Source organism: Streptomyces olivoverticillatus (assembly GCF_014203555.1).
GTDB lineage: Bacteria > Actinomycetota > Actinomycetes > Streptomycetales > Streptomycetaceae > Streptomyces > Streptomyces olivoverticillatus.
On sequence record NZ_JACHJH010000004.1, the window covers coordinates 396,576 to 453,424 of the forward strand.

General features: G+C 72.1%; 51 protein-coding genes and 1 tRNA gene. 28 read left to right on the forward strand and 24 right to left on the reverse strand.

The features are described from left to right. Positions 1-174: 174 nt before the first annotated feature. Complete coding sequence (locus FHS39_RS15990; protein WP_484600449.1) at positions 175-1,722, reverse strand: MDR family MFS transporter; 1,548 nt, start codon at positions 1,720-1,722, stop codon at positions 175-177. A gap of 124 nt (positions 1,723-1,846) precedes the next feature. Further along, positions 1,847-2,305, reverse strand: coding sequence for a MarR family winged helix-turn-helix transcriptional regulator (locus FHS39_RS15995; RefSeq protein ID WP_184350011.1), 459 nt, complete (start codon positions 2,303-2,305; stop codon positions 1,847-1,849). A gap of 181 nt (positions 2,306-2,486) precedes the next feature. Between FHS39_RS15995 and FHS39_RS16000 the strand changes: the two genes are divergently transcribed. Continuing rightward, positions 2,487-2,702 (forward strand): hypothetical protein, encoded by a 216-nt coding sequence (locus tag FHS39_RS16000; RefSeq protein ID WP_184350012.1) that lies wholly within the window; start codon positions 2,487-2,489, stop codon positions 2,700-2,702. Here FHS39_RS16000 and FHS39_RS16005 read toward each other — a convergent pair. The 5 genes from FHS39_RS16005 to FHS39_RS16025 all read right to left on the reverse strand — a co-directional run bounded on the left by FHS39_RS16005 (position 2,641) and on the right by FHS39_RS16025 (position 6,171). Then, on the reverse strand, positions 2,641-3,471 hold the full coding sequence (locus FHS39_RS16005) for a hypothetical protein (protein WP_184350013.1): 831 nt from the start codon (positions 3,469-3,471) through the stop codon (positions 2,641-2,643). The two genes, FHS39_RS16000 and FHS39_RS16005, sit on opposite strands and share 62 nt — an antisense overlap. Positions 3,472-3,556: 85 nt before the next feature. Further along, positions 3,557-4,390 (reverse strand): RNA polymerase sigma factor SigF, encoded by an 834-nt coding sequence (locus FHS39_RS16010; RefSeq protein ID WP_184350014.1) that lies wholly within the window; start codon positions 4,388-4,390, stop codon positions 3,557-3,559. Between the two features lie 201 nt (positions 4,391-4,591). Then, positions 4,592-5,497: an RNA polymerase sigma factor SigF gene (locus FHS39_RS16015; protein ID WP_425507789.1), complete on the reverse strand. Its 906-nt coding sequence runs from the start codon at positions 5,495-5,497 to the stop codon at positions 4,592-4,594. Positions 5,498-5,673: 176 nt separating this feature from the next. Beyond that, positions 5,674-5,967: a Dabb family protein gene (locus tag FHS39_RS16020; RefSeq protein WP_045933356.1), complete on the reverse strand. Its 294-nt coding sequence runs from the start codon at positions 5,965-5,967 to the stop codon at positions 5,674-5,676. Positions 5,968-6,006: 39 nt separating this feature from the next. Next, positions 6,007-6,171, reverse strand: a complete 165-nt coding sequence (locus tag FHS39_RS16025; protein WP_158705890.1) for a hypothetical protein — start codon at positions 6,169-6,171, stop codon at positions 6,007-6,009. Positions 6,172-6,632: 461 nt separating this feature from the next. On the opposite strand from FHS39_RS16025, the gene FHS39_RS16030 reads away from it, so the two are divergent. Next, a complete protein-coding gene (locus FHS39_RS16030; RefSeq protein WP_184350016.1) occupies positions 6,633-6,992 on the forward strand; it encodes an STAS domain-containing protein in 360 nt (119 codons plus the stop codon). A 210-nt stretch (positions 6,993-7,202) separates the two neighbouring features. Here the strand turns inward: FHS39_RS16030 and FHS39_RS16035 are convergent, their stop codons facing one another. From FHS39_RS16035 to FHS39_RS16045, 3 genes are all read right to left on the reverse strand, one after another. After that, positions 7,203-10,442, reverse strand: a complete 3,240-nt coding sequence (locus FHS39_RS16035) for an AfsR/SARP family transcriptional regulator (protein ID WP_184350017.1) — start codon at positions 10,440-10,442, stop codon at positions 7,203-7,205. Between the two features lie 119 nt (positions 10,443-10,561). Continuing rightward, positions 10,562-11,887, reverse strand: a complete 1,326-nt coding sequence (locus FHS39_RS16040) for a cysteine desulfurase (protein WP_184350018.1) — start codon at positions 11,885-11,887, stop codon at positions 10,562-10,564. Next, entirely contained in the window at positions 11,874-13,262 is a 1,389-nt protein-coding gene (locus tag FHS39_RS16045) for a family 2B encapsulin nanocompartment shell protein (protein WP_184350019.1), read from the reverse strand. Before FHS39_RS16045 ends, FHS39_RS16040 begins: the two co-directional genes overlap by 14 nt. Before the next feature lie 328 nt (positions 13,263-13,590). Here FHS39_RS16045 and FHS39_RS16050 point away from each other — a divergent pair, with 328 nt between their 5' ends. Next, the gene (locus FHS39_RS16050) at positions 13,591-14,547 is read left to right on the forward strand and encodes a DMT family transporter (protein WP_184350020.1); all 957 of its coding nucleotides are present in this window, start codon (positions 13,591-13,593) and stop codon (positions 14,545-14,547) included. 60 nt (positions 14,548-14,607) lie between these two features. Here FHS39_RS16050 and FHS39_RS16055 read toward each other — a convergent pair whose 3' ends face one another. Next, positions 14,608-15,414 carry a helix-turn-helix transcriptional regulator gene (locus FHS39_RS16055; RefSeq protein WP_184350021.1) on the reverse strand — a complete coding sequence of 269 codons (807 nt, stop codon included), beginning with the start codon at positions 15,412-15,414 and terminating at the stop codon, positions 14,608-14,610. A 597-nt stretch (positions 15,415-16,011) separates the two neighbouring features. On the opposite strand from FHS39_RS16055, the gene FHS39_RS16060 reads away from it, so the two are divergent. The 19 genes from FHS39_RS16060 to FHS39_RS16150 all read left to right on the forward strand — a co-directional run bounded on the left by FHS39_RS16060 (position 16,012) and on the right by FHS39_RS16150 (position 40,552). Then, positions 16,012-16,803, forward strand: coding sequence for a thioesterase II family protein (locus tag FHS39_RS16060; protein ID WP_184350219.1), 792 nt, complete (start codon positions 16,012-16,014; stop codon positions 16,801-16,803). A gap of 63 nt (positions 16,804-16,866) precedes the next feature. Next, positions 16,867-17,739: an isocitrate lyase/PEP mutase family protein gene (locus tag FHS39_RS16065; RefSeq protein ID WP_184350022.1), complete on the forward strand. Its 873-nt coding sequence runs from the start codon at positions 16,867-16,869 to the stop codon at positions 17,737-17,739. Beyond that, positions 17,736-18,671: a beta-ketoacyl-[acyl-carrier-protein] synthase family protein gene (locus FHS39_RS16070; protein ID WP_045933348.1), complete on the forward strand. Its 936-nt coding sequence runs from the start codon at positions 17,736-17,738 to the stop codon at positions 18,669-18,671. Before FHS39_RS16065 ends, FHS39_RS16070 begins: the two co-directional genes overlap by 4 nt. 33 nt (positions 18,672-18,704) lie before the next feature. Further along, a complete protein-coding gene (locus tag FHS39_RS16075; RefSeq protein ID WP_184350023.1) occupies positions 18,705-20,924 on the forward strand; it encodes an iron-containing redox enzyme family protein in 2,220 nt (739 codons plus the stop codon). Between the two features lie 55 nt (positions 20,925-20,979). Continuing rightward, the gene (locus FHS39_RS16080) at positions 20,980-22,176 is read left to right on the forward strand and encodes an acyl-CoA dehydrogenase family protein (RefSeq protein ID WP_246470272.1); all 1,197 of its coding nucleotides are present in this window, start codon (positions 20,980-20,982) and stop codon (positions 22,174-22,176) included. Positions 22,177-22,221: 45 nt separating this feature from the next. Next, positions 22,222-23,355, forward strand: coding sequence for a cytochrome P450 (locus FHS39_RS16085; RefSeq protein ID WP_184350025.1), 1,134 nt, complete (start codon positions 22,222-22,224; stop codon positions 23,353-23,355). Positions 23,356-23,392: 37 nt separating this feature from the next. After that, positions 23,393-24,451: a saccharopine dehydrogenase gene (locus tag FHS39_RS16090; RefSeq protein ID WP_184350026.1), complete on the forward strand. Its 1,059-nt coding sequence runs from the start codon at positions 23,393-23,395 to the stop codon at positions 24,449-24,451. Continuing rightward, the gene (locus FHS39_RS16095) at positions 24,444-25,643 is read left to right on the forward strand and encodes a saccharopine dehydrogenase family protein (RefSeq protein ID WP_343069602.1); all 1,200 of its coding nucleotides are present in this window, start codon (positions 24,444-24,446) and stop codon (positions 25,641-25,643) included. Before FHS39_RS16090 ends, FHS39_RS16095 begins: the two co-directional genes overlap by 8 nt. After that, the gene (locus FHS39_RS16100) at positions 25,640-27,007 is read left to right on the forward strand and encodes an ATP-grasp domain-containing protein (protein WP_184350027.1); all 1,368 of its coding nucleotides are present in this window, start codon (positions 25,640-25,642) and stop codon (positions 27,005-27,007) included. Before FHS39_RS16095 ends, FHS39_RS16100 begins: the two co-directional genes overlap by 4 nt. Further along, positions 26,997-28,280 carry an MFS transporter gene (locus FHS39_RS16105; RefSeq protein WP_184350028.1) on the forward strand — a complete coding sequence of 428 codons (1,284 nt, stop codon included), beginning with the start codon at positions 26,997-26,999 and terminating at the stop codon, positions 28,278-28,280. The genes FHS39_RS16100 and FHS39_RS16105 overlap by 11 nt, the downstream gene beginning before the upstream one ends. 69 nt (positions 28,281-28,349) lie before the next feature. After that, positions 28,350-29,675 carry a lysine N(6)-hydroxylase/L-ornithine N(5)-oxygenase family protein gene (locus FHS39_RS16110; RefSeq protein ID WP_184350029.1) on the forward strand — a complete coding sequence of 442 codons (1,326 nt, stop codon included), beginning with the start codon at positions 28,350-28,352 and terminating at the stop codon, positions 29,673-29,675. Further along, on the forward strand, positions 29,672-30,769 hold the full coding sequence (locus FHS39_RS16115; protein WP_343069603.1) for an NAD(P)/FAD-dependent oxidoreductase: 1,098 nt from the start codon (positions 29,672-29,674) through the stop codon (positions 30,767-30,769). Before FHS39_RS16110 ends, FHS39_RS16115 begins: the two co-directional genes overlap by 4 nt. Beyond that, the gene (locus tag FHS39_RS16120; RefSeq protein WP_184350030.1) at positions 30,766-33,039 is read left to right on the forward strand and encodes a class I tRNA ligase family protein; all 2,274 of its coding nucleotides are present in this window, start codon (positions 30,766-30,768) and stop codon (positions 33,037-33,039) included. The genes FHS39_RS16115 and FHS39_RS16120 overlap by 4 nt, the downstream gene beginning before the upstream one ends. After that, positions 33,036-36,395, forward strand: coding sequence for a non-ribosomal peptide synthetase (locus tag FHS39_RS16125; RefSeq protein WP_184350031.1), 3,360 nt, complete (start codon positions 33,036-33,038; stop codon positions 36,393-36,395). Before FHS39_RS16120 ends, FHS39_RS16125 begins: the two co-directional genes overlap by 4 nt. After that, positions 36,380-37,915 carry an AMP-binding protein gene (locus FHS39_RS16130; protein ID WP_184350032.1) on the forward strand — a complete coding sequence of 512 codons (1,536 nt, stop codon included), beginning with the start codon at positions 36,380-36,382 and terminating at the stop codon, positions 37,913-37,915. Before FHS39_RS16125 ends, FHS39_RS16130 begins: the two co-directional genes overlap by 16 nt. Further along, on the forward strand, positions 37,905-38,168 hold the full coding sequence (locus FHS39_RS16135; protein WP_045933338.1) for an acyl carrier protein: 264 nt from the start codon (positions 37,905-37,907) through the stop codon (positions 38,166-38,168). Before FHS39_RS16130 ends, FHS39_RS16135 begins: the two co-directional genes overlap by 11 nt. 1 nt (position 38,169) lies before the next feature. Then, entirely contained in the window at positions 38,170-38,784 is a 615-nt protein-coding gene (locus FHS39_RS16140) for a GNAT family N-acetyltransferase (protein ID WP_184350033.1), read from the forward strand. Next, positions 38,781-39,836, forward strand: a complete 1,056-nt coding sequence (locus FHS39_RS16145) for a C45 family autoproteolytic acyltransferase/hydrolase (RefSeq protein ID WP_184350034.1) — start codon at positions 38,781-38,783, stop codon at positions 39,834-39,836. Before FHS39_RS16140 ends, FHS39_RS16145 begins: the two co-directional genes overlap by 4 nt. Before the next feature lie 53 nt (positions 39,837-39,889). Further along, positions 39,890-40,552 (forward strand): hypothetical protein, encoded by a 663-nt coding sequence (locus FHS39_RS16150; RefSeq protein WP_184350035.1) that lies wholly within the window; start codon positions 39,890-39,892, stop codon positions 40,550-40,552. 74 nt (positions 40,553-40,626) lie between these two features. On the opposite strand, the gene FHS39_RS16155 is transcribed toward FHS39_RS16150, so the two are convergent. From FHS39_RS16155 to FHS39_RS16170, 4 genes are all read right to left on the reverse strand, one after another. Beyond that, positions 40,627-40,713, reverse strand: a tRNA-Ser gene (locus FHS39_RS16155). 69 nt (positions 40,714-40,782) lie between these two features. Beyond that, entirely contained in the window at positions 40,783-41,277 is a 495-nt protein-coding gene (tadA, locus tag FHS39_RS16160; protein WP_052706010.1) for a tRNA adenosine(34) deaminase TadA, read from the reverse strand. Positions 41,278-41,321: 44 nt separating this feature from the next. Next, entirely contained in the window at positions 41,322-41,843 is a 522-nt protein-coding gene (locus tag FHS39_RS16165; RefSeq protein ID WP_184350036.1) for a tRNA adenosine deaminase-associated protein, read from the reverse strand. A gap of 251 nt (positions 41,844-42,094) precedes the next feature. Next, positions 42,095-42,328 (reverse strand): hypothetical protein, encoded by a 234-nt coding sequence (locus tag FHS39_RS16170; protein WP_184350037.1) that lies wholly within the window; start codon positions 42,326-42,328, stop codon positions 42,095-42,097. Between the two features lie 161 nt (positions 42,329-42,489). Here FHS39_RS16170 and upp point away from each other — a divergent pair, with 161 nt between their 5' ends. Next, the gene (gene upp / locus FHS39_RS16175; RefSeq protein ID WP_045933777.1) at positions 42,490-43,125 is read left to right on the forward strand and encodes a uracil phosphoribosyltransferase; all 636 of its coding nucleotides are present in this window, start codon (positions 42,490-42,492) and stop codon (positions 43,123-43,125) included. Between the two features lie 63 nt (positions 43,126-43,188). Here the strand turns inward: upp and FHS39_RS16180 are convergent, their stop codons facing one another. The 7 genes from FHS39_RS16180 to FHS39_RS16210 form a co-directional block, all read right to left on the reverse strand. Further along, on the reverse strand, positions 43,189-43,893 hold the full coding sequence (locus FHS39_RS16180) for a LytR C-terminal domain-containing protein (RefSeq protein ID WP_184350038.1): 705 nt from the start codon (positions 43,891-43,893) through the stop codon (positions 43,189-43,191). A 113-nt stretch (positions 43,894-44,006) separates the two neighbouring features. After that, on the reverse strand, positions 44,007-44,303 hold the full coding sequence (locus FHS39_RS16185) for a type II toxin-antitoxin system VapB family antitoxin (protein ID WP_004943146.1): 297 nt from the start codon (positions 44,301-44,303) through the stop codon (positions 44,007-44,009). Between the two features lie 157 nt (positions 44,304-44,460). Beyond that, positions 44,461-44,667, reverse strand: coding sequence for a DUF5988 family protein (locus tag FHS39_RS16190; protein WP_045933778.1), 207 nt, complete (start codon positions 44,665-44,667; stop codon positions 44,461-44,463). 156 nt (positions 44,668-44,823) lie between these two features. Next, positions 44,824-46,083 carry an ATP-grasp domain-containing protein gene (locus FHS39_RS16195; RefSeq protein WP_184350039.1) on the reverse strand — a complete coding sequence of 420 codons (1,260 nt, stop codon included), beginning with the start codon at positions 46,081-46,083 and terminating at the stop codon, positions 44,824-44,826. Between the two features lie 52 nt (positions 46,084-46,135). Beyond that, on the reverse strand, positions 46,136-47,377 hold the full coding sequence (locus FHS39_RS16200; protein ID WP_184350040.1) for an MFS transporter: 1,242 nt from the start codon (positions 47,375-47,377) through the stop codon (positions 46,136-46,138). A gap of 3 nt (positions 47,378-47,380) precedes the next feature. Then, positions 47,381-48,958: an amino acid permease gene (locus FHS39_RS16205; protein ID WP_343069604.1), complete on the reverse strand. Its 1,578-nt coding sequence runs from the start codon at positions 48,956-48,958 to the stop codon at positions 47,381-47,383. A 229-nt stretch (positions 48,959-49,187) separates the two neighbouring features. After that, entirely contained in the window at positions 49,188-49,916 is a 729-nt protein-coding gene (locus tag FHS39_RS16210; RefSeq protein WP_184350041.1) for an AfsR/SARP family transcriptional regulator, read from the reverse strand. A gap of 477 nt (positions 49,917-50,393) precedes the next feature. Here FHS39_RS16210 and FHS39_RS16215 point away from each other — a divergent pair, with 477 nt between their 5' ends. Both FHS39_RS16215 and FHS39_RS16220 read left to right on the forward strand, forming a co-directional pair. Next, the gene (locus FHS39_RS16215; RefSeq protein WP_184350042.1) at positions 50,394-51,245 is read left to right on the forward strand and encodes a 2OG-Fe(II) oxygenase; all 852 of its coding nucleotides are present in this window, start codon (positions 50,394-50,396) and stop codon (positions 51,243-51,245) included. A 92-nt stretch (positions 51,246-51,337) separates the two neighbouring features. Beyond that, on the forward strand, positions 51,338-52,255 hold the full coding sequence (locus FHS39_RS16220) for a hypothetical protein (protein ID WP_184350043.1): 918 nt from the start codon (positions 51,338-51,340) through the stop codon (positions 52,253-52,255). On the opposite strand, the gene FHS39_RS16225 is transcribed toward FHS39_RS16220, so the two are convergent. Beyond that, complete coding sequence (locus FHS39_RS16225) at positions 52,236-53,153, reverse strand: ScbA/BarX family gamma-butyrolactone biosynthesis protein (protein ID WP_184350044.1); 918 nt, start codon at positions 53,151-53,153, stop codon at positions 52,236-52,238. The two genes, FHS39_RS16220 and FHS39_RS16225, sit on opposite strands and share 20 nt — an antisense overlap. Before the next feature lie 121 nt (positions 53,154-53,274). Between FHS39_RS16225 and FHS39_RS16230 the strand changes: the two genes are divergently transcribed. After that, positions 53,275-53,928, forward strand: a complete 654-nt coding sequence (locus tag FHS39_RS16230) for a ScbR family autoregulator-binding transcription factor (protein ID WP_184350045.1) — start codon at positions 53,275-53,277, stop codon at positions 53,926-53,928. Next, positions 53,925-54,812: an NAD-dependent epimerase/dehydratase family protein gene (locus FHS39_RS16235; RefSeq protein ID WP_184350046.1), complete on the forward strand. Its 888-nt coding sequence runs from the start codon at positions 53,925-53,927 to the stop codon at positions 54,810-54,812. Before FHS39_RS16230 ends, FHS39_RS16235 begins: the two co-directional genes overlap by 4 nt. Here FHS39_RS16235 and FHS39_RS16240 read toward each other — a convergent pair. Beyond that, positions 54,809-55,381: a TetR family transcriptional regulator gene (locus FHS39_RS16240; protein WP_184350047.1), complete on the reverse strand. Its 573-nt coding sequence runs from the start codon at positions 55,379-55,381 to the stop codon at positions 54,809-54,811. The genes FHS39_RS16235 and FHS39_RS16240 overlap by 4 nt on opposite strands. Positions 55,382-55,576: 195 nt before the next feature. Here FHS39_RS16240 and FHS39_RS16245 point away from each other — a divergent pair, with 195 nt between their 5' ends. Beyond that, positions 55,577-56,767: an IS701 family transposase gene (locus FHS39_RS16245; RefSeq protein WP_246470273.1), complete on the forward strand. Its 1,191-nt coding sequence runs from the start codon at positions 55,577-55,579 to the stop codon at positions 56,765-56,767. The last annotated feature ends 82 nt before the right edge of the window (positions 56,768-56,849 follow it).

Here is a 56,849-nt window from a genome sequence, read left to right on the forward strand (position 1 = left end):
CGGCGAAAAGCATCGGCCCCGGTGGCCGCTGCCCCAGGCCGTCCCCTGCCTGTTGTGTGGGTTGCAGCGGCCGCCGGGGCCGTGGTCCGGGAGTCGTGCTTGCCGTTCGGGCTCCCGTCCCGCCGGGGGCGTACGCGTCTCCGCTCGTGACGCGTACGCCCCCGGGTCCTGGGGTCAGTCCGCCTGGGCGGCGGGCTGTGCGTCCGCCGGGGCGGACGGCTTGTTGCTCTTCAGCGCGACTTCCTTGATGAAGAGGGTCACGATGAAGGCGATCAGCGCGCAGGGCGCCGCGTAGAGGAAGATGTCCCCGACCGCGTGCCCGTAGGCGCTCTCGAAGATCTCGCGGATCGGGCCGGGCATCGTCGAGGGCTTGGGGATGCTGCCGCCCGAGGGGTTGCCGTGGGCCACGGCGGCCGCGGCCTTGGGGCCGAGCTTGGTCAGGCCGTCCTTGACGTAGTCCGGGACCTTGCTGGCGAGGACCGCGCCCAGCGCCGAGACGCCGACCGCACCGCCGAGGGAGCGGAAGAACGTGACGACCGAGCTGGCGGCGCCGAGGTCCTTGGGGGCGACCTGGTTCTGCGCGGCGAGCACCAGGTTCTGCATCATCATGCCGATGCCCAGGCCCATGAGCGCCATGTAGATGGCCAGGTGCCAGTACGGGGTGTCGTAGCGCATCGTGCCCAGCAGCCCCAGGCCGGCGGTGAGCAGGGCGCCGCCCGACACCAGCCAGGCCTTCCAGCGGCCGGTCTTGGTGATGACCTGGCCGGAGACGGTCGAGGAGACGAACAGACCGCCGATCATCGGGATGGTCATCACGCCGGACATCGTCGGCGACTCGCCGCGCGCCAGCTGGAAGTACTGCGAGAAGAAGACCGTGCCGACGAACATCGCGGTGCCGACGAAGAGGCTCGCGAAGGAGGCGAGGGCGATCGTCTTGTTGCGGAACAGCCGCAGCGGGATGATCGGTTCGGCCGCCTTGGCCTCGGTCAGCACGAAGAGCGCGCCGAGCAGGAGCGAGCCGCCGACCATGGTGTAGGTCTGCCAGGACAGCCAGTCGTAGTCCTTGCCCGCCCGGGTCACCCAGACCAGCAGCAGGGTCACGGCGGCGGTGATGAAGAAGGCGCCGAGCCAGTCGACCTTGACGTCCCGCTTCACCACGGGCAGCTTCAGCGTCTTCTGCAGCACGACCAGCGCGATGATCGCGAACGGCACGCCGACGTAGAAGCACCAGCGCCAGCCGAGCCAGTCGGTGTCGGTGATGACGCCGCCCAGCAGCGGGCCGCCGACGGTCGCGACGGCGAAGGTCGCGCCGAGGTAGCCGCTGTAACGCCCGCGCTCCCGCGGGGAGATCATCGCGGCCATGACGATCTGCGCCAGGGCCGACAGGCCGCCCACGCCGATGCCCTGCACGACGCGGCAGGCGATCAGCATGCCGGTGTTCTGCGACAGTCCGGCCACCACCGAGCCGGCGACGTAGATCACCAGGGCCAGCTGGACCAGCAGCTTCTTGCTGAAGAGGTCGGAGAGCTTGCCCCACAGCGGGGTGGCCGCGGTCATCGCCAGCAGCGAGGCCGTCACGACCCAGGTGTAGGAGGACTGGCTGCCGTGCAGATCGTGGATGATCTCCGGCAGGGCGTTGGAGACGATCGTCGACGACAGGATCGCCACGAACATGCCGAGCAGCAGGCCGGAGAGGGCCTCCATGATCTGACGGTGCGTCATGGGCGGATGGCCGGAGGCGTCGCCGGGTATCTCGGAGGCGTCCCGCACACCTGCTGGTGTGGACGTGGTCATGGACTTCCTTTTCGTGGTCGGGCTCTTGTGCGGTGTACGGGGAGGTGCAACGTCAGGCGTGGGGCAGCGCGGCCACACGCGGCCGGCAGTCGCCGACGCTCTCGCGGAACCGCTTCAACAGGCCGACGAGCCGGCCGACGTCGTCGTCGGACCAGTCCCCCAGGCGGGCGGCGAGCGTCTCCGTGTAGCGCACGGAGACCTCGTGCAGCAGTTCCTCGCCGCTGGGGGTCAGGCCGATCAGCCGGGACCGCTTGTCCAGCACGTCGGGCCGGCGTTCGAGCCAGCCGCGCTCGGCCGCGCAGGCCACATGGCGGCTGGTCACCGAGGCGTCGATGTCCAGCAGTTCGCCCAGCCGCGACATCCGCATCTCGCCGTGCTGCTTGAGCAGGGCGAGGAGGGTGGCGGTGGCGGGGGAGCAGTCCTGCGGCAGCACGCGGGCGAGGCCGCGCCGCACGGCGGCGACGGCGCTCAGCTGGCGGGCCAGCTCCTCGTACTGCTCCTGGGCGGCCATGGCGGCGTCGGCCCTCCTCTGCGATGTTCGTTGCTTAGGGCAACCATAGAGAAGTTTGGTTGCTGAAGGCAAATGAAATATGGTCGTACCGGGTAAAGAAACCGCCAAGCCTTGCCTGCGGGGCCGTAAAGCGGCAGCCCAGAGCCCCCGCCGCGATTCCGCTTCGCTAGGGTCCTGGCCCATGGCCAACCCTCATCAGCAGAGCCCTGACGGCAACTACGACCCGGCGGGCAGCACTCAGATGTTCCGCGCCTTCGTCGACGAGGCCGCCCCCGGCGGCCGCGCCCCCGCCGCGCCCGCCGCCCGCGGCGGCTCCGGCCCGAAGCCCGGAATGATCATTGGCGTGATCGTGGCGATCGCGGTCGTCGCGGGCGTGGCCTGGCTGGCGCTGGGCTGATCGCTTCTTGGCCGTGCGTGCCCGCCGGCAGCTCCACCGAGACGTCCCGCGTCTCGATGTGCATGCCGGGGAGCACCCGCCATTCCTCCACGCACACCGTCCACTCCTCTTCCACGGCCTGCCCGGCCGCGATCGGCGCGGGCAGCGGGAAGGCGGTGGGCACGGTCGCCCAGTCGGTGCCGAGCACCCCGATGACATGCGTCCCGAGCGTGACGGTGCCGCCGGTGACCGGGGTGCCGCCGGTGTTGGCGAAGGTGAGTGCCACCCGCTCGCACCAGCGCTGATCCGCCGGTGCGCGGCGCGGTCCGAAGACGCTCAGGACCGCCGGTCCGGGGGTGCCCTGCGGCGTGGTGGGCGCGGTCGGCGCCGGGGCGGAGGGCAGCGGTGCGCCGCTGCCGCTTCCGTGCGCCGGGGGCCGGCTGCCGCTCGTGGCGGGGGCCGGGCCGGGCCGTGGGGCCGTGGTGACACCAGGGGAAGCCGTGGGGCCGTGATCGCGGCCCGCGGTCTGCCGGGGCGCGGGGGTCTTCGGGGCCGTCGTCGGCTGCGGTGCGCGCGAGGACGGCCGGCTGCTGCCGGCATCCAGCGGTACGAGCACCACGCCGCCCTTCGGCGGCACGGCCCCGTACGGCGCCCGGGACGAGCCGGGCCCCGCGGCGTCCGCCGCGACATAGCCCTCGCGGTGGCCGGCGCCGCAGCCCGTCAGGGCGGCTCCCAGGCAGAGCGAGCCGAGTGCGGCGGCCGAAGCGCAGGCGATCGTCTTCCGTCGCATCGGCCCAGTGTGGCTGACGCTCCGTCAGGTGTATATATGTGCGACGCGGTCCCGGTCGTCGGCCCGGCGGCCGGGACGGTCCGCCTCAGTCCGCGATGAGCCCTTCGCGCAGCTGCGAGAGCGTCCGCGTGAGCAGCCGTGAGACGTGCATCTGGGAGATGCCGACTTCCTCGCCGATCTGGGACTGGGTCATGTTGGCGAAGAACCGCAGCATGATGATCTGGCGCTCGCGCGGCGGCAGCTTGGCCAGCAGCGGCTTGAGCGACTCGCGGTACTCCACGCCCTCCAGCGCCGAGTCCTCGTACCCCAGGCGGTCGGCCAGGGAGCCCTCGCCGCCGTCGTCCTCGGGGGAGGGGGAGTCCAGCGAGGACGCCGTGTAGGCGTTGCCCACGGCCAGGCCGTCGACCACGTCCTCCTCGGAGACGCCCAGGCACAGGGCCAGCTCGGGGACGGTCGGCGACCGGTCGAGCTTCTGTGCGAGCTCGTCGCTGGCCTTGGTGAGGGCCAGCCGCAGCTCCTGCAGTCGCCGCGGGACCCGCACCGACCAGCTGGTGTCGCGGAAGAAGCGCTTGATCTCGCCCACGACGGTCGGCATCGCGAACGTCGGGAATTCGACACCCCGTTCGCAGTCGAACCGGTCGATCGCCTTGATCAGGCCGATCGTGCCGACCTGGACGATGTCCTCCATGGGCTCGTTGCGGCTGCGGAAGCGCGCGGCCGCGTAGCGCACGAGGGGGAGGTTGAGCTCGATGAGGGTGTCGCGGACGTACGTACGCTCGGCGCTGTCCCGCTCGAGCGTGGCGAGCCGCAGGAACAGGGAGCGGGAGAGGGTGCGGGTGTCGATGGCCTCACAGTCGTCGAGCACGGCGTGCGGTGCGTCAGTGGCGAGCACCTTCGCGCTGCCCAGGTCTACGGACATGCCACCCCCTTGAGGTCGCGGACGGGATCACAGCGGCCCCCTGGCCGAGGGCACGGCCGAGGGCGTTCAGCCTCCACCTGAATACCGGAGGCTGCGCTGCGGCAAACGCAGTTCCTGCAGAATGTCACATGTCGGCAACGCGCTGTAGCGTCAAGTCGACTTATCTTCCCCGGGACCTCGGGGCGGGGTCACCCGGGAGGGTTAGGCGTCGATTCGATTTGCGGAACGCAGCCGGGCGAAGCTCCGTGAGAGTAGCCGGGACACATGCATCTGCGACACCCCCAGCTCCGCGCTGATCTGGGACTGCGTCAAATTGCTGTAGTAGCGCAGTAGGAGGATGCGCTGTTCGCGCTCCGGCAGCTGTACGAGCAGGTGGCGTACGAGATCGCGGTGCTCGACCCCGGCCAGCGCCGGGTCCTCGTAGCCCAGCCGGTCCAGCAGTCCCGGCAGCCCGTCGCCCTCCTGGGCGGCTTCCAGCGAGGTCGCGTGGTACGAGCGGCCCGCTTCGATGCAGGCCAGCACCTCGTCCTCGCCGATCTTGAGCCGCTCGGCGATCTCGGCGGTCGTCGGGGACCGCCCGTGCAGCACCGTCAGGTCCTCGGTGGCGCCGTTGACCTGCACCCACAGCTCGTGGAGGCGGCGCGGGACGTGCACGGTGCGGACGTTGTCGCGGAAGTACCGCTTGATCTCGCCGACCACGGTCGGCATCGCGAAGGTCGGGAACTGCACCCCGCGGGCGGGGTCGAACCGGTCGATGGCGTTGATCAGCCCGATGGTGCCGACCTGGACCACGTCCTCCATGGGCTCGTTGCGGCTGCGAAAGCGCGCCGCCGCGTACCGCACGAGCGGAAGGTTGGCTTCGATCAGGGCGGCGCGCACGCGGGCGTGCTCGGGCGTGCCCGGCTCCAGGCCGGCGAACTCCTTGAAGAGCACCTGGGTCAGGGCTCGCGCGTCGGCGCCCCTGCTCTCCCGGGTGCGGGGGGCCTCGGCGGGGACGTCGGTCTCGCCGCGGTGGGGGTCCTCGGGGGCGTCGGTGCGATCCGCTTCTCCGTCGGGTTCTTCGCGTCGGAGAGGGGCTTCGGGCGCTGTACGGGCCGGCACGGTCACCACCCCTTCACGGTCCCTTCACGGTTCAACTCATCCTGCAAAAGCGGTCATAGCATCACAAGACATGTGCACTGTGTGCAAGCACCGCATAACGTCGTGTTGACGACGAAAAGCGGCCCCTCACCACGATGGTGAGGGGCCGGGAGACGCATGCGCCGGGGGCGCGACGCAGGAGGTCAGAAGGGATAGTCGGCAATCACCCAGGTGGCGAATTCGCGCCACTGGCCGACGCCCGCTTGGTGGGCCGGGTGGTCGAGGTAGCGCTGGAGCGCCTCGGTGTCCTCGACGGAGGAGTTGATGGCGTAGTCGTACGCGATCGGCCGGTCCGAGACGTTCCAGCCGCACTCCCACGAGCGCAGCTCCGGGATCTGTCCGCCGAGTTCCTCGAACGCCTGCACGCCGGCGACCACGCGCGGGTCGTCGCGCTCGACGCCCTCGTTGAGCTTGAACAGGACGAGGTGGCGGATCATGGGTGCTGCCTTCGCTGCTGGTCGGTGCGGACGGTCGGCTCAGTTGATCAGATGGGTCATGAACTCGCCGATGCTCTTGGCGGCGTCCGAGATCCCCTCGAACCCTATCTGGACGAGCTCGGCCGACCGGGCGGGGGAGTGGATGATCGTGTACGCCACGAAGATGCCGAGGCCCCAGAGCACGACCTTCTTCGTTTGCACCATGACCCACTGCCTCCCCTGCCGTCCCGTGTGCGGTCGCGAGAGTCTATCCGTGCAACCGTGCGAATGGACGTATGGCCGAATCCCATGGGCGTGGCGCGTTGACGTCGCCGCGGAGCGGGGGCCGGGTGGCGGACCGCACGTCCTCGCGCCGTATTCAAGGCCATAAGCCCCTGCAGACGGGGCCCTTCGCCCGCCCGGCGGGCCCGCGGCGGGGGCGGAGGATGGTTGCGGGCCCGCGGACCTGGCAGCGATCCGCCGGGCCGAGACACGGCCCCGCACTGTGGGGTCCGGCCGCGCATCCCCCGTCCGCAGGCCGGACTTGCCGGGCCGTGTCCTCGCCGGGGGAAGCGGCGCCCTCCCCCGATGCCGCTTCCCCCGGCCCGGAAGGTGAGAGCCGGCCGTCGCCGGGGCACCAGAAAGGCACACGGTGTGCCCGGCGAGAGAAGGCGGTGAGGTTGGCCATGGGGGTCTACGAGCCCGCCTTCAGCCTGCGGGAGCGCGTGGTGCGGGGAGCGGTCGTCGTCGAACTGACCGGAGAAATCGACATCCTGGCCGAGCAGCGGCTGGCCCCCTTGCTGGAGGCACTGGCCGGGCGGTCCCGGGAGGTGCTCGTGATCGACCTGCGGCACGTGACGTTCATCGACGCGAGCGGCGTGCGGCTGCTGCTGCGGGCGCGCGACCGGGTGGTGCGCGGCGGCGGGCGGCTGCGGGTCGTGCGCGGCGGCGCCACGGTGGCGAAGGTGATCCGCATCGCGGGCGTGGAGCCCGCCTTCACCTGGCTGGACGGCTTCCCCGCCGCCCTGGGCGGCGTCCCGGCCTAGGGCGTGTCCGATGGGTCGGCACAGGCCCCGCGACTCCCCCAGCTACCGCTGGGAGGTGCCCCCAGCACGGCACCTCGCTGCGTTGTCGCACGACCCGAGTACGCCCAGTACGCGGGTCATGCTCCGCCTCGCGATGCTCCCCCAGCTACCGCTGGGAGGTGCCCCCAGCGCCAGACGCCGCGGGGCCCGCACTGACCCACCGGACACGCCCTAGGACGCCGGTCCGGCGCCCGGGAACTCCGCCTCCAACTGCGCCTGCACCTCCGCCGCTTCCGCCGCGCCCCGGCTCTCCAGCACCTCGTAGGCCTCCCGCAGGCAGCCCAGACCCGGCCGCGGCTCGCCCAGCGCGGGCAGCGCACGGCCGCGGGCGGCCAGTGCGAGCCCGCGGCAGTACGCGTCCCCCAGCCGCCCCTCGATCTCCAGTGCCCGGTCCGCGGCGGTCAGGGCCTCCCGGTGCTGGCGCTGGGCCAGCCGGCAGTGGGCCAGCCGCGCCCACAGCAGCGCCTCGCGGCGCGGGTCGGGCACCGGCCCGCCGGTCGCCAACTCCAGGGCCTCGCGGAAGCGTTCGACGGCGACGGCCGGGCGGTTGGTCCGCAGGTAGACCCAGCCGGCCTGGTGGAGGGCGTGCGCCAGGGCCGGGGCGTGGCCCGGCTCCCGGGCCCGGTCCACTGCCTCGTTCACCGCCTTCAGCGCCTCCTCGGTGCGGCCCGCGGCCATGGCGGCGCGGCCGGTGTCCGCGAGCGCCTCGATCGCACAGCTCGCCGCGCCGTCGGCGCGCAGGCGCTCCTCGGCCCGTACGAGCAGGGGCAGCGCCTCCTCGGGGCGGCCCAACGAGGTGAGGACGACGCCCAGTTCGTGCGAGGCGAGGGTGACGGTGAGGCCGTCGCCCGCCGCCTCGGCCATGCGCAGGCTCGCGCGCAGGTCGCGCTCCGCGCGTTCGTAGGTGTCCGGGCCGTGGTGGGGCGCGCCGAGCAGCCGCAGGAGGCGGGCGGCGACGGCGTCGTCCCCGGCTTGCCGGGCCCGCTCCAGCGCCTGCCCGGCGGGCTCCTCCACGTCGCGGTGGCGGGCGGTGCCGGAGGTCAGCTGCGCCCAGATGGTCAGCAGGTCTGCCGCGGGCCGCAGCGCGCCGGGGACGTCGAGGGCGAGCAACTGCCGCACGGTGGCGAGGAGGTAGGGGTGGGTGTCGTGCAGCCAGGCGCGGGCGCCGGCGACGTCGTGCAGCGGCCGCCCGGTGGTCGCCAGGCGATGGTGCAGGTGGCGGGGGAGCGGGCTGTCGGGGCGGGTGCGCAGCAGCGCGGTGACGGCCGTGGCGAGGTGGTGGTCGAGCAGCCGCAGCAGCGCGGCGTCCCGGACCGGGGGGCTGTCGGTGCGTTCGCTCTGCTGGCGGGCGGATCGTTTCACCAGGTCGTGGTGGCCGTAGCGGCCCGGCCCGGCGGTCTCGACCAGCCCGGCCGCGACGAGGTCGCGGGCGAGGGCTTCGGCCGTGGCCTCGTCGGTCTCCAGGAGCGCGGCCGCGACGGCGGCGTCGAAGGAGCGCACGTCGGGCAGTGCCGTGAGCCGGAACGCCCGTGCGGCGTCCGGCCCGAGGGCGGCGTAGGCGATGCGGCAGGCGGCCTCGACGGCGAGCCCGTCGCCCTCGCGGAGCTCCGCGAGCCGTTTGCGCTCGTCCTCCAGCGCGCTCGCGAGCCCGGCGGCATCGGTGAACGCCCCGGCGGCGAGCTGCGCGCGGGCGATGCGCAGCGCGAGGGGCAGACCGTCGCAGGCGGCGACGAGGGCATGCGCGGCGGCGGGCGCCGGGCCGGGTCGGTCGGGCCGTTCGCCGCCGGCGTCCGGGCTGTGCGCCTGCGGGCTTTCGCTGCCGGCTCCATGGTCCGGCGCGCCGAGGCCCGCGCGGGCGCCGGGTGTCGCTTCGGCCTGGGCTCCCGGGACTTCGGCACGCGCTTGCCGCTCCTCGCTGCCGGCTCCCTGGTCCGGCGCGCCGAGGCCCGCGCGGGCGCCGGGTGTCGCTTCGGCCTGGGCTCCCGGGACTTCGGCACGCGCCTGCCGCTCCTCGCTGCCGGCCTCCCGGTCCGGCGCGCCGAGGCCCGCCCGGCCCCCGGCCCCCGCCGCCCTCAGCAGTGCCTCGGCCTCCTCCTCCGGCAGGGGGCCCACCTCGATCACCTGGGCCCCCGGTGGTGTGCCCTGCGGGCAGCCGGTGGCCAGGACCGCGCACGTCGAGCCGCCCGGCATCAGGCGCAGGATCTGGTCGGCGTCCCGGGCGTCGTCCAGGAGGATCAGCATCCGGCGGCCCGTGGTCAGGGAGCGGTACAGGGCCGTGCGGCGCTCCGGGCCCTCCGGCATCGACTCGTCGGTGACGCCGAGTTCGCGGAGCAGGTGCCCCGGTGCGTCCAGGGCCTCGCCCCGCAGGTCCACATGGATCCGCCCGTCGGGCAGGGCGCCCCGCAGCGCGTACGCCGTGTGCACGGCCAGCGCGGTCTTGCCTGCGCCGCCGGGGCCGGTGAGGACGGCGAGGGGGGTGCCGCGCCCGCCGCCGGGGGCCAGGGCCTCGCGCACGCGGGCGACGGTCTCCGCGCGGCCGGTGAAGCCGGCCACGTCCGGCGGGAAGCAGTCGGCCGCGGCCGGCGCCGCGACGGCGACGGCGACGGGGGCGGCCGCGAGCGCCGGGTCGCCCGCCAGCACCCGTTCGTGGAGGCGGCCGAGCTCGGGCCCGGGTTCGACGCCGAGCTTCTCCGCCAGCAGCCGCCGGGCGTCGGCGTAGACGGCGAGCGCCTCGGCCTGCCGGCCGGCCCGGTGCAGGGCCAGCATGAGCAGGGCGCGCGGCCGCTCGCGCAGCGGGTCCTCGGCGGCGAGCGCCCGCAGGTCGGCGACCACCGCTTCGTGCCGCCCCAGGGCGAGCGCGCAGTCCAGCAGGTCCTCGCGGGCGGCCAGGCGCAGTTCGGCGAGGCGGGCCCGCTCCCGTTCGGCGTACGGGCCGGGCAGTCCGGCCAGTGCGGTGCCCTCCCACAGCCGCAGGGCGCAGGTCAGCCGCTCGTGCGCACCGGTCGTGTCCCCGGCGCGCCGGGCGGAGGCGGCGGCCGTCAGGTGGTCCTGGAAGACGGCGGCGTCCAGTGCGCCGTCCTCGGCGCGCACCGCGAAGCCGCCGCCTGCCGAGACCAGCAGCTGGGCGCGGCCCCGGGGCGGCCGGTCGGGTTCCAGGGTGGCGCGCAGCCGGGAGACGTACGAGCGCAGGGTGGTCACCGCCCGCTGCGGCGGGGCGTCGCCCCACAGGGCGCCGACGAACTCGGAGACGGACAGCGGCCGCCCGTCGCGCAGCAGCAGGATCGCGAGCGCCGCCCGCTGCTGCGGGGAGCCCAGCTGCAGCGGCTGCCCGTCCCGCTCGGCCCGCACCGGGCCGAGCACGTGGAAGCGCAGGCCCGGCCCGGCGCTCGTGCCGTCGTTCTCGCTGTGCATGGGCCGGCCGCTCCTCGCTGCTGTGACGTGGTTCGACGATGCGCACAGTACCGGCGGGACGGCAGCCTTCCCCGGAACCGGCGGGTGCGTGGCGCACGCTCCCGCCGGCCCCGGGCGGCTCAGGAGGAGGACTGCACCAGGCGCAGCAGGGACGACGCCAGCCGGTCCACCTCCTCGGCGGTGTTGTAGAGCGCGAGCGAGGCCCGGGCCGCGCTCTCGACGCCGTAGTGCCGCAGGGAGGGCTGGGCGCAGTGGTGTCCGGCGCGGATGGCGATGCCTTCCGCGTCGAGCCACCGGGCGACCTCCGCCGGGTCCCGGCCCGCGAGGGTGAAGGTGAGCACGGCGATCTTCCCGGGTGCCGAGCCGAGGATCTCCAGTCCCGGCACGGCGGCCAGCGCCTGCTCCGCGTGGGCCAGCAGCGCCGTCTCGTACGCGGCGACGGCCTGCCGGTCGAAGGAGGTCAGCCAGTCGATCGCCGCGTGCAGGCCGACGACGCCGGCGATGTGCCCGGTGCCGGCCTCGAAGCAGTGCGGCACGGGCGCGAAGGTGCTGCCGGTGAAGTCGACCTGGTCGATCATGTTGCCGCCGCCCTGCCACGGCGGCATGGCGGCGAGCACCTCCGGCTTCCCGTAGAGCGCGCCGATCCCGGTCGGGCCGAACAGCTTGTGCCCGGAGAAGACGTAGAAGTCGGCACCCAACTCCTCGACGTCCACGGGGAAGTGGGCCACCGCCTGCGCCCCGTCCACCAGCACCTTGGCCCCGTACCGGTGGGCCAGCGCCGTCATCTCGCGCACCGGCGGCACCGTGCCCAGCACGTTCGACGCCTGGCTGACGGCGACGAGCCGGGTGCGGAAGGAGAGCAGGTCGGCGAAGGCGTCCTGGTCGATGGCGCCGTCCGCCGTGAGCGGGACGGGCACGACCCGGGCGCGCTTCTCCTTGGCGATCATCTGCCAGGGCACGATGTCGGAGTGGTGCTCCAGCACGGGCACGAGGATCTCGTCGCCCGGCCCGAGGCTGGCCCGCCCCCAGGTCTGGGCGACGAGGTTGACCGCCTCGGTGGTGCCGCGGGTGAAGACGATGCTCTCGGGCGACGCGGCGCCGAGGAAGCCGGCGACCGCCGCCCGCCCCCCTTCGTAGGCCTCCGTGGCCTCGCGGGCCATGGTGTGCGCGCCGCGGTGGATGTTGGAGTTGGCGGCGCTGTAGTAGGCGCCGAGGGCCTCGACGACCTGGCGGGGCTTCTGGGTGGTCGCCCCGTTGTCCAGCCAGACCAGCGGCCGGCCGTTCACGGTCCGGTGCAGGACCGGGACGTCGCGCCGGGCGTCCTGGGGGTCGAAGCCGGCCCTGCGCGGCGGGGACGCCGCCGGGGGCGCGGAAGGAGGCTCGTACGGGGCCGCGGACGAAGGCTCGTACGCGGCCCGGTACGCCCCGACGTCAGGCGTAGTCATGGAACTTGGACACCTCGACGTTCTGCAGGACGGCGACGGCGTCCTCGACCAGCACGGCCGCGTTGAAGTACGCGGTCAGCAGGTACGAGGTGATGGCCTTGCGGTCGGTGCCCATGTTGCGCATGGACAGGCCCGGCTCGACCTCGTCCGGCACGCCCGACGGGCGCAGCCCGATCACGCCCTGCTCGGCCTCGCCCACGCGCATCAGCATGATCTCGGTGACGCCCGCGCCCGCCGGGCCGCCGCCGGTGAAGCGGACCTTGTCGGAGGGCAGCAGCGGCACGCCCCGCCACGTCAGCAGCGGGCTGCCGAAGCGGGTGTCGATGACCGGCGGCACCCCGCGGCGGGTGCACTCGCGCCCGAACGCGGCGATGGCCTTGGGGTGGGCGAGGAAGTAGCCCGGCTGCTTCCAGACCCGCGAGAGCAGCTCGTCCAGGTCGTCGGGGGTCGGCGCGCCGGTCCGGGTCTGTACGCGCTGCCCCGGCGCGACGTTGTTGAACAGCCCGAACTCCGGGTGGTTGAGGATCAGCGACTCCTGGCGCTCGCGCAGCGCCTGGACGGTCAGGCCCGCCTGGACCCGGGTCTGGTCCATGGGCTCGTTGTAGAGGTCCGAGACGCGGGTGTGCACGCGCAGCACGGTCTGGGCCAGGCTCATGTGGTACTCGCGGGGCGCGTCCTCGTACTCCACGTAGGTGCCCGGCAGGTCGACCTCGCCGGTGTGCCCGCCGGAGAGGTCGACTGGCACCTCGGAGCCGGGCGTGGGCGTCCCGCCCGCGGCGTACGCGTCGAGCGCGGCCCGCAGGCCGGGGTCGCGCTCGGCCAGGGCGTCGAGGGCGGAGCGCGGCGCGGTGAGAGCGATACCGGAGGTGAGCGCCTTGACGGCGAACGGCAAGGGCTGACATCGGGCCCAGGAGTCGGCGCAGAAGAACTGGCCGTCCCCGAGGACGTCGAGCAGGGCGTCCTCGCCGTAGCGGCCGGTCGCCCGCTTCTCCGCCCGGCCGACGGCCAGCACCCACAGCCGGTCCGCGGCCCCGCCCTCGTCGGCGAGCACCTGGCCGGGCTGGAACTCGACCTGGGTGAACGCTCCGGCGAACTCCGTGAGCAGCGCCTCGTCCGCCTCCCGCAGGAACGGCAGCTCCCGCAGGTCCTCGGCGATCACGTGGTGGGCGCCGTCCTCGTGGTAGGTGCTGATGCGGTCGTCGCCCAGGATGAACGTCCGCCGCCGGTTGACCCGGTAGACGCCCGAGTCGACGTCCACCCACGGCAGTGCCCGCAGCACGTACCGGGGCGTGATGCCGCGCATCTGCGGGGTGGTCTTGGTGGTGGTCGCCAACTGCCGTGCAGAATCGGGGCCGAGACTCAGACGGTCGTTCACGTAACGCCTCCTCGAAAGGGGTTCGCCAGGACGAGGACCGATCGTCCGGTCGGCCCACGGCAACCACAAGACGGCATATGACGAGGCCGGACCGGAAATAATCGGATGAGTGCGCGGGCCGGCCGGGGAAGGCGGTCATCACCGAAGCGGCGGACAGCCCTGACCATGCATCGAAGGCGGTCGAGAGTGTCTTGAAGAGGCCCGTGGGCGCTCGCCAACTGGTGTGCGCCGCCCAGGGACTAGGCCGGAAGCGATCGCCGGAGCCATGGGTTCCGAATTTTGCGCGGACAGGTATGCCTGTACCTGCCAACTGGGTACGTTGGTGCGCATGGATCAATCGAATACGACAGCCGGGATCGACAGGCGGGCCCTCCTCGCGGCCTCCGTCACCGTGGTGTTGTGGGCATCGGCCTTTGTCTCCATCCGTGGTTCGGCGGACTGGTTCGGCCCCGGGGCGCTGGCGCTCGGACGGCTGCTGGCGGGCTCGGTCGCCCTGGGCCTCATCCTCTTAATACGACGCGGCGGGTTCCCGCCCCGGGCGGCATGGCCGGGCATCCTGGGCTCCGGAATCCTGTGGTTCGGCGTCTACATGGTCGCGCTCAACTGGGGCGAGCACGGGGTGGACGCGGGCACCGCGGCCATGGTCGTCAACGTGGGCCCCATGGTGATCGCGCTGCTCGGCGGCTGGCTGCTCAAGGAGGGCTTCCCGCCCATGCTGCTCGCGGGCATGGCGGTCTCCTTCGCGGGTGCGGTCGTCGTGGGCATCTCCCAGTCGGACGGCGGCGCGTCCTCGCTCGTCGGCGTGCTCCTGTGCCTCCTCGCCGCCGTCGCCTACGGCGGGGGCGTGGTCAGCCAGAAGCCCGCGCTGAAGCACGCGTCGCCGTTGCAGGTGACGACCTTCGGCTGCATCGTCGGTGCCATCATGTGCCTGCCGTTCTCGGGGCAGTTGGTGTCCCAGGTGTCCAAGGCGCCGCTCTCGGCCACGCTGAACATGCTCTACCTGGGCATCTTCCCGACGGCCGTCGCCTTCAGCACCTGGGCGTACGCGCTGGCCCGGACGACCGCGGGGAAGATGGGGGCGACGACGTACGCCGTTCCGGCGCTGGTCGTGCTCATCTCGTGGATCGCCCTCGGCGAGGTCCCCGGGCTGATGACGCTCTTCGGCGGAGCGCTGTGCCTGGGTGGCGTGGCCGTCTCGCGGATGCGCGGCAAGCGGCGTGCGGCGGCTCCGGCGGCCGTACCGGTGCCGGAGGCAGCCCCCGTGCCGACGACGCCCGTCGACTAGGAAACACCCTGATGCCGCGGAGGCCGGCAGGGCACCGCACCCTGCCGGCTCCCGGGCCCCTCACAGCACGATGGTGGTCTCGCTCCGGCCCAGCAGATACCCGAGCTGCAGCCTGTTGTGGGCGCCCAACGCCTGCTTCATCGACGCCACATGCGCCTGGAGCGAGCGCTCGCTGATGCCCAGCCGCCGCGCGATCTTCTTGTCCGAATAGCCCTCGACGAGCAGCCGGCGGATCGACTCCCGGATGGACGGGATCACGTCGTCCGCCGCCTTCGCGGCGTGCAGCGGGATGAAGGGAAACCGCTCCGCGCGGTCCCAGGACCGCTCGAAGACGTCCCGGAGAAACCGCACCACCGACGGCTCCTCGATGGCGACCGCATCCGTCCGCACGTCATTGGCCGAAATAAAGGCGATGGCCGCGTCGATGATGATGAGCCGGTCGAAGAATTCCCCCAGGGTGCGCACCTGAGCCCCGTGCTCGGTCACCTGGCGTACATATGCCTTCGTTGCTTCGTCGAAGCGCGTGGTGTGCTGATAGATCGTGCGCATTTCGACGCCGTGCGAAATCTTCCAGCGCACCGTCTCCAGTGCGCCGTCCAGCACCGGGCCCGGCCGGGGCCCGTCCGGCTGCGCCGTCAGTATCTCCTTGCAGGCCCGCTGCACGGCCGCATCGATGGCCTTATTGATCTCCGGGATACCGCTGAGATAGGTGACGGTCGCCCCGGAACCCACTCCGGACGCGCGTTGGCCGGATTCGAGGCGTGCCGCGTAGCTGTGTGTGACCTCCGCCAGTTCGGTCAGCCTTGCGGCGACGTCATGCAGGCTGCATGCGGTTTTGTCGCCCGCCTCCGGAATGGGATCCTCCATATCCGGTAAGCGGGTCGGTCGGGGTGCTGTGGTGCCTTCTGAGGACATGGCGGCGCCTTCCGGCGAGAGGATTGGACCGTTTTGCCAGCAATTCGACCCCCCGTTTCCTCGTAATGCGAAAACCCGAGCCATCCTAGATCTTCTTTGCGGGGTCCGGGCGGGTGAGGATCGATCTCGTCAAAGGTGACGCAATCGGGCGTCCGTGGGTTTTGGCTCAGCGGAGTCTCCCCATTGCTGTCCGTGACCACCAGCCGTTCGTCTCATGGGGTTTTGTGACGTATGTCGGCGCCTGATACGGGCGCCCTTCCGGTCACAACACCAGGTTTTTTTCAGGCACTTCCGTCCCGTAAGCGACCACAGTCGTCGAGGTGAAATCGGCATGCGAGAAAACCGTTCTGTTCACAGTGGAGTCCGCCCGGCCCGTCGGGGTTTCCTGACCGGCACGGCAGGGCTCATGGGAGTGCTGGCGCTGGCGCTCGGCGCCACGGCCGTTATGCACGCGCCGGCCCCGCAGGGGACCGTCCAAGCCGACGTCGGGTGGAATTCGGCAAAGCCGGGTGTCAGCAGCTGATCGCGGTCAACGGGCGGGACAGAATGATGCTTGTGCACGACTCTGCATGGTTGTTGGGCGCCGGTGACCACCCGGACCCGGCTGCTCGAATCTTCTGCTTCGCACACGCAGGAGGCAATCCGCGCACCTTCCTGGGCTGGCAGGACGCCCTGGGGGACGAGGCGCAGATCGTGGCGATGTGCCCACCGGGGCGCGGGCACCGCTACAAGGAGGCCGCACCCTCCGGCATGGCGGAGTTCGCCGACAGCGCGGCCGAGGCGATCGCCGCTGCCGCCGACCGCCCCGTCCTTCTCTTCGGCCACAGCTTCGGCGCGGTGATGGCCTTCGAGGTCGCCCGCCGCCTCGGCGACCTGCCGCAGCTGCGCCGTCTGATCGCGTCCGGGTGTTCCGCGCCGTCCCTGCTGCCGACCCAACGCGTGGTGGACACAGCGAAGTTGGAGGGGAGGGAGTTCACGGAGGCCGTCCAGTTCTTCGGAGGACTGCCGCCCGAGGTCGTCGCGAACGAGGATCTCCAGGAGCTGCTGCTGCCCGCCCTGCGGGCCGACTTCCGGATGGTCGCCGACTACCGCTACCGGCCCGCCGCCCCGCTGACCGTGCCCGTCAGCCTCGTCAACGGGCGGGAGGACCCGCACATCAAGGAAGCCGGACTCCGCCCCTGGCAGCAGGAGTGCGCCGGTGAATCGGCGTACCACTGGGCGGAAGGCGGCCACTTCTACTTCGACGACAGGCCCGAGGCGGTGACCGACGTCCTGCGGTCGGCTGTGCGCGATGCGCCCCGCACCCCGCCGCGCGCCGCGGAGCACGTCGAAATGATCTGACCCCACCGCCGTCGGCCGACGGCAGCGGCCCCTCCCGCGAGCCCCCACAGAAGGGAACATCCGATGCAGACACGTGCAGCCGACGACGAGCGGTACCGCAAGGGCATCCTCTTCCAGCAGCTCCACTCCGGCCCCAAGGCCTTCGTCATGGCAAATCCCTGGGACGCGGGCACCGCCCGCATCCTGACCGGGCTGGGCTTCGCCGCACTGGGCACGACCAGCGCCGGCCTCGCCCATGCGCTCGGCCGCAGGGACGGCGCGAACCAGGTCGGCCGCGAGGAGACGCTGGACAACGCCCGGGCGATCGTCGCCGCGACGCCGCTGCCGGTCTCCGCTGATCTGGAGAGCGGCTTCGGAAGCACGCCGGAGGAGGTCGCGCAGACCATCCGGCTGGCCGGCGAGGCGGGGCTGGCCGGCGGTTCGATCGAGGACGCCACGGGCCGGGAGGACGAGCCCGTACTCCCCCTGGGCGCGGCCGTGGAGCGGGTGGCCGCGGCGGTCGAGGCGGCACGGTCCCTGGACCACCCCTTCACTCTGACGGCGCGGGCCGAGAACTTCCTCTACGGGCGGCCCGACCTCGACGACACCATCCGTCGGCTGCAGGCCTACGCGGAGGCGGGCGCCGACGTGCTGTACGCGCCGGGCCTGCCGGACGCGGAGGCCATCGGAGCGGTCTGCTCGGCGGTGGACCGGCCCGTCAACGTCCTCATGGGCGGCGGCGGTCCGCGGCTGTCGGTGGACGAGCTCAGTGCCCTGGGCGTCCGGCGGATCAGCCTGGGGTCGGGGCTCTCCCGGGCCGCGCTGGGTGCGGTGGTGCGCGCGGTACGCGAAATCCTCGACGACGGCACCTTCACCTTCGTGGCCGACACCCTGCCCTACGCGGAGGCAAACGGCTTTATGCCGGCCGGCGCCGGGGACGACGAGGGGCGGGCATGAGCGACTCCCGTGTCTGGCTGTCCGGTGCGCAGTACGTCCTCGGCGAGATCGAGGCCCCGCACACGGACATCGAGAACCTGGCCGACCGCGCCCGCGAGTTCGGCATGCCGCCGCAGGCCAAGCTGTGGGGCTGGGGGAACATCCGGCGCACCGGCAGGACGCTGGAGGAGCTGGCGGTCGAGAGCGGCCGTGCGGTGCTGGCCGCGGCCGGGATCGCGGCGGAGTCCGTCGACGGCTTCGTCCTGTGCTCGACCCGCTTCCCCGGCGGACCGCGGACGCACGGCGCCTTCGTCGCCGCCATCATGGAGGGCATCGGGCTCGGTGACGCCGCCTTCACCGGCGTCACCCTCAACCGCTGTACGAACCTCCTGGCCGGCGTGCGGCTGGCACAGGCGCTCGTGGCCGCGGGACACCACCGGCGCGTCCTGGTCGTCACGACCGACCGGATCGACGACGAGTCCGAACGCATGGAGAACTTCGCCCTGTTCAGCGATGGTGCGGCAGGCTGTGTGGTGGCCGACGCCCCGCTCGGCGCCGACAGCTACGCGATCGAAGGCAGCGCCACCGCACAGCGGCCCGGCTCCCTCGACTGGTCGAACGAGATCAGCCCCGAACTCTCCCGCCAGGTCAACGAACGCCTCCTGGGCCCGCTGGAGATGAAGACCGGGGACCTGGACGGCGTCCTGCACCCCAACCTCTACCGGCCCGTCGTCGTGCTCAAGGAGCGCCAGGCCGGATTCTCCCAAGAGCAGCTGTACACCGACAACATCACGCGGTTCGGCCACTGCTTCGCCGCGGATCCCCTGATCAACCTCGTCGACCGGAACACCGCCGGCCAACTGCGGGACGGCGGCCACTACATGCTCGTGTCGAGCGTCCCCGGCGCACGCGTCGGAGTGCTGCTCCGCAAGCTGCCCGGCGCCGATCGCTGAGGACCGGAGCAACCGGACCAAATGGAGCCCGTCATGAACGCGCACGCAGGATTCCCCCTGCCCGACCTGACCACTTCGCTGCCGCGCGCCCCCTTCGAGTTCTCCCCCGCCGCGGGGCGGGAAGCGGCCGAGGCCCTCGCCGAGCAGCCCGGCGACCTCTTCCGCCGGCTGCTGCGCGACCAGGAGTCGCAGACCACCTGGCTGCTCGCCCGCCGACTGATCGAGGCCTTCCTGCCGGGCCCCGGCGAGGACGGCGGCCACGAGGCGGAAGAACCGGACGCCGAAGCGATCGCCGCCGAGGTGGCCGCAGGACGCGAGGGCCTGGCGCAGGCCGTGGCGGACCTGCGCGCCCTCGCCCCGGAGACCCGGGAGCTCGTGCTGCGGCAGCGGGCACCCCTGGCGCTGATGAGCGGGTGCTGGCTCGACACCGTCTCCCAGCCGGCCACCCAGCCCTCCGTCGTCGTCAACCGTCTGTACGGCCAGCACTTCCGGCTGCTCGGCTCCGGGAACGTCCGGCGCGGACTTCCGCACCTGCGGCGGCGGGCGCTCGAAGGCCTCGGGGTGTACCTGCCGGAGATCGAGGACGTGGACTTCCTGCGCAAGGCGGAGGCCCGCGCCCTCACCGAGCTGCACGGCTCCTTCTACCTGGCGCTGTCCCGGCTTCCGGCGAGCTTCCTGCCGGAGGTGGTGGGCGTGCACTACGCCGTGCACGCCCTGGGGATCGACGACGGGCTGACGGGCAGCGAGCCCTTCTTCCTGGAGCCCGAACTCCGGGAAGTGATCGAGGAGTTCCTCGCCTGCACCGCCCAGGCGCCGACCGGGGCCGAGGACCGGCGGCGCATGCTGCGGGCCGTACGGCTCGTGCTGCGGCTCGAACGCGAACACGTCGAGATGCTGGCGGAGCTCGCGGCATGGCACCAGAGCCTGTCCCTGGACGCCAAGGTCGCCGCGATCGTCGCCCGGCACGCGGAATTCGCCGGACGCCAGCACCGCGCCGTGAAGATGGGCGACCGCAAGCTGTCCGACTGGCTGGACGACCCCGAGCTCGATGTGGCCGCCTTCATGGCGGAGTTCCGCCAGTCACGGCAGATGCAGCCCACCCGCCAGGGCGGCTGCCGCTTCCTGCGCAGCATCAAGTTCGGCGGCCCGATGTTCGGCATCTTCGACGAGCGCGAGGCGGCGACCTTCACCGCCTGGGCGGAGGCCATCGCGGCGGGCGAACCCGCCGAACCGGCCTTCGTGCCGAACACGGCCGGCGACACGGCCGCCCGGGCGTGGAGCGAGGCCATCGCCCGCACCGAGCCGCAGGACATCGCCCTGGCGGAGCCCGGCGCGCTCGACGACCGGCAGTTCTTCCACCGCCTCGTCAACATCGAGCACTTCCCCAGCACCCTGCCGCTGGCCCGGGAGCGGGCCGAGGCCGGGCTGGCCGACGCCGAGATCCTCTTCACCCACGGCGCCGGGGGCCGGTACACCAACGCGGAGTACTTCGACTACACCCCCGGGGCGCTGCTGGAGCGCGTCGACCGCATCTACCGGGACAAGCTGGTGGACCCCTACCGTCCGCTGACGGAGATCCCGGACCGCGACGAGGTGATCTTCGGCCAGAAGACCTTCGCCCAGGGCAGCCTGATCGACGGCACCTGGGCCCACCGCATCGCGAACCTCGGCCGCCGCAACCGCGAGAGCGACACCATGCTGTTCTCCATCTACGCGGACGAGATGGGGCGCGGCGACCTCGCCAAGAATCACATCACGATCATCCACCAGGTGCTCGCCAGCATGTCCGTGCACCTGCCCCACATTCGGCAGGACGCATTTCTCGACCAGGACGAACTGCCGGACCACCTCTATGCGGTGTCGATCCATCAGATTTGTCTTTCATTGTTCCCGGACACCTTGTACAACGAAATTCTGGGATACAATCTCGGTATCGAGATGTTCGGTCTCGGTGAAATGCGGCTGCATGAGATACAGAAATTGCGCCGCTATCACTTCGACACGACGTACGAAGAGGCGCACCTCTCGATCGACAACGTCTCCGCAGGTCATGCGCGGCAGTCCGCAGACATCATCGTCTCCTACCTCGACGGTGTGCAGCGGAATTCCGGTGCCGCGGCCGTGCAGGAGGAGTGGCGCCGCATCTGGCGCGGCTACGCCTCGTTCGCCTATTTCGTGGAGTCCGGGCTGGTCAGGACCGCGCTGACCCAGCCGGCGCCGCCGCAGGCCGAAAGCGTCGACCTGGTCATCTGACCCGTCATTCCCCGTCTCATCGCCATCCCCCATCTCACCGCCCGGAGATATGGCTTTGTCTCTCGACACGAGTTTCGACCCGGAAATCCTGCAACTCCCCTTCTACGACGAGGCGCACCGGAATCTGGCGCGTGACATCGGCGTGTGGTGCCGTGAACGCACCGAGCAGTGGGAGGGCGTCCGGCAGGAGACCCCGGAGCAGGCCGGACTCCGCCTGGTGAAGGAGCTGGCGCAGAGCGGCTGGTTCCGTTTCCTCGACCCCAAGTCCGAGGAGGATGCCGCCGCGGGGGACTTCCGTTCGCTGTGCCTGATGCGCGAGGCGCTCGCCTACGCCGAGGACCTGGCCGACTTCGCCTTCTCCATCCAGGCGCTGTCGGCGACGCCGCTGCTGCGTCACGGCAGCGACGAGCAGAAGAAGCGCTACCTGCCGGGCATGGCCGACGGCTCCCTGGTGGGCGCCTTCGCGGTGTCCGAGGAGGAGGCCGGTTCGGACGTCGCGGCACTGACCCTGCGTGCCGAGCGCACCGACGACGGCTACGTCCTCAACGGGCGCAAGGCGTGGATCGCCAACGGCAGCATCGCGGGCCTCTACTGCGTGATCGCCCGGACCGGCGAGGGGTCCGGCCCGCTGGGGCTGACCGCCTTCCTGGTGCCGGCCGACACCCCGGGGGCGCGGGTCCTGGAGAGCGTCGAGCCCATCGCCCCGCGCTCGTTCGCCCATCTGGCCTTCGAGGACTGCAAGGTGCCGCACGACGCGGTCCTGGGCAAGCCCGGCGCCGGGTTTGTCATCGCCATGGACCTGCTGGAGCGGTTCCGGATGACGGTGGGCGCGGCCGCCGTCGGCTTCGCCCGCCGGGCGGCCGACGCGGCGCTGGCACGGGTGCGCACCAGGCCCGCGTACGGCGGCCGGCTGATCGACCTGCAGCTGGTGAAGGCGTCCCTCGCCGACATGGAGGTCAAGCTGAACGCCGCCTCGCTGCTGGTGACCCGTGCCGCGTGGGAGGCGGACCGCGGCAACCGCCGTTACCCCGCCCACTCCAGCATCGCCAAGCTGCACGCCACCGAGGCGGCCCAGGAGATCATCGACGCCTCCGTGCAGCTCTTCGGCGCGGCCGGCGTGGTCAAGGACAGCCTCCCCGAGCGCCTCTACCGGCAGATCCGCTCGTTGCGCATCTACGAAGGCACCTCCGAGGTGCAACTGCTCACCATCGCCGGCGCGCTCGACATGCGCCGCGCCGCGCTGGCGAAGTAAGAACCGCCCGGCCCGGAGTCGGCGAACCCACCGAGGAGTCACGGCTTGACCTCCCCCATCGAAGCGATCCGGCTTCCGGATCCGTACCCCTACTACGCCACGCTGACGGCCGAGCGCCCCTTCACCTACGACGAGACCGTGGGTGCCTGGGTGGCGAGCGACGCCGCGGCGGTCACGGCGGCCCTGCGCTCCGGTGCCCTGCGGGTCCGGCCGCCCGCCGAGCCCGTGCCCGCGGGGATCGTGGGCACCCCCGCGGGGGAGGTCTTCGGCTCCCTGGTGCGCATGACCGACGGGGACCTCCAGCAGCGCCTCAAGGGCGTCGTCGTCGAGGCGCTGGGCCGCGCGGACACCACGGCTGCGGCGGCACTGGCCGCCCGGCTGACCCGGGCGAGCCTGGCCGCGAGCCCGGACCCGCGCTTGACGGAGCTGATGTTCGGCGTGCCCGCCCGGGTCGTCGCGGGCCTGTGCGGCCTCGACGCCGGGGCGGACGAGGAAGCCGCCCGGCTCATCGGCGACTTCGTCCAGTGCATCCCCGCCTCGGCGACCGCGGCGCAGCAGCAGGCGGCGGCGCGGGCCGCCGCGGGGCTCCAGGAACTGATGGGGCCGCGCCTGGCCGCCGCGGAGGCCGGGAACGGGCTGCTCCACGACCTCGTACGCGCCGCGCAGCGCGCCGACTGGCCGGACACGGCCGCGCTGCTGGCCAACGCGGTCGGCTTCCTCTCCCAGACCTACGACGCGACCGCCGGCCTCATCGGCAACGTGCTGGTCGCCCTGGCCCGCGGCGAGGCCGTGCCGCCGGGGGACGACGGCCTCGCGCAGCTGGCCCGGGAAGTGGTCCGGCACGACGCGCCCATCCAGAACACCAGGCGCTTCGCTGCGGAACCCTTCCGCCACGGCGATGCCGAGGTCGCCCCCGGACAGACCGTGCTGCTGCTCCTCGCGGCCGCCAACCGCGACCCCGCCGCCAACCCCGACCCGCACGCCTTCCGGCCCGGACGCGCCGAGCCTGCCGTGTTCACCTTCGGGGCCGCCGCCCACCGCTGCCCCGGCGAGGACCTGGCGGTGGCCATCGCCGCCGCGGTCGCCGCCGAGCTGCTCGGCTCCGGCTGGGACCCGGCCACGCTGCCCGCCCGGCCGGACTACCGGCCGTCGCCCAACGCCCGGATCCCCCACCTCTGATCCTCCGATCCTCTGAGAGACAGGAACAACGATCGCGATGTCCGACACGCCACGACTGTGGATGCGGCATGAGGCCCGGCCGTCCGAGCGCCGTGCCCCCCTCGTGCCCGCGGACGCAAAGGTGCTGGTGGAGCGCGGAATCCAGGTCACCGTCGAGGAGTCGCCCCAGCGCGTCTTCCCGCTCGGCGACTACATCGCCGCCGGCTGCCGGACCGCACCGGCCGGCAGCTGGGCCGACGCCCCGGCGGGCGAGTACGTCCTCGGCCTCAAGGAACTCCCCGAGGCACCCGCCGAGTTGCGGCACCGGCACATCTTCTTCGGCCACGCCTACAAGGGGCAGGCCGGCGCGGAGGAGCTGCTCCGGCGCTTCACCGCCGGCGGCGGCGCCCTGCTCGACCTCGAATACCTCGTGGACGACGACGGCCGACGGCTCGCCGCCTTCGGATACTGGGCCGGATACACCGGCGCCGCCCTCGCCGTGCTCCATCACCGGGGGGCGCTGAACACGCCGCTCACCCCCCGCACCAAGGAGGAGCTGGACGGGGCGCTGCGCGCCTCGCGCGACGCCGCACAGCCGTGCACGGCCCTGGTCATCGGCGCCCTGGGGCGCTGTGGACAGGGTGCGCGCGACGCGCTGACGGTGGCGGGCATCGAGCCGACCTGCTGGGACCTGGCCGAGACCCGCAACCTCGACAAGGCCGCGCTGCTGGCCCACGACCTCCTGGTGAACACCGTTCTCACCACCCGTCCGGTGCCGCCGTTCCTGACGGGCGCCGATCTCGACGACCCGGCCCGGCGGCTCTCCGTGGTGTGCGATGTCACCTGCGACGTCACCTCGGACTGCAACGTCCTGCCGGTCTACGACGACGTCACCGACTGGGAGCGGCCCGTGCGGCGGCTGCGCGAGGGCGACGTACCGGTCGACCTCATCGCCATCGACAACCTGCCCTCCCTGCTGCCCGCCGAGGCGAGCCGCGCCTTCTCCGCCGAGCTGCTGCCCCAGCTGCTGGAGCTGGACGGCCCGGCGTGGGAGCGCTGCCTGAACGACTTCCGCAACGCCGCCGGCCTGCACGACGAGGAGAACGCCCGTGTCTGAGATACCGGCATCCACCGGGGCACCGCTGCCCGCGAGCGGAACCGTCCACTGGATCGGCACCGGTCTGTCCACCGGCCGGGCCGGTCTGGCCCTGGTGTGCGAGCGAGCCGAGCAGGTCGTGTTCTGGGGCCGTACCGCCGACCGCGCCGCCGCACGGCTGGCGGAGCTGGGCCTCACCGGCCGGGCCGAGGCGCGCGCCCTGGACCACGCCGAGCTGGCCGCCCGGCTGCGCCCCGGCGACATCGTCGTCTCGATGCTCCCGGCAGCGCACCACGCCACCCTGCTGCGGCTGTGCGGCGAGCACGGCGCGCACTTCGCCTGCTCCAGCTACGTCTCGGAGGAGATCCTCGCCGAGGCGGAGCGGGCCGCCGGCAGCGGCACGGTCCAGCTCACCGAGGCCGGGCTCGACCCGGGCATCGATCACCTCATGGCCCACCTGCTGGTCGGCCGGGCCCGGGCTGCGGTCGGCGACGCCGCCGCATCCGCCGTCTTCACCTCGTACTGCGGCGGCGTTCCCGCGGTGCCCAACGACTTCCGCTACCGGTTCAGCTGGGCACCGGCCGGGGTGCTGAACGCGCTCCGGTCGCCCGCCCGGTACGTCCTGGGCGGCGAGGAGCGCACCTCGGAGCGCCCCTGGGAGGCCACCCGCCAACTCGTCCTTGGTGGCGAGGAGTTCGAGGTCTACCCCAACCGCGACAGCCTGCCCTTCGTCGCCCAGTACGGCATCCCGTCCGGCTGGCCGCTCGACACCTTCGTGCGCGGCACCCTGCGCAACGCCGGCTGGCGGCAGGCGTGGCAGCCGGTCTTCGAGACCGTGCAGTCCGGCGACCCGGCCCGCATCGAGGCGCTGGCCAAGGAGCTCGCCGCCCGCCACCCCATGACCGACACCGACCGCGACCGCGTCGTCCTCTCCGTCGACCTGGAGGTGCGGACCGGCTCCGGCGACGGGTGGCACGGCGCGTACCTGCTCGACGTGACCGGCGACGCCGACGAGAGCGCCATGGCGCGCTGCGTCTCGCTGCCGCTCGCCCACGGCATCACCCGGATCCTCGACGGCGCCCTGCGGCCCGGCCTGAACCGGGCCGCGGAGGACCCGGCCGAGGCGGAGCGCTGGATGGCGTTCCTGGCCGGAGCGGGCCTTGCGGCCGAGTTCCGCGAGAGCCCCATATCCATTCAAGGAGAACCGGCATGACCCCCATATCCGAGAGAACGGCCGACAGCACGGCCGAGACCGCGGCCGCACCCGAAGCCTTCGTGCTGACCGGCGCGTTCTGGGTGGTCTGCCGCAACACCCGCTATCTGGACGAGCTCAGCGCGCGGGGACTGAAGATCCTGCTCATCACCCCGGAGAGCTACCGCGAGACCGCCCTGGCCCGCATGGCCGACCCCGCGCACCCGGCGGCGCTCATCGACGACGTGGCGTTCGTGGACGGCGCCCTCGACCACGAGGGCTCCTTCACTTCGAGCGTGATCGCCAGTGCGCAGGCCTGGCGGCAGCGGTACCGGATCGTCGGGGCGTACGCGGTCGGCGAGACCCTCGTCGAGCCCACCGGGCTGCTCGCCGACGCCCTCGGCCTGTCCGGCCCCGGGCTGCGGGCCACGCGCGCCTGCCGCAGCAAGTACCTCCAGCGCTGGTACCTGGACGAGTTCAGCCCGGCCTCGGTCGTGCTGCCGGCCGGGCGCCGCGAGGAGCTCGACGCGGAAGCGGTCGGCTACCCCGCCGTCCTCAAGCCCGCGACGCGGCACTCCAGTTCGGGCGTGGTCACGGTGGCCGGCGCCGACGAGCTCCGGGCGCACCTGGCCGGCTACCCCGGCCACGAGACGCTGCTGGTCGAGGAGAAGGTGGCGGGCCAGGAGTACTCCGTGGAGAGCCTGGTGCAGAGCGGCAAGGTCGTCTTCGCCTCGGTCACCCGCAAGGAGACCACGGAGTCGCACGCGCAGTCCTTCGTGGAGCTGGCGCACTCCGTGCCCGGCACGTGCGACGGTGCTGAGGAGACCCTGCTCGAGGCGAACCAGCGCATGCTGGAGCGGCTCGCCTTCGCCGACGGCATCGCCCACTCCGAGTGGCGCACGGGGGCCGACGGCCGCCCGTACCTGATGGAGGTCGCGGCCCGTACCCCCGGTGACGGTCTGCTCGTGCTGTACCACCTGGCCACCGGCGCGCCCCTGGAGCCGGAGATCGTCCGCATCGCGCTGGGCGAGCCCGCCGCCTACCCCGTCCCCGGCCGGTACGCCCGCCAGGTCTACCTGGAGCACGAGAGCGGCACCCTCGGCGACGTGACGGTCGACTGGCCGGGCGTCGAGCCCGTCTGGGTGGGCGACGGTGGCATGTGGCCGGCCATCGAGCCCGGGGGAGAGGACGATGCGCCCGCCCTGCGCGCGGTGCTGGTCCTCAAGGACCGCGGCAGCGAGCTGGGTCCGCTGCTCAGCTCCGACGACCGGGCCGTCTCCTTCGTCATCGACGCGCCGACGCCCCGGGAGCTGGACGAGCTGGAGCGGCGGGTGCGCGAGGCGATCACCGTGACGGTCCGCAAGGACGCGGCACATGGCGGCTGAGACGGCCGGCGCCGGCCGGCCCACCGTCCTGGCCACCTTCACCGAGGCCCCGCTCGCGGTGAAGACGGTCCTCGTCGGTGTGCTCATCAACCGGCTCAGCGGCTTCCTCAACGTCTTCCTGGTGCTCTTCCTGACGTCCCAGGGCTATGCGAAGAGCCAGACGGTCCTGGCGCTCGGCGTCTACGGGGGCGGAGCCGTCGTCGGCGCGCTCATCGGCGGGGCGCTGGCGGACCGGCTGGGAGTGCGCGGCGCCACCGTGGTCAGCATGGGCAGCGCCAGTGTGCTGACGGCCTCGCTGCTGTATCTGCCGGACTTCTGGATGCTGTTGGGGGCGGTGGCGCTGGTCGGCCTGTGCGCCCAGCTGTTCCGCCCGGCCTCGGCCACCCTGCTGTCGGAGCTGACCTCCGACGACCGGCAGGTCATGATCTTCGCGATGTACCGGTTCGGCCTCAACGTGGGGGCGACGGCCGCGCCGCTGCTCGGCTTCGCGCTCTACAAGGCGGGCGGACACAGCTACGACCTGCTGTTCTGGGGCGAGGCCCTGATCGCCCTGGTGTACGCGGTGCTCGCGTACGCCACCCTGCCCGCCCGCACGGCGGGACGGGCCGCGGAGGCGCAGCCGGAGGAGCGCGGCCCGGCGGGCGGCTACGGGGCGGTGCTCCGGGACCGGCGCTACCTGCTCTACCTGCTCGCGGCCTTCTTCCACTCCGTGGTCTACGTGCAGTACCTGTCGACGCTGCCGCTGTACGTCGAGGACATCGGACTCGCGGTCTTCTGGTACACGGTCGCGGTCTCCCTCAACGGCTTCATCGTGGTGGTCTTCGAGCTGCTGATCACCAAGCTCTCCCAGAACTGGCCGCTGAAGCTCACCATCGGCCTGGGCTTCGCCCTGGTCGGCGCCGGAGTGGCTTTCTACGGGCTGCCCCTGGGCCCCGCGGCCCTGGTCGTCGGCACCCTCATCTGGTCGCTCGGCGAGATCATCGGCGGCCCGGCGGTCTTCGCCTACCCGGCCAATGCCGGCCCGGACCGCCTCAAGTCGCGCTACATCGGCAGCTTCCAGTTCATGTTCGGTCTCGGCACGGCCGTCGGGCCGATGCTCGGCGGCTGGATGTTCCTCCAGCTCGGGCAGCTGGTGTGGCCCGCGCTGGCCGTCGGCTCGCTCCTCGCCACGGTCCTCGGCCTGGCCGCGGTGCGCACCCGCACGGAACCGGCCGCACCGGCCGCCACGGCCGCCGGCCACCCCCAGGAAGCGCTCGCGGCCGACCACTCCTGAGGCCACTCCCAAGGCGCGTCCGCCCAACCCCCCTTCACGTTCATCGTTGGTCGAAAGAGAGGTCCGGAAATGGGACTCACCAGTGCCCCCGGCGAGCCCGCGCAGTACCGCTGCGTAGGGATCGGCGTAGGCCCGGCGAACCTGAGCCTGGCGTCGCTGCTGCACAGTCACCCGGAGGCCCCCCATCTCTTCCTCGACAGAAAGGATTCCTTCGGCTGGCACGACGGCCAGCAGATACCCGGAGCGACGCTGCAGGTGTCCATGTTCAAGGACCTGGTCAGCCTCTCCGACCCCACGAATCCCTTCTCCTTCCTGTCGTACCTGCACGAGCAGGGGCGGGTCTACCACTTCCTCAACGCCCGGTTCTCGGACGTGCCGCGCCTGGAGTTCCGCAACTACCTGGCCTGGGCGGCCGAGCGCAACGAGAACGTCGCCTTCGGCGAGGACGTCCGCGAGGTCGGCTTCGACGACGGCCGCTTCGTCGTCCGCACCGACCGCCGCACCGTGACCGCCGAGAACATCGCCGTCGGCGTGGGCAACCGGCCCTGGGTGCCGGAGCACGGGCGGAAGCTGCTCGGGCCCACCCAGTTCCACATCAGCGAGTTCATGGACAAGGCGCACGGCCTGCACGGCAAGCGGGTCGTCGTGGTCGGCGGCGGGCAGTCCGGCGCGGAGGCCTTCCTGGACCTCATCTCGCGCCCCGACGCCGAACGGCCGCAGCGGGTGGCGTGGATCTCGCGACGGGGCAACTACTTCCCCATCGACGACTCGCCGTTCACCAACGACTTCTACATGCCCTCGCACTCCGACTACTTCTACGGCCTGCCGGCCCCGGACCGCGCGGCGTTCAACGCCCGGCACATCCTGACCAGCGACGGCATCTCCGAGTCGACGCTCCGCGACATCTACCAGCGGATCTACATCCACCGCTTCGTCGAGAACGGCTCCCCGGAGCTGGCCGGCCTCTTCCCCAACCGCGAGGTGACCGGGGTGACCCAGGGGAAGGGCGGGACCTGGGGGCTCGCGGTGCGCCACAACGACGAGTCCGGCGACACCGAGTACTACGAGGCGGACGTGGTCGTCTGGGCGACCGGTTTCCGGCCCGCCGCCATGGACTTCCTCGCCCCGATCGCCGACCGGCTGGAGCGCGAGGGCGACGAACTGCGCATCGACGAGGACTACGCGGTCCAGTGGGACGGCCCCGTCGACCGCAACATCTTCGTGCAGAACGCGGCCATGGGACAGCGCGGCCTCGCCGACCCCAACCTCAGCCTGAACGCCCGCCGGAGCCGGCGCATCGCCGACCGGCTGCTCGGCCTGAACAGCGACGAGCAACTGGCCTCCTTCGTCGCCTGGTCGACGAAGGAGGGCACGAAGGTGCCGTGGTCGGCGTGAGCGCCACGACACCGGCAAAGACCGTGGACGTGGCGGTCGTCGGCGCCGGCATCATCGGCGTCATGACCGCCCGGGAGATCCTCCGGCGCGACCCCGGGGCCCGGGTGGCGGTCCTGGACCAGGACGCCGTCGGCAGCGGAGCCAGCCGGCGGTCGGCGGGCCTGCACTTCCCGCGGGGCGCCACCGAGCGCGTCCGCAGGATGTCGGAGTACAGCCAGGACCACTACGCGAAGCTCACGGCCGAACGGTCCGGGCTGCCCATCCACACCCTGGGGATGACGCTGGTGGCGGACGACGCCGGGGAGGCGCAGCTGCGCCGCACCTACCTTCCCGGCGCCCGCCTGTCCCGCGTCGGGAGCGTGCCCGGCGGCTTCGTCCGGGTCCCCGCGGAGTACGGCGTGTGGGAGGGCGAGGGCTGCCAGTACGCCGACGTGCACGCGCTGACCGGGCTCCTCGCCCGGGAGCTGCGCGGGCGTGCCGCGTTCCACGAGGGCGTGCAGGTGACCGCGGTGGAGAGCGACGAGGACACCGTCGCCCTGCGGCTCGGCACCGGCCGTACGCTCCTCGCCCGGCAGGCGCTGCTGGCGCCGGGCCCCTGGCTTGCCGCACCCGCCTGGAAGGACCTCGTGGCGCCGCTGGGCGCCCGCGTGAAGAAGGTCGTGGCCCTGCACATCGAGCAGCAGCCCCGCGAGGACGACCACGCCATCGTCTTCCACGACGAGGACGCGTTCCTGCTGCCCCTCCACGAGCGGGGGCACTGGCTGTTCAGCTACACCTGCCAGGAGTGGGACGTCGACCCGGACACCCTCGGCGGCGGCCTGTCCGACGCCCATCTGCGCGACGCACTCGCCCTGTTGGAGCGCTACGCGCCCGAACTCGCCGGCCTGTGCACCTCCGGACGGGTCTTCTGCGACGCCTACGGGCCGGACGGCGAGCCCGTCGTGAGCCGGCTCCCGCAGGCCGGACGCGTGGTGTTCGCGGGCGCCGCGAACGGCTCCGGCTACCGGCTCGCGCCCGCCATCGCCGCGGAGGCGGCGGATCTGCTGTGCCCTGTGACCCGGCAGGAACCCGGGCAGGAAGAGGACCAGACGTGATCATCAACAAGTACGACGACGGCGTCCTGAGCGAGGCCTTCGGCATCGACATGAGCAGCATCGAAGGGCTGGGCGTGGGCGCCGGCTGGGGCAGGGTGGCCCCGGGCCGCAGCTCGACCAGCCACCAGCACGACGAGACCGAGTTCTTCGTCATCGTCCAAGGCCGCGGCGAGTTCGTCATCGACGGCCGGCGGCACCCCGCCGAACCCGGCACCGTGGCCCTCTTCGAGCCCTTCGAGTCCCACGTGCTGGAGAACACCGGCGACACCGACATCGTCTTCCTGACCCAGTACTGGCGGGACGCCGGACGGGCCGTTCTCTCGGCCGGGTCGGCAGAGCGCAAGGGCCACGGCGAGCGGCCGGTGTTCGTCTTCTCCACGCCGCCCACGCCCAACGGCGACCTGCACCTCGGGCACCTGTCCGGCCCGTACCTCGGCGCCGACGCCTACGTCCGCTTCCAGCGCATGAACGGCGCCCAGGCCTGGCACCTGACCGGCAGCGACGACTTCCAGAGCTACGTGCCGGCCGCCGCGCAGCGCGAGGGCCGCGAGCCGGCCGAGACCGCCGCGCACTACAGCGCCGAGATCGCCGCGACGCTGCGCCTCCTGGACGTCCCGCTGGACCAGTACACCGTCACCAACGACGACGCCTCCTACCCGGACGGGCTGCGGGAGTTCTTCTCCCGCCTGGTGGCCTCCGGTTCGGTGACCGCCACCGAGGGCGAGGCCCTCCACGACGCGGAGACCGGGCAGTACCTCTACGAGGTCGACGTCAAGGGCGGCTGCCCCACCTGCTCCCACGGCACCAGCGGAAACATCTGCGAGGAGTGCGGCGAGCCCAACGTCGTCACCGACCTGCAGGAGCCCGTCTCCACGGTGTCGGACACCGCGCCGCGCAAGGGCACCGTGACCCGGTTCTCCCTCCCGCTGCACGAGTTCCGCGACACCCTCGAAGACCACCACCGGGTCGGCCGGGTGCCCGCCCGGCTGCGCGAGCTCGCCCACCGCCTCTTCGCCCGCCCCCGCCTCGACATCCCCGTCACCCACCCCTCGTCCTGGGGCGTCCCGCCCGCCGAGCGGGAGGGCGACGGCCAGGTGATCTGGGTGTGGCCGGAGATGAGCTACGGCTTCCTGCACGGCATCCAGGAGCTCGGCTCCCGGCTCGACCGGGGCTGGAAGGCCGCGGACCCCGGGCAGGACTGGAAGATCGTCCACTTCTTCGGGTACGACAACAGCTTCTACCACTCCGTGCTCTACCCGGTGCTGTACAAGCTGGCGTTCCCCGAGTGGGCCCCGGACATCGACTACCACGTCAACGAGTTCTACCTGCTGGAAGGCAGCAAGTTCTCCACCAGCCGCAGGCACGCCGTCTGGGGCAAGGAGATCCTCGGCCCCGACTCCGTCGACGCGGTGCGGTACTTCCTCTCCCGCACCCGGCCGGAGGGCGAGCGCACCGACTTCCGGATGGCCACCTACGAGACGGCCCTCCAGGACACCCTCATCGGCACCTGGCAGGCCTGGCTCAACGACCTCGGCAGCCGCATCGGGACGGCCTACGACGGCGCGGTGCCGGACGCGGGCACCTGGACGCCCGAGCAGTCGGCCTTCCTCGGCCGCCTGAGCACCCGGCTGACCGCGCTCACCGGCGCCCTCGGCCCCGACGCGTTCTCCCTGCGGCAGGCGGCCGCCGAGCTCGACGGCATCGTCGAGGACACCGTCGCCTTCTCCCGCCGGGAGAGCCTGCTCGCCAAGACCGACGCCTGGCACAGCGAGGCCCGTACCGCCGTCGCCCTGGAACTGGCCGCGGCCCGTCTCCTCGCCCACGGCGCCGCTCCCGTGATGCCGCGGTTCGCCGCCCGCCTCGCCGAGGCGCTCGGCCTGCCCGAGCCGGGCACGTGGCCGGAGACCGTCGAGCTGGTGGCCCCGGGCACCCGGGTGCGGCTCGCCGACGCGGTGTTCTTCCGCCCCACGGGCGAGACCTCGCCCGAGCCCGCGGCGGGACCCGCCCTGCTGCCCTGGCTCGCCGACACCGTCAAGACCGTGCTCCAGCTGCCGGCCGACGAGCCCGTCGCCGAGCGCACGCTCCTCTCGCTCGGCGCCGGCTCCCTGGCGGCCGTCACCGTGCAGTACCAGATCCTCGAACAGCTCGACGTGGACCTGCCGGTCGACGAACTGCTCGGGGACCACGACCTGACCGCGCTGGCCCGACTCCTCGAGGAGCGCGCAGAGCCGGCCGCCGTCTCCCTCATCACCGAGGCAGCCCAGCAATGACCTACCCGGACATCCTCCGCGAGATCGAATCCCGCGGACTCGCCATATCCATCGAAGGCGGAGACCTGAGACTCCAGGGCTCCCGCGACCGGATGGACCCGGAATTCATCGCCCGCATCAAGGCCGCCAAGCCGGAGCTGATCGCCTGCCTGACCGAGGAGGCGCGGGGGAGCCGCGGCTTCCCGCTGACGCTGATGCAGCGCAGCTACCTGCTCGGCCGCAGCGGCATCTTCGAGATCGGCGACGTGGCCAGCCACGTCTACCACGAGATCGAGGGCGCCTGGGACCTGGACCGGCTGGAGGCCGCCCTGACCGCCGTCGTACGGCGGCACAGCGCGCTGCGCTCCCGCTTCCCCGGCGACGACCGGCAGGCCGAGGGGGTGTGCCCGGAGGACGTGACCATCACCCGGCGCGACCTGCGCGGCGAGAGCGAGGAAGCACGGCAGCGCATCCGCGGAGAGCTGCGCGCCGAGCAGTCGCACCGCCTGCTGCCCGCCGAACAGGGGCCGTTGGTGGCCGTCGACGCCACCCTCCTCGCCGACGACCACATGGTGCTCCACATCAGCCACGACGGGCTGGTCATGGACGGCATCAGCATGTTCCTGTTCTTCCGCGAGTGGTGGCAGGCCTACGAGCAGGGTGCGGAGGGCGCCGAGCCCGAGGAGCTGGACTTCCAGGAGTACGTCGAGGCCCTTCAGGCCCGGCGCGACCGGGCTCCGGCCCGGCGCTCCCGCGACTACTGGCTGAACCGCGTGGACGACCTCGCCCCGCACCCGGACCTCCCGCTGCGCACCAGCCCGGCGGCCGTCACCGGGGCGCGCTTCACCCAGCGCCTGGTGCGGCTGGACGAGGTCGCCTGGAAGGCGCTCAAGGACCAGACCGCACAGGCCGGCCTCTCTCCGTCCGCGCTGCTGCTCGCCGCCTACGCGGAGACGCTGGCCACCTGGGGCGCCGGGCCGCGGTTCACGCTCAACACCACCGTCGCCAACCGGCTGCCCCTGCACCCCCGCGCCATGGAGGCGATCGGGCAGTTCTCCGACACCATGCTGGTCGAGACCGCCGTCGACCGGAGCCTGCCCTTCGCGGAGCGGGCCCTGGCCATCCAGGCGCAGCTGCGCAAGGACCTGGACCACCGGCACTTCTCCGGCATCGAGGTGATGCAGGAGCTCGCCCGGCGCCGCGGCGGGGTGGCCGGAGCCCGGATGCCCTTCACCTTCAACAGCGCCATCGGCCATGCCGGCGTGGACGGTTCCGCCCTGGAGCTCTTCGGCTCGGAGGTCTTCTCCGTCAGCCAGACGCCGCAGGTGTGGCTCAACGCCTTCGCGATGGAGCAGCACGGCGGGCTCGTCGTCCAACTCGACGGCGTGGACGAGCTGTTCCCCGAGGGGCTGCTGGACGACCTCGCCCAGGGCTACCAGCGGCTGCTGGACTCCCTGACGGACACGGCGGCCTGGCAGCAGAAGACCTTCGACCTGCTGCCCGAGGCCCAGCGGGAGCGGCGGCGCGCCGCGAACGACACGGCCGTGACCCTTCCGGACACGATGCTCGCCGACGCCTTCCTGGCACAGGCCGAGCGCACCCCGCAGGCACCCGCCGTCATCACCTCCAGCGGCGAGATCAGCTACGGCGAGCTCCGCCGGCGCGCCGTACGGGCCGCCCACTGGCTGCGCGAGCGGGGCGTCGGCCGGGACGAACTGGTGGGGCTGGTGATGTCCCGGGGCCCTGAGCAGATCACCGGAATCATGGCCACCGTGCTCGCGGGCGCGGCCTACCTGCCCGTCGACGCGGGCCTGCCCGCCGAGCGCCGGCAGTACATGCTGCGGGACGGCCGGGTGCGCTGCGTGCTCACCGACACCGCCCGGCCCGAGGAGGATTACGGCGACCGGCACGTCCTCGCCCTCGACACCCTCGCCGAGCCGGACGCGGAGCCCGCCGAGGCCCCGGCGGCGCTGCCCGGCGCCTGCCCGGACGACCTGGCCTACGTGCTCTACACCTCCGGCACGACGGGCGAGCCCAAGGGCGTCATGGTCACCCACCGCAACGTGGCCAACGTCGTCGCCGACTGCCGGGACCGCTTCGGCATCAGCCCCGCCGACCGGTTCTTCGCCATCAGCGCCTTCAACTTCGACCTGTCGGTGTGGGACGTCTTCGGCGCCCTCTCGGCCGGCGCGGCACTGGTGATGCCGGACCGGGACAAGGCCGTCGACCCCGCCCACTGGCTGGAGCTCTGCACCGCCGCCGGGGTCACGGTCTGGAACTCCGTCCCCGCCATCGTCTCGCTCATGCACGACCAGGCACTCGTCGAGACGGGCCTCCCGCCGGCGCTGCGCCTGGTGATGATGAGCGGCGACCGGATCCCGCCCACCCTGCCGGCCGCACTCCGCCGCCTCAAGGACGACCTGGACGTCATCTCCCTCGGCGGACCGACCGAGACGACGATCTGGAACATCCTGCACCCGGTGGGCCGCCACGAGGACGGCAGCGAGTCCATCCCCTACGGACGCCCCAACGCCAACAACCGGGCCTACGTCCTCGATCACGACGGCCTGGACGCACCGGACTGGGTCACCGGCGAGATCTGCGCCGCCGGCACCGGCCTGGCCCGGGGCTACTGGGGCGACGAACAGCGCACCGCCGAGCGGTTCTTCCACGACGCCCGCCGGGACGAACGGCTCTACCGCACCGGCGACCTCGGCCGCTACCTGCCCGACGGCGAGATCCAGATCCTCGGCCGCAGCGACTTCCAGATCAAGGTCAACGGCTACCGCATCGAGGCGGGCGAGGTCGAGACCCGGCTGGTCGCACACGACGCGGTTCGCCAGGCCGTCGTCGCGAGGGCGTCCGGCGCCCGGGGCGACCTGCTGGTGGCCCACCTGGTGCCGAGCGGCGACGCCCGGCCCAGCCAGGCCGAGCTGCGCCAGGCGCTCCGCCGCGACCTGCCCGACTACATGACCCCGTCGGCGGTCGTCTGGCACGAGGAGCTGCCGCTGACCCGCAACGGCAAGGTGGACCGGACCAAGCTCTCCGCCACGGCCATCGACACCGTGGTGGCAGGCGGCGGGCAGGCTCCCGCCTCCGGCGGCGCACCCGCCTCCCAGCTCGAACGCCGGGTCGCCGCAATCTGGTCGGAGATCCTCAAGGGCGCCGAGGTGGGCGTCCACGACAACCTGCGCGACCTCGGCGGCGACTCCATCTCCGCGGCCCGCATCCTCACCGCGGTCCGTAAGGAGTTCCGCATCACCATCCCCCTCGACGCGATGTACGAGATGGGGACCGTGCGGGCCATGACCGACCACCTCGCCGAAGCGCTGGCCGAGCGTGCCGCGGAAGGGAGCGACCCGTGCCCCGCTCGCTGATCAACGACATCGTCTCCGAGGCACCCGTCCATGACGGGCGGATCTCCTTCGCCCGCCTGGACGGCACCGAGACGCTGACCCTGGCCGAGCTGTACGAGCGGGCCGGGCGGGTGGCGTCCGGGCTGCGCCGGATGGGCGTCGCACCGGGGGACCGCATCGGCATCCTGGCCGCCAACGGCCTGGAGTGGGTGCTGCTCGACCTCGCGGCCCTGCGCCTGAAGGCGGAGACCGCCGGCTTCGAACCCGGCAAGTTCGAGCCGGACGCCGAGCTGCTGGCCCGCTACGACATCAAGCTGCTGTTCAGCGACCGCCCGTCCGACGCCCCCGGCGTCGTGCCGGTCGCCGACGTCCGGCTGCTCTCCGAGAAGCAGGACGACGACGAGCCGCTGCTCCCGGTCCACTACGGGCCCGAGGACACCACCACGGTGAAGTTCACCTCCGGCAGCACCGGAACCCCCAAGGGGCTCGCGGCGACCGCCGGCAGCATCGACAGCTCCCTGCACGCCGTGCAGGAGATCTTCGAACACGGCCCCGGCGACGACCTGTTCGTCTTCCTGCCGCTCTCCCTCCTGCAGCAGCGCTACTGGATCTACTCCGCGCTGCGGCACGGGCACGACGTCACCATCAGCACCTACGAGGCGGCCTTTGCCACCCTCGGCAGGGTCCGGCCCACCGTCGTCATGGGCGTGCCGGCCTTCTACGAGACCGCCAAGCGGCACATCGAGAGCCGGGCCCGGCGCGCCGCGAAGACGTCCTCCCCCGAGGACGCCGTCAGGGAGGCCGCCCGCCGCCTGTTCGGCGACCGCATCCGCTACCTGTGGACGGGATCCGCACCGGCCCGCGCCGCGATGCTGACCTTCTTCGACGAGGCCGGACTGCCCATCTACGAGGGCTACGGGCTCAACGAGACCTGCATCGTCACCAAGAACCACCCGGGAGCCAGCCGGGCGGGCAGCGTCGGCAAGGTCCTCACCGGCAAACAGGTGCTGATCGACGAGGACGGCGTCATCAGCGTCCGCAGCGACCATCCGGTCAACCGCCGCTACGCGTACGCCGCGCCGGGCGACTCGGAGCGCGTCTTCGGCGAGGACGGCACGGTGCGCACCGGCGACCTCGGCCATCTCGACGAGGACGGCTTCCTGTTCATCCGCGGCCGGGCCGACGACGTCATCGTCCTGGACAACGGCAAGAAGGTCATCGTCCGGCCCATCGAGGAGCAGATGAAGAGCGACCCGGCGATCGCCGAGTGCGTCCTCTTCTGCCCCGCGCAGACCGACCTGGTGGCCGTGGTCTCCCCCTCGGCCCTCCCCGCCGACACGGAGGCGATCGCGGCCCGGCTGGCCCGGACCAACTCCAGCGTCGAGCGGGACGAGCAGATCCGCAGAGTCGTGGTGGCACAAGAGCCGTTCAGCATCGACAACGGCCTGCTCACCTCGCAGTTCAAGCCCAAGCGCAAGCAGATCCTCGCCGCCTACGAGCGGGAGATCAACGACACCAAGGAAGGCATCCATGCAGCCTGAGACCGAGACCGCGGCCCGCGAGAACCTTTCCGCAGTCCTCACCCCCGAGATCGCCCCCGAGGAGCTCGACCTCGATCTCGACATGGTCGAGGCCTACGGACTGACCTCCCTCAACAAGGTCCTCTTCCTCACCTCGGTGTGCGAGGAGACCGGGGTCAACCTCGGGCACTTCACCGAGCACGACCTCGCCGCCATGCGCACCCTGCGCGACGTGGCCGAGGCCCTTTCCCGCTACACGAACGAGGCGGTGTGAGATGAGCTGGGCACAGAACGCGCCGGCCGTCCTGGAGAACGAGCACGTCGTGCTGCGGCCGGTCTCCCCCCAGGACCGCGAGGCCATCCGGGACATCGCGATGGCGCCGGAGATCTGGCGCTACTTCGTCTCGATGATCGAGACCGACGCCGACTTCGAGACGTTCTTCGACGCCACCCTCGCCGACCACGAGGCCGGGCGGCGCGCGGTGTTCGTCATCACCGACAAGTCCACGGGCCGCACCGCCGGCAGCATGAGCTTCGGCAACATGGCCGAGGCCGACCGGCGCCTGGAGATCGGCTGGTCCTGGCTGGGCCGCGATTTCCAGGGCAAGGGCATCAACCGCTGGGCCAAGTACCTGCTCCTGGAGCACGCCTTCGAGAACCTGGACGCCGAGCGCGTCGAGTTCAAGACGGACATCCTCAACGAGCAGGCACGACGCGGACTGCGCAACATCGGCGCCGTCGAGGAGGGCACCCTGCGCAGCTTCAACTTCATGCCCGGCGGCCGCCGCCGCGACGCCATCTTCTACAGCGTCCTGCGCGCCGAATGGCCGCGCGTGAAGCAGGAACTGGCGACCAAGCCGAAGGTCTCGCCGCTGGACACCGTCGGATGACCGGCGGCCGGGACATCCGCTTCATCCGTGCCGGCGGCGACCCCTTCGCCCTCGGGCACGCGCACGGCGAAGCCCTGGCCACCCCGCTGAGGGGCTTCCTCGACGACTCGCTCTGCCGGCTGAACAAGGTCATGCAGCCGCAGGTCTCGATGGACGCCCTGCTGCCGACGATCGCCGCCTACCGGGCGGCGGTCGCGGCGGCCACGCCGGACCTGGCCGAAGAGGTCCGCGGCCTCGCCGCCGGAGCGGGGATCGGGGAGGACGAGGCCTGGCTGCTCCAGCTGCGCCGCGAGATCATGGGCTACCGCAAGGTGCCCACCATGGGCGACTGCACCACCTACGCACGCACCGGCGCCGCCGCCCAGGGCCACCCCGTGCTGGCGCAGACCGTCGACCTCAACGGGGACCTGGACGACCACATCAGCGTCCTGGAGATCGCCCGGACCGGCTCCGGCCGCCGGTCGCTCGTCCTGAGCTTCGCGGGCCTGCTCGGCTACCTCGGCATCAACAGCGACGGCCTCGCCGTCGGCCTCAACCTGGTGCTGGGCGGCCAGTGGCGCCCCGGCCTGCCGCCCTACCTCGCGATCCGCCATCTGCTCGACAGCGCGGGAAGCGTGGCCGAGGCCGTCAAGATCCTGCGCGACCTGCCGCTGGCGAGCTCCCGCAACCTGATGCTCTGCGACCCCGAACGGGCCGTCTGGGTGGAGGCCCTCGGGGACGAGCTGCGCATCACCGAGACCGAGCAGGCGGTGCACACCAACCACTTCCTGCACCCCGACTTCGTGCCGTCCGACGAGATCAACGTCTTCGCCCGCAACTCCTCGCTGCGCCGGCTGGAGGCGGGCACCGCCGGTCTCGACGCCCTGCGGCCCGAAGCGGACCCGGAGGAGCACTTCGGCCTGCTCTCGCAGCCGCCGATCTGCGTCCCCGACCGCGGGGACATCAGGAGCGAACGCACCGTCGCGGCCGTGGTGATGCTGCCCGCACGCGGCGAACTGCACGTGCGGCCCGGCGACCCCTCGCTCTCCGGGACCCGCACCTTCACGCTGTGACCCGGGGGAGAAGGACAGCCATGGCGGTTCCCAGAGTGAGGAATTGACGACGAATGAACCGGGACGAGGGCATCGCCCCGCTCCTGCGCCTGCACGCCATCGCACCGCACCTGACCACCGGCGAACTGCTCCGGGCGGTCTCCCGCGTGCTCACGGGCGGCGACACCCCGCCCGGCGGATGGCGGGCGGGGCGGTCCGGCTGGGAACTCGGGCACGACGGCTTCTCGGCCGTGGTGACCGGCGCCTGGGACGGGCCGGAGCTGCGCCTGCGCTGGTCGGCCGTACCGGCCATGGCACCGCGCACGGCCCGGCTGCTCTCCGACATCGCGGCGGCCGCCGGGGACCGGACACCAGCCGGCGACGCGCGGAGCCGGCCGGAGCCGGGGGAGGCCCACCGGGCCTGGCAGGCCGTGATGAGTCACTGGGGCATCGCCGAGGACGCCATGGCGGAGGTCCGGGAGCCGGGCCGTCTGCACAGCGCTCGGAGCGACGGCACCGTGGTGTACGTGTTCGACCACATCGGCCCGCCGGAGCCCCCGCCCGGCTGGCTGCTCCGCTCCTGGCTCGCCCCGGACACGGGCGGCTTCCACTGCTCGGTGCGGCACTCCGCGGCCGGTCCCCGGCTGCATGTGGAGGCCGCGCACCCCGACCTCCGCGAGCAGGCCGCGGCGCTGCTGTCCGCCTGGCGGGCGCACCTCCCGCCCCGGATGTGCTGACCGTCACACCGCCGGCACAACGCAAAAAAACCGCCCCCGGTCTGCTTGCGCAGCGCCGGGGGCGGTTCTTGAAGCGGTAGCGGTGGGATTTGAACCCACGGTGGAGTTGCCCCCACACACGCTTTCGAGGCGTGCTCCTTAGGCCGCTCGGACACGCTACCGAGAGAGAGCTTAGCGGACGGTGGGCCGTGCTCTGAAATCGGTTCCCGCGAGGGCCCCCGCGAAGGGGGTCAGCGGTCGCGGAAGAAGGCGGTGAGCACCTCGGCGCACTCCTCGGCGAGGACGCCCTGGACGACCTCCGGGCGGTGGTTGAGCCGGCGGTCGCGGACGACGTCCCACAGCGAACCCGCCGCGCCCGCCTTCTCGTCGGCCGCGCCGTAGACCACCCGCTCCAGGCGGGAGAGCACGATGGCGCCCGCGCACATCGTGCACGGCTCCAGCGTCACCACGAGCGTGCAGCCGGACAGCCGCCACTCGCCGACCGCCTGCGCGGCCTCGCGGATCGCGAGGACCTCCGCATGCCCGGTGGGGTCGCCGGTGGCCTCGCGCTCGTTGCGCCCGCGGCCGATGACGGAGCCGTCCGGACCCAGCACCACGGCACCCACCGGTACGTCGCCGGTGGCAGGGGCCCGCGCCGCCTCCTCCAGCGCGGCCCGCATCGGGCCGCGCCACGGGTCGCGGACGGGGTCGTGCTCGGACGCAAGGTCGGGGACGGCTTCGTTCATGGCACCAGTGTGGGCGCTGCACCCCGGGGCGCGGCGCCCGGAGGTCAGCGGACGGCCTCCAGGATTTCCGGGCAGCCGAGCGCGTCGGTGATCGAACTGAGCGCGTCGCCGTCGAGAGCACCGAGCTCCTTGGCGCCGAACCCGAGGTCGGAGAGGAGTTCGGGGTCGCCCAGCGGCCCCGCCGGGGCCGGCTCGGAGGAGGCGGAGGCCTCCGCCTCGTCCTCCTCGGGCTCGCCGTCCTCCGTGCCGTCGAGGTCCAGCCTTTCGAGCTCGTCGTCACCGTCGTCGTCGCGGCCGATGAGCTCGTCGACGAGCATCGCCCCGTACGAGCTCCGGCTCGCCGCGGCGGCGTCCGACACGTAGACGCGGGGGTCGTCCTCGCCGTCCACCCGGACGATGCCGAACCAGGAGTCCTCCTGCTCGATGAGCACCAGGACCGTGTCGTCGTCGACCGAGGCCTCGCGGGCCAGGTCGGCGAAGTCGGACAGCGCTTCCACGTTGTCGAGTTCTGTGTCGCTCGCTTCCCACCCGTCTTCGGTGCGCGCGAGCATTGCGGCGAAGTACACCGTGACTCTCCCACTGGTCATAGGCGGTGCCGGGTCGGACGGGGGACGACCCCGCCCACTCGGAATCGTGGCAGAAACCTCGGCGTTGCGAGAGGTCTTCCGCGCTGCGTCGTGCAGCAGTCCGAAGAGATGTGGCTCACGTGGGGTCCGTACGGGCGTCGGCGGACCGCCGTACGGGCGTCACACAGCCGACGTACGGACGCCATGACGGCGCCATCAGGGCGGTCCACGGGCGAGAAGCGGCTGCCGGGTCACCAGCGGAAGGTCCGCATCCTCATCTGCTGCCGCATCCGGGCCGCCCGGGCCCGCCGCGGCTGCACCCGGGCCCGCAGCTCTTTTGCCTCGTTGAGCTCCCGCAGGAACTGGGCTCGTCTGCGCCTGCGTTCCTCGGCGCCCTCCGGATCCTCCCCCGCCGGAGCGTTCGACTCGCGCCGGCCCGCATCTCGCTTGTCACGGTCACGTTTGTCACGGTCACGGCCAGCCATGGGCAGCACCACCTCGTGCCGAGGGCCTCCGCCCGGAGCGACAGACCGGGCGTACGTGCCCACTTTCCCCCTAAGTGGTGGTTTGATGCCAGGGCGGCGACAGGCCGTTCCAGCGGCCCGCGCGGGCGCTTGCGCCCAAAAGCTCGGTTAATGTCGACGTCATGCGGATTCATGTCGTGGACCACCCGCTGGTGGCGCACAAACTCACCACACTGCGCGACAAGCGCACCGACTCCCCCACCTTCCGGCGTCTCGCCGACGAGCTGGTCACCCTGCTCGCCTACGAGGCCACGCGCGACGTGCGCACCGAGCAGGTCCACATCGAGTCCCCCGTGACGGCCACCACGGGCGTCAAGCTCTCCCACCCCCGCCCCCTGGTGGTGCCGATCCTCCGGGCCGGTCTGGGCATGCTCGACGGCATGGTCCGGCTGCTGCCGACGGCCGAGGTCGGCTTCCTGGGCATGATCCGCAACGAGGAGACGCTCAAGGCCGAGACGTACGCCACGCGCATGCCCGACGACCTCTCGGGCCGCCAGGTCTACGTCCTGGACCCGATGCTCGCCACCGGCGGCACGCTCGTCGCGGCGATCAACGAGCTGATCGCCCGCGGTGCGGACGACGTCACCGCCATCTGCCTGCTGGCCGCGCCCGAGGGCGTCGAGGTCATGGAGCGCGAGCTGGAGGGCGCCCCGGTGACCGTCGTCACCGCTTCGGTGGACGAGCGGCTCAACGAGAACGGCTACATCGTCCCGGGCCTGGGCGACGCGGGCGACCGCATGTACGGCACCGCCGGCTGACCCGGCGCGCATGACACCGTGCCGGCGGCGCCCTCGGGTGCCGTCGGCACCGGCGTTTTCAGCTCAGCACTTCGCCGAGGCGGAGGCCGCCGACGGGGACGGAGCGGGCGGAGCCGACGACGCGGGCGGCGCGGACGGCTGCTGTCCGTCCAGCCCGGCCAGCGCCCGGTCCGCCTCCTCCTTGGGCGTCAGCGCCTTGAACGCGTCGCCGAGGACCAGGTCGACCTCCTGGCCCTCGCGCTGGTCGTCCTTCGCCTCCAGGCCGGTGAGCTGCGTGCCCAGCACCTTGAGCGTGCCGTCGACGGAGTCCCGCGGGCCCAGCAGTATCGCCGTGCCCCCGACCTTCTTGTCGTACTCGGCCTGGGCATTGCCCACCTGGCCGATCTTGAAGCCGCGCCGCGCCAGCTCGTCCGCCGTGATCTTGGCGAGGCCCCCGCGCGGGGTGGCGTTGTAGACGTTGACGGTGAAGTCGCCGGGCTTGGGCAGTTCCTTGGGCGCGGCCCGCGGGGCGGTGCGCCCGTCCGCCTGGGTGCTCGTGCAGTCGCCGCTCTTCTTCCCCGGCCGCGACGCGGCCCGGGTGGTGCTGTGACCGCCGCCGAAGACGTCGACGAGCTGGAACGTCCCCCAGCCGGCCAGCCCCAGCACGGCGGCCGTGGCGACGAGGACGAGCACGATCCTGCGGCGGTTTCTGGGGCGTCGCATGTGCGGGATGCGACGACCCGTGATGCGGTACTTTCCGCCCATGCCGGGAGGGGTGAGCATGCTCATGAGCGCAGCGTAGTGCTGGGTGCACGCGCTGCCTACTAGATGATCAATGGGTTGCGCGGACCCCTACCCAAAAGGGCCAATAGCCGCGCATGCCGGTCGCTGCCGGTCGGACATCAGTCCAGTTCGAGTACGCGGGCGTGCAGCACCTGGCGCTGCTGGAGGGCGGCGCGCACGGCGCGGTGCAGCCCGTCCTCGAGGTAGAGGTCGCCCTGCCACTTCACGACGTGGGCGAAGAGGTCACCGTAGAAGGTGGAGTCCTCCGCGAGCAGCGTCTCGAGGTCGAGCTGCTGCTTCGTGGTCACCAACTGGTCAAGGCGTACCGGGCGAGGGGCAACATCCGCCCACTGGCGGGTGCTTTCCCGGCCGTGGTCGGGGTACGGCCGCCCGTTTCCGATGCGCTTGAAGATCACACGGAAAGCCTACCGGGCGAGCGGCTCCCGGCGCAGCCAAGGCGCGGCAGTGCGAAGGTGACAATCGATCCCAATCGGCTGCATTCCGGTGGCGGCGCCCGTGCGACGCGGCGCAGCCGCCTCCGCTGCGGGGGGCGGCTGCTCGGGATGGGCGCGACTACTCTGCGATCTCCGTCCGCTCGAACCACTCGTAGACGGTCAAACGGCCCTCCTCGGTCTCCCGGTGCTGCGTGGTGACCTTGAAGTGCTCGTATCCGCCACGGTGCCGGATCTTCAATTCGACCCCCGGCGGCGTGATCGGGACGATCCGCGAGGGGAGATCGTCCGGGCCGCCTTCGAGAACTGCTTTGGCTGAACTGCTCATGGCCACAGTCTTCCGAGATGGCACACAAACCGCTCTCCGGCACGCCGAGAACCACTCTTCGCGGGGCCAGGCCCTATTAGCAGCCCGGCCGTCCCCGACGCACGCCGGACGGCCGAAGGCCCCGGGCCTTCGGCCATCCGGGCGACGACCGTGCGGTCATGCCAGCCGGTAGACCGCGTCCTTCAGCTCGCGGATGCGCTCGTAGTCGGCCGTCAGCCGTTCTTCGCTCGTTGCCGTCAGGTGTGCGCGCAACGGGCTGGTCAGGAGGTCGACGGTCGGGCGGATACGGGCGCCGGGCTTGAGTTTGGCGGCCACCGTGTGGACGCTTTCGAGGCCGCGGATTTCCTCCACCACCGACTCGTCGACCGATTCCACGACGCCTTCGAGCGTGGTGGGCGCGTTGTAGACGACGGCGGGCTGCAGCTTGCGGTAGATGCGGTTGCCGTATTCCGCCTGGAAGGCGTCCGGCTGGGTGAACGCCTGGGCCGTCAGGGCGGCTTGGTTGTGGCCGAGGCACACGTCGTGGAATCCGGCGTGGATGTTTCCGTTGAGCCGGGTGCCGATTTCGACGAGGGCCGGGCCCTCGGGCGTCACGATGACTTCGGCGTGTGCGGGGCCCCAGCGGACGTCGAGCGCGGCCAGGACCTCGTCGATGTACGCGGTGAGTCCGGCGACCAGGGCGGTGTCCGGGTCGACGAGGATGTCGCGGTTGTAGATGTTCTTTCCGGAGGGGAGCAGCGTCTTCTCGTACTGCCAGACGCCGCACGTGTAGCGCTGCCCGTCGCAGCTGACGGTGTCGACGATGTATTCGGTGCCCTTGAGATAGGACTGCACGAGGATTTCGCTGTTCGAGGCGCCGAAGATGTCCTGCGAGGAGAGGATGGCCTCGGCCGCGGAGACGACCTCTTCGGCGTTGTTGCAGATGCGGACGCCGTCCGACGCGGCCGAGCTGAGCGGCTTCACGACGACCGGGTACGTCGCGCTGCGCTCGGCCCATGCGGCGATGTCCGCCGGGTCGGCGCTCTTGAACTGCTGGGCGCAGCGGACGCCCGCCTTGCGCAGCGTCTCGATCATTTCGTACTTGTCCCGGCGGGCGCGCGAGAGCAGCGAGCCGTTGGTCGGGATGGCCAGCAGTTCGCTCAGCCGGTCCGCCATCGGCACGGCGCCGTCCTGGCCGGCGACGACGCAGACGGGGGAGTAGGGGCGCAGCCGGGCCGCCAGTTCCTCCATGTCGGAGCCGACGATGTTGGCCTCGTAGTCGGCCAGGTTCGGGGGCTGCATCGAGGTGATGAACTCCGGGGTGCTCTGCACGTGGACCAGGCGGGTGCCGGACTGTGCGAAGGCGGCGGGGTAGAAATTGCCCGCGGAGTATCCGTCGACTACTACGGCGACGGGCGCGCTGCCGGTGGAGGTCATGCTCGTCCTTCTGGGTCGGGAATTCTTGGCGGAATTGCTGGGTGGGGCGGGGTCAGGAGGCGGCCGGCACCTTGTCGGGTGCGGCGGTTTCTTCCATGAGTGCGTCCGGGCCCTCGGGAACGCGGAAGCCGGAGATCCTGGTCAGGGACTTGAAGCCGAGCGCAACGGCGAGCCCGAGCGCGAGCGCGGCCAGCCACAGGGCCGGGTAGCCGGCCGACTTCGCGAGGGCGATGCCGGCGGGGCCGCCGACGACGAACGCCGCGTTCCAGGCGAAGAAGAAGGACCCCTGGAAGGTGCTGACGCGCCCTTCCGGCGCCCGCTTGGCGATGAAGGTGGCCGAGATCGGTGCCCACAGCACCTCGCCGATCGTCCAGACGACGGTGGCGACGATGAACATGGGGATGCCGTGCGCCAGGACGTTGAGCCCGAATCCGACGGCGATGAATCCGCTCGCCAGCATCAGCGGGATCTCCTCGCGCATCCCGCCCACGACCCTGGGCACGAGGGGGAGCAGCACGACCGAGAGCACCGCGTTGACGGCCAGCACCAGGCCGATCTCGCCGGGGTCCAGCCCTTCCTCGCGCATGCCCAGCGGCAGCGTCGAGTTGACCTGGAGGTAGACGCAGGCCATGAGGAAGGTCAGGGCCAGGAAGACGACCAGCACCGGGACCCGGAAGGGTTCGGTGATGCCCCGGGCGGCGCTGCGCAGTACCGAGCCGCCTTCGCGCCGTTCGGCCGCGGGCCGTACGGCGTCGGCGGGCAGTGCGCAGACCAGTGCCGCGTAGATGCCGCTGCACGCGGCCCAGACGATGAACAGGGCGGGCGGGTAGAAGGACAGCAGGAGTCCGGAGAGGACGGGGCCCAGCGACATGCCGACGTTGAAGCCCACGAGGTAGAGGCTGTAGGCGCGGGAGAAGTCCTCCTGCGGCACGATCTTGGAGATCATTCCGGCGCCGGCCGGCCGGTCGACCGCCGAGAGGAAGCCGGTGGCCAGGGCGAGCAGGCAGAGCGCGGCCATGTTGGTGGTCGCGAGGTAGAGCAGGGCCGTCGCGGCGGCGACGGGCTGGGCGGCGATGATCGTGCGGCGCGGTCCGATGGCGTCGGCGAGCGCGCCGCCGATCAGCCCGGAGGTGACGACTCCGGCGCCGAACAGGCCGACGATGAGGGGCGTCGTGCGGGAGTCGACGAGGTGGTCCTGCTCCAGGTAGAGGACCAGGAAGGCGGGGGCCAGGGTGCCGATCCGGTTGAAGGCCTGGCCGAACCACAGCAGCCAGAACGCTTTCGGAAGGCGCATGGGTTACAGCCTCTCCGCGACGCTGCCGGCGGTCACGAGCTCGGGTGCGGCCTCCGGCGCGGCCTCCGGCGCGGCGGCCGGGGCGGCGGCCGGGGCGGCGGTGTCCAAGGCGGTCGCGGGCTCTGTCGCGCCCGGGGCGAGGCGGCTGCGGCGGCGCCCGTAGGCCGCGTAGAGCACCAGGCCCACGGCCAGCCAGACCACGAACGTCACCCAGGTCAGCAGCTGGAGGTTGAGCATCAGGTACAGGCAGGCGACGAAGGAGATGCCTGGCAGCAGCGGGACCAGCGGCATGCGGAAGGGGCGGGGCAGTTCGGGGCGGGTGCGGCGGAGGACGACGACGCCCACCGAGACCAGGGTGAAGGCGAAGAGGGTGCCGATGTTCACCAGGTCGGCCAGCACGCCGATGTCGACGAAGCCGGCCAGGACGGCCATGATGCCGCCGAGCACGAGCAGGCTGCGGTGCGGGGTCGCGAACCGCGGGTGGATCTTGGCGAAGGACGGCGGCAGCAGCCGGTCGCGGCTCATTGCGAGCAGGACGCGGCTCTGTCCCCGGATGCTCACCATGCACACGGTCACCAGGCCGACGACGACGCCCACGCTGATCATCCCGCCGACGGCCGGATGCCCGACGGCCTTGAACGCGTCCGCGACCGGAGCCTCGACCGACAGGCTCTTGTAGGACTGCATGCCGGTGATGACGACGCTCACGGCCACGTACAGCACGGTGACCACGAGCAGGGAGCCGAGCAGGCCGATCGGCACGTCGCGCTGGGGCTTGCGGGTCTCCTCGGCGGAGGTCGCCACGACGTCGAAGCCGATGTACGACACGAACACCATGGCCGCGGCGGTCACCACGCCGCTGATGCCGAAGGCCGAGGGGGAGCCGCCGCCGAGCCACTGCAGCAGCGGCTCGCTCATCCCGGAGGCTGCCCTGCTCGGTTGCGAAGGAGGCACGAACGGCGAGTAGTTGGAGGCCTTGACGAAGAAGACGCCGACGCCGATCACGAAGAGGACGACCGTGAGCTTGACGGCGACCAGTGCGCGCGTGGCGCCCTTGGACACCGTGCCGCCCAGGATCAGTACGCCCACCAGGGCCACGATGAGCAGCGCGGCCGGAAGGTTGACCACGGACCCCTTGCCGCCGCTGATCGCCTGCGGCAGGTGGACGCCCACGGTGTCCAGCATCGACTGCAGGTATCCGGACCAGCCGACGGCCACCACGCAGGCGGACAGGGTGAGTTCGAGCATCATGGCCCAGCCGATGATCCAGGCAGCCAGTTCGCCCAGCGTGGCGTAGGCAAAGGTGTAGGCCGATCCCGCCACCGGCAGGGAGGAGGCGAGCTCCGCGTAGCACAGTGCGGCGCACCCGCAGACGATCGCGGCCAGCACGAAGGAGACGGCCACTGCGGGGCCCGCCATCTGCCGTGCCACCTGTCCGGTGAAGACGAAGATGCCGGTGCCGAGAATCATGCCGACGCCGGTGACGATGAGGTCGAACCACCCCAGGTCCCGGCGCATACGTCCATTGCCGTCGGCGCCCTGTGCATCCTGGAGCGCCTGCTCAACTGTCTTTATTCGCACGGTGCCATCGCAATCTGGTCCTCGCGGTGCGTTCTCCGAAGTTCCGGGCCACCGTACTGCCGCGAATGGCCCTCAGGGCCGTTTCTTTGAGCGCATGAGAGTGGCCTTTCAGCGCGCCAACCGTGTGCGTTTACCGGCGCTTTAGCGGCCCGGCACACGAAACGGCCCGCCGGAAATCCGACGGGCCGTCACAGACTATATGTAGGGACCAACCAGGTCCCTTTGTGCGTCACACCACAGAGGCGAAGAGGCCGTTCTTGCGCTCTTCCAGCCAGCTCTCCCGATTGAGAATTGCATGGTGCAGCTTGTTGAGCCGCTGCCCGGGATCCATTCCCAGATGCTCGACGAGCGTCTGGCGCAGCCCGTGATACGTGGAAAGCGCCTCGGCGGCCCGGCCGTTGCGGTAAAGGGCGGTCATCAGCAGGCCCTGGATCTTCTCGCGCTTGGGGTATTGCAGCGCCAGCCGGCGCAGGTCGCTGAGGACCATGAGCTCCCTGCCCAGCAGCAGATCGATCTCCAGCTTGCGCTCGTAGGCGGACATCCACGCCTCGTCCAGGACGATCCCCAGCTCGCGCAGCGACGGGACGTCGCGCAGGTCGACCAGGGCGGGGCCGCGCCAGAGGGCGAGCGCGCGCTGCAGGTTCTGCGCCTCGCGCTCCAGGCCGGGCCGGTCCTCCGGGTGCGGGGCGCCCTTGCGCTGGGTGAGCCGGAGGAATTCGTCGAGGTCGAAGCCGTTGTCGCCCAGGTGCAGGACGTACCCCGGCAGGCTGGTGGAGAGGCTGCCCGAGGCGAAGCCGGCTCCGGCCAGGTGCTTGCGCAGCTTGGAGATGTAGACCTGGAGCGCCGCGCGGGCCGTGGGCGGCGCCTCGCCGCCCCACAGGCAGTCCACCAGATCGGCCACCGAAAGGCATTGGCCGTGCTTGGAGACCAGCAGGGCCAGCAGGGCTCTCTGCTTCAAGGGCCGTGGCGTGCAGATGGTTTCGTCGTCGGCTGCTATTTCGAAGTGGCCAAGGATTCTGAATTCCATTACGACTCCCCCATCGTTCCGCTCGGGACGCTTCCAAGCAGCGACGCCAAGCACGAGCGAAGCTACACGTCGGGGAACCTCCCCACATCCGCGTACGGGCGTGCGCGAAGGGCACTCCCCAGTGCTGCCAAGGGGGAGCGGCGACCGGGCGGCTCGCGGCCCGTCACCACTTTGGCAACTTTCCCCCCGGGACCGGCCCCCGTGCACCGGACCCGCGTCGTCCGCCGCAGGGCGGCATGTCCGGCGCCGCCACCCAAAGGGCCGCCAAAGCCCGGCAGAAGGACGGCAGAAGGCCCGGAAACGCGGCCGTTTCCAGGCCGCTTCCAGGCCGTTTCCGGGCCGTCCGCGGCCGCAATCCGCGATCTACGCTGTGCAGCGAATTGATCGGCCATCGAAAAGGATTCGGCAATGCTGACCGCTGCAACCCCCGCCATTTCGCCCTTCGGTGAGCTGGCGAACCCGCGTGTCATCGAGGCGGAGCGAATTACCAGGGCGGACCTCCTCGCCCTGGCGCACGGCGACGCCATTGCGATCGTCGTCCGCCGTTACTGCCCGCAGGACCTGTGCGAGCGTGCCACCGAGCAGCTCATGAAGGACCGCCTCTACGGCGAGTACGCGAACGTCCCGGGCGTCCACAAGTGGGGCCTGAACACCTACGAGGGCCTGTCCACCGCGGAGCGCGAGAAGCGCTACTTCAACGAGGCCGTCGCCGCCGTGCAGTCGCTGCGCGACGCCTGGTCCCCCTTCCTCTCGCCCATCGACCGGCTGCGCCTGGAGCTCCAGGAGGGCTGGCCGGGCGGTGCCAACATGGAGCACCTGGACGGCAACCCGCTCTTCGTCGGCCAGGCCCGCGTCTTCCAGGAGGGCAACGGGGCCATCCCCCACCAGGACTTCCTCTCCTGGGAGCTGGAGGACCTGCGCCGCGAGGCCCGCGCCGACGGCAAGCCCGAGCTGCTGACCCAGATGACCGCCAACCTCTACCTGCAGACGGCCGAGGAGGGCGGCGAGCTCGAGCTGTGGTCGCGCGGCTACGAGCACGCCGAGTACGACGCGCTGCGCATCACCGCGGACAGCTACGGACTCAACCGCGACCTGATCCCGGCGCCCGCCGTGGCCCTCAAGCCCGAGGCCGGCATGCTGATCCTCTCGCACGCCTCCCGCATCCACGCCGTCCGCCCGTCCAAGGGCCGCGACCGCGCCGCGGTGAGCTTCTTCATCGGTGTGCGCGGCACCGACCAGCCCCTGACGTACTGGAGCTGAGCACGCAGCGGTACGGGGCGGTCCGCGCGGACCGCCCCCGTGCCTCCACGACTCTTCACGCACGACTGCACGGAACGGACGAGGGAACGACCATGAAGTGCCGGGACACCGCTGCGGGCCGGCAGGCGCTCAATCCCCATGCGCGGCAACGGCTGACGGCCGCTCTCGAAGATCTCTGCGCCCACAAGGCGGGGCTGGCCGCTGCGCTTCTCGCCCTGTCCCGTCGCGCCCCCGGCGACGGCCACCGCGAGACGCTGCGCGCCCACAGCGCTGAGCAGCGCCGCCACGCCACGCTCTGCGGACAGTGGCTGGCGCGGCTGCGGCGGGAGGAGCAGTCGGCGTACGGCGTGCCGCCGCCGCGCCGCGTCTGCGTACCGGCCTTCGGCCCGGACGCGGTCGCGCACTCCGGCTGGCACGAGGGCCTGGTCGCCTGTTACCTGACCGGACTCGGCGTCCTGACGGCCGCGGCCCTGCGCTCGCTGCGGCACACCGCGCGCACGGCCGGCGTGCTCTCTTCCCACGGCTCTTCCCACGGCTCTTCCCACGGCACTTCCCACGGGCCTTCCTTCGGCTCGCCCCTCGGCCCGTCCCTCGACTCCGCCCTCGCGGGGATGGCGCGCGAGGACGCCGGGCAACTGGCGTACGGCCTGACGGTCGCCCGTGACGGCGCGCTGTCCGGGCACGCCGAGGGCATCGCCGCCGCCTGCCTCGACGGCATCGACGCGGCCGCCCGCGCGCTGGTGAACCCGGGGCGGCAGGTGATGACCCCCATGGTGCCGGTGGCCCTGGCCCAGCGCGCCCGGACGCTGGACGACCGGTGGAACGCGGCCCGCGAGGAGGCCGTCGGCCACCTGGTCCGCAGCGGCCTGGAGGCGTACGGGGAGCAAGCCCGGCGCCGCTGGGACGCGGCGCTGGACCGGGCCTTCGACGAGTACCGCGAGCGGTGGGGCACGCAGCACTTCGTGCAGCGGGCGCAGGCGGCGGGCCTGCTCACCCCAGCCGCGCGGTGACCGTGGCGGCGAACACCTCGTGACCGTGCTGGGTCGCCACGACCCGCACGGCCGCATCGTCGCCCTCCCGCTCCAGCACTTCGCTCTCGATCCAGCACGGCGCGTCGAACTCCACGTACCGGTGGAACGCGCTCTCCATCCCGGTGACCAGCGCGCAGTGCGGGTAGAGCGCTTCGTGCGCCGCCTGCCGCGCCGCCTCCAGCAGCAGCATGCCCGGCGCGTGGTCGACCGGGTGGTCGAAGAGCACCGGATGGTTCAGGTCCATGCGCAGCTGGAAGCGGTGCGCCGTGGCGCTGGGTGAGAGCACCACGTCCTGGAACCGTTCGCGGCCCATGCGCCGGGGCGGCGCCGGGGGCGCCAGCGCGACGCAGCGCGCCGCGGCCTGCCCGAGGTCGGCGTAGGAGCCGCGCAGGCGGGTGTAGACGTTCGGCGACTGGCTGGCGAAACGGGTGGCCGCGGTGCCCAACTGCACGCCGTCACGCATCAGGACGACGTCCATGCGCAGGGCGGCCAGCCGGCCCCCGCGCCGGGTGACATCACTGCACTGGATGTGCATCTCGATCTCGGCCGGAAGCGCCGCGCAGGTCAGGGCTGCGGGGTCGGCAGTCCAGTTGAGGTCGTCCCATATCTGGCGATGTCCGAAGGGGACGTCGTAGCCGAGGTGGCTGAGCAGCGGAATGGTCTGGCGGACGGTCTCCGCCAGGAGCAGCGGATCGTGCCGCCCGTTCACGGCGCCGTAGTAGCTGTGGGCGCGGGGCCACTGCGCGGTGACGGTGAAGGCGTCGCCGTCCAGCGCCTCCCAGCCGGTGACCAGTACTTCGCTCTGCGCTGCCTTGTGCACGTACTGCCGCGGGATCGCGGTCCCGGCGTGCGGGTGCTGCGCAGTGAGGACGAGCATGAGTTTCCCCCGAAAGCGTCTCTGCGTCCGCGTGGTCCCCCCAGCGGACTGCTGACTGCCGCGTTGAACGCGCTGTCCCGTAAGATAAAGAACGATCGTTTTTTTGTCGAGAGGTGCCGGGATGGATGACGAAACGGGAGATATCAAGTCCGAACGGGCGCCCCAGCAGCGGGCATTGCGGACGAAGGCAAGCATTTTGCGGGCCGCGGCCGAGGTCTTCGACGAGTACGGCTTCAGTGGTGCGTCGGTCACGAAGATCACAAAACGGGCGAAGGTCACCCAGGGCGCCGTCTACTTCCATTTCGGGTCGAAGGAGGCCCTGGCGAAGGCCGTGATGGTCGGCCAGGGCGACGAGCTCGAACTGCCCGGCGGCCCCGACGGCCTCCAGCGGCTGATCGACATCACGCTGTACCTGGCCGAGCAGCTCCAGACCAACCCGGTGCTGCGCGGGGGAGTACGGCTTGCCGTCGAACAGGGCGAGTTCGGGGTCCGCGACGACCAGGCGTACCAGCAGTGGGCCGAGGCCTTCCGCGAGCAGTTCCGCGCCGCCCGCGTCCGGGGCGAGCTCCGGCCGTCGGTGGACGAGGCGGAGGCGGCCTGGCTGCTGGTGAGCTGCTTCTCGGGCACCCAGCTGTTCTCGCAGATCTCCACCGACCGCGCTGACCTGCCACAGCGCATCCAGTCGCTGTGGCGCTACCTGCTGCCCGCGCTGGCCGTGGACGAGGTGCGGGAGGCGCTGCGCCTGGAGCCGAGCGGGAAGCGGCGGAAGAAGTGAGGATCACCGTCCTCGGCGCCACGGGGTTCGTCGGCGCGGCCGTCGTCGGGAAGCTGGCGCAGAAGGGCGCCCGGGTGCGGGCGGTCGCGCGGCGGGTGCCGGAGACGGACACCCGCGTGGAATGGGTCGCCGCCGATGTGACCGACCCCGCGTCGCTGCGCGGGCTCTGCGACGACAGCGACGTCCTGCTGCATCTCGCCTGCTACATCGGCCCGGACGAGGAGCGCTGCCAGGCGGTCAACGTGCGGGGCACCCACGCCGTGGTGGCCGAGGCGCGCCGTGCGGGTGTGGGGCGGCTCGTCCTGCTGTCGACCTCCGCCGTCTACGGGGCGGGGCCGCATCGCGGGATCGAGGTCGGCGAGGTGGACCCGGAGCCCGTGTCCGCCGTCAGCCGCAGCCGGCTGGCCGCCGAGGAGCCGGTGCTGGCGGCGGGCGGCGTCGTCCTGCGGCCGGGGCTGATCCTGGGCGCGGGGGACCGCTGGGTGCTGCCCGCGGTCCAGGACGCCGTGCGCCGCGTCCCTGCGCTGTGGGACGGCGGGCGCGGGCTGCTCTCGCTCGTCGACGTCGACGACCTCGCCCGGCTGATCGCCCGCATCGCGACGGTGCCCGCGGCGCAGGCCCTGGCCCCGGGCGTCTACCACGCCGGTCACCCGCGGCCGGTGCCCAGCGGTGAGTGGATCGCGGCGATGGCGGCGCGCGGGCTGGTCGAGCAGCCGGTACGGGACTGGCCGCTGGACCGATGTCTGGCCGAATTGCGTGGCAGGCCCGGCGGAGTGACGGAGCGTCAGTTCCGGCTCTTCGCGCAGGATCACTGGTACCGCAGCGACGCGGTGTGGCGGGCCGCCGGGGTGCACCCGGGCCCCGGCCCGCTGAGCGCGCCCTAGAGCGGCCCGGCCGCCGCCCCCGGCTGGGTCATGAGCCACAGCCGCGCCAGGTGCGCGGCTCCCGTCCCGGGTCCGTGGTGGATGCCGATGCTCCGGATGAACAGCGCGGCAAGCCCCACCACGCCGGACGGCGAAGCCGTGGTGGGCAGTTCGCCCAGGCGGCAGGCGTCCTCGGCCAGCCGCCCCACCACGGGCCACCACACCTCCCGCCAGCTCTCCGCCTCCGCGAGCGCCTCCCGTTCCAGCCGCACCGCGCAACGGACGGCGATGTCGTCCTCGGCCTTCTCCGCGAGGCCGAGGACCACAGCGGTGAGCTGCCGTAACGGCGCCGCGTGACCCGCCGTCGCCTCCTCGACCACGGTCCGGCCCGCCGTGACGGCCTGTTCCACCACCGCGGCCGCCAAGTCGCCCTTGGAGTCGAAGTGGAACGTCAGGGCGCCCGTGGAGGCCCCCGCGGCCCTGCTGATCCGGCTCAGCGCCGCCCCCGCGTACCCATGCCGGGCGAACTCGCCCGCAGCCGTCTCGATGAGCGCCGCGCGGGTCCGCACCGCCCTGTCCTGCCTGGCCATTTCTTCCCCGCCCCTGCCTCCGCGCCGCCGTCGCCGGTTCATCTTCAAGCGTGCGGCCAGGGGCAGGGGCGCGAACAGGCCGACTTGCCACAACCGTTCCGTTGTCGGCCGCTTCGGAGCCGCCCGGGGCCCCACTGGAAAAAAAAGAGAGCGTTATGTATTTTTCTCGCGACGGACCAAGGAGGCAGCACACCCATGACCGCGACTGCGACCGCGCATGTTGTGACGCGTCTGCCCGCACGGCAGGCGCAGCCGCACGACCCTTTCACCCCCTTCGCCCAGGAGGTGTTCGCGGAGCTGCCGCGGGCCGACCAGCGCCGCTGGGCCCGCGTCTACCTCGAAGGGCTGCTGGCGGCCCCGGGCCGCAAGTCGATCCGGCAGCTGGCCGCCACCTCCGGCCTGCCCGGGGCGGCGCTCTCCCTCCAGCAGTTCGTCAACGCCAGCCCCTGGGACTGGAAGCCGGTCCGCCGGGCCCTGCTGCGGTGGTCCGAGCAGCGGACGGCGGCCACGGCCTGGACGGTGGGCCTGACCGCCATCCCCAAGCGGGGCGAGCACTCCGCGGGAGTCCACCGCCGCTTTGTCCCGGCCCTGGGCCGGACCATCAACTGCCAGGTCGGCGTGGGCATCTTCCTCGCCGGGGACGGCCGGCAGATACCCGTCGACTGGCGGCTGCTGGTGCCCGGGCGGTGGAGCGACGACGAAGAGCTGCGCGCCCGCGCCAGGATCCCCGCGCTCTACCGGGAGCGGCCCCTCGCGGCGTACGTGCTCGGCATGGTCGAGTCCCTGGCCAGGGAGACGGGCGCCCTCCCGCTGCCCGTGGTGGCCGACATGAGCCATGAGCAGGACGCCGGATCGCTCGTACGCGCCCTCGGCGACCGCCGCTACGACCACGTCATCGCCGTCCCGCCGTCCCTGCCGCTGCTGCCCTTCGCGCAGGACCCCGCGGACGGCGGGCCGCTCGGCGCCCGGCTCCTGCTCGGCCGCCACGGCAGTGCCGTCACCGCCCTGCACGGCACGGCCGCGGGCGGCACGCGCGGCGTGCGCGTCCTGACCTGCCTCGTACGGCTGCCGGGCGTCACCGCCACGCGATCCGTGTACCGCCTCTTCGCCGAATGGGACCCCGTCGGCAACCGTCCCGCACGCCTCTGGCTCACCAACCTGATCCACGACCGCACCGAACGGCTGCTGACCCTCGCGGCCGCCCAGGACGCCTCGGCCACGCTGGACACCCTTGCCGAGGACTTCGGCATCTCCGCCTTCGAAGGCCGCTCGTACCCCGGCTGGCACCACCACATGACGCTGGTCTCCGCGGCCTACGCCTTCGCCCGCCTGTCCGGCACGGGCCACGGCGCGCACCGGGTGCCGGTCTGCCGCGCCACGGCCTGACGGCTTCGGCGGTCGGCGGTATGGGGAGCCGACGGTTTTGGTGGTTGGCGGATAATCGTCTCGCCAGTCGACCGCCCCTCGG

Coding starts and splice junctions, on each gene's coding strand:
- FHS39_RS16125 (WP_184350031.1), top strand. CDS start 33,036: ATGACCTACCCGGACATCCTCCGCGAGATCGAATCCCGCGGACTCGCC.
- FHS39_RS16000 (WP_184350012.1), top strand. CDS start 2,487: ATGGCCAACCCTCATCAGCAGAGCCCTGACGGCAACTACGACCCGGCG.
- FHS39_RS16150 (WP_184350035.1), top strand. CDS start 39,890: ATGAACCGGGACGAGGGCATCGCCCCGCTCCTGCGCCTGCACGCCATC.
- FHS39_RS16025 (WP_158705890.1), bottom strand. CDS start 6,171: ATGGTGCAAACGAAGAAGGTCGTGCTCTGGGGCCTCGGCATCTTCGTG.
- FHS39_RS16035 (WP_184350017.1), bottom strand. CDS start 10,442: ATGCACAGCGAGAACGACGGCACGAGCGCCGGGCCGGGCCTGCGCTTC.
- FHS39_RS16170 (WP_184350037.1), bottom strand. CDS start 42,328: ATGGCTGGCCGTGACCGTGACAAACGTGACCGTGACAAGCGAGATGCG.
- FHS39_RS16220 (WP_184350043.1), top strand. CDS start 51,338: ATGAAGTGCCGGGACACCGCTGCGGGCCGGCAGGCGCTCAATCCCCAT.
- FHS39_RS15990 (WP_484600449.1), bottom strand. CDS start 1,722: ATGACGCACCGTCAGATCATGGAGGCCCTCTCCGGCCTGCTGCTCGGC.
- FHS39_RS16145 (WP_184350034.1), top strand. CDS start 38,781: ATGACCGGCGGCCGGGACATCCGCTTCATCCGTGCCGGCGGCGACCCC.
- FHS39_RS16100 (WP_184350027.1), top strand. CDS start 25,640: ATGACCCCCATATCCGAGAGAACGGCCGACAGCACGGCCGAGACCGCG.
- FHS39_RS16195 (WP_184350039.1), bottom strand. CDS start 46,083: ATGACCTCCACCGGCAGCGCGCCCGTCGCCGTAGTAGTCGACGGATAC.
- FHS39_RS16110 (WP_184350029.1), top strand. CDS start 28,350: ATGGGACTCACCAGTGCCCCCGGCGAGCCCGCGCAGTACCGCTGCGTA.
- FHS39_RS16060 (WP_184350219.1), top strand. CDS start 16,012: ATGCTTGTGCACGACTCTGCATGGTTGTTGGGCGCCGGTGACCACCCG.
- FHS39_RS16075 (WP_184350023.1), top strand. CDS start 18,705: ATGAACGCGCACGCAGGATTCCCCCTGCCCGACCTGACCACTTCGCTG.
- upp (WP_045933777.1), top strand. CDS start 42,490: ATGCGGATTCATGTCGTGGACCACCCGCTGGTGGCGCACAAACTCACC.
- FHS39_RS16055 (WP_184350021.1), bottom strand. CDS start 15,414: ATGGAGGATCCCATTCCGGAGGCGGGCGACAAAACCGCATGCAGCCTG.
- FHS39_RS16245 (WP_246470273.1), top strand. CDS start 55,577: ATGACCGCGACTGCGACCGCGCATGTTGTGACGCGTCTGCCCGCACGG.
- FHS39_RS16180 (WP_184350038.1), bottom strand. CDS start 43,893: ATGAGCATGCTCACCCCTCCCGGCATGGGCGGAAAGTACCGCATCACG.
- FHS39_RS16030 (WP_184350016.1), top strand. CDS start 6,633: ATGGGGGTCTACGAGCCCGCCTTCAGCCTGCGGGAGCGCGTGGTGCGG.
- FHS39_RS16135 (WP_045933338.1), top strand. CDS start 37,905: ATGCAGCCTGAGACCGAGACCGCGGCCCGCGAGAACCTTTCCGCAGTC.
- FHS39_RS16020 (WP_045933356.1), bottom strand. CDS start 5,967: ATGATCCGCCACCTCGTCCTGTTCAAGCTCAACGAGGGCGTCGAGCGC.
- FHS39_RS16005 (WP_184350013.1), bottom strand. CDS start 3,471: ATGCGACGGAAGACGATCGCCTGCGCTTCGGCCGCCGCACTCGGCTCG.
- FHS39_RS16105 (WP_184350028.1), top strand. CDS start 26,997: ATGGCGGCTGAGACGGCCGGCGCCGGCCGGCCCACCGTCCTGGCCACC.
- FHS39_RS15995 (WP_184350011.1), bottom strand. CDS start 2,305: ATGGCCGCCCAGGAGCAGTACGAGGAGCTGGCCCGCCAGCTGAGCGCC.
- FHS39_RS16140 (WP_184350033.1), top strand. CDS start 38,170: ATGAGCTGGGCACAGAACGCGCCGGCCGTCCTGGAGAACGAGCACGTC.
- FHS39_RS16065 (WP_184350022.1), top strand. CDS start 16,867: ATGCAGACACGTGCAGCCGACGACGAGCGGTACCGCAAGGGCATCCTC.
- FHS39_RS16040 (WP_184350018.1), bottom strand. CDS start 11,887: ATGACTACGCCTGACGTCGGGGCGTACCGGGCCGCGTACGAGCCTTCG.
- FHS39_RS16050 (WP_184350020.1), top strand. CDS start 13,591: ATGGATCAATCGAATACGACAGCCGGGATCGACAGGCGGGCCCTCCTC.
- FHS39_RS16215 (WP_184350042.1), top strand. CDS start 50,394: ATGCTGACCGCTGCAACCCCCGCCATTTCGCCCTTCGGTGAGCTGGCG.
- FHS39_RS16090 (WP_184350026.1), top strand. CDS start 23,393: ATGTCCGACACGCCACGACTGTGGATGCGGCATGAGGCCCGGCCGTCC.
- FHS39_RS16225 (WP_184350044.1), bottom strand. CDS start 53,153: ATGCTCGTCCTCACTGCGCAGCACCCGCACGCCGGGACCGCGATCCCG.
- FHS39_RS16200 (WP_184350040.1), bottom strand. CDS start 47,377: ATGCGCCTTCCGAAAGCGTTCTGGCTGCTGTGGTTCGGCCAGGCCTTC.
- FHS39_RS16010 (WP_184350014.1), bottom strand. CDS start 4,390: ATGTCCGTAGACCTGGGCAGCGCGAAGGTGCTCGCCACTGACGCACCG.
- FHS39_RS16230 (WP_184350045.1), top strand. CDS start 53,275: ATGGATGACGAAACGGGAGATATCAAGTCCGAACGGGCGCCCCAGCAG.
- FHS39_RS16070 (WP_045933348.1), top strand. CDS start 17,736: ATGAGCGACTCCCGTGTCTGGCTGTCCGGTGCGCAGTACGTCCTCGGC.
- tadA (WP_052706010.1), bottom strand. CDS start 41,277: ATGAACGAAGCCGTCCCCGACCTTGCGTCCGAGCACGACCCCGTCCGC.
- FHS39_RS16240 (WP_184350047.1), bottom strand. CDS start 55,381: ATGGCCAGGCAGGACAGGGCGGTGCGGACCCGCGCGGCGCTCATCGAG.
- FHS39_RS16190 (WP_045933778.1), bottom strand. CDS start 44,667: ATGAGCAGTTCAGCCAAAGCAGTTCTCGAAGGCGGCCCGGACGATCTC.